This is a genomic window from Gordonia caeni, from assembly GCF_039537105.1.
In the GTDB taxonomy this organism is placed as follows: Bacteria; Actinomycetota; Actinomycetes; order Mycobacteriales; family Mycobacteriaceae; genus Gordonia; species Gordonia caeni.
Map to the genome: position 1 here is coordinate 56099 of NZ_BAAAZW010000002.1, position 55106 is coordinate 111204.

A 55106-nucleotide genomic window follows, 5' to 3' on the forward strand; every position below is an offset into this window, starting at 1 on the left:
GCGCGACAGCAGATCTGCGGTCTGGGAGAAGTTCCAGAAGTCGCCCATCGGGGAGGCGAGCACCGTCGTCATCGAGTGATCACCCAGGTGGGGTCGTGGTCGTCGTAGGTGTGCTCGGCGCAGTGGTGGTGTTCGCCGTCGCCGCCGAGCACCACCAGGCGCCCGGCCACCTCGGCCACGTCCACCCGGCTGCCGTACAGCTCCGACAGCGTCGCCGAGTTCATCACCTCGGCGACGGTGCCGATGCGGAACCGGCCGTCGACCAGGTACAGGACGCGGTCGACGAACGGCAGCACCGGGTTGATCTCGTGCGTGACGAACAGGATCGCGGTGTCGTGGGTGCGGCGGCGGGTGTCGAGCAGGTCGACGACGGTGCGCTGATTGCGCAAGTCCAGGCTCGCCAGCGGCTCGTCGCACAGCAGCACCGACGGATCGTTGGTGAGCGCCTGTGCCATCCGAAGCCGCTGCTGCTCCCCGCCGGACAGCAGCCCGAAGGGGCGGTCGACGAAGTCCTGCGCGCCCACCTCGGCCACGGCCGCGTCCACGCGCTGGGTGCGTCGGCGCCAGCCGCGCAGGCCGATGCCCCAGGCGCTGCCGTCGATGCCGAAGCCCACCAGGTCCCGGCCGCGCAGCGCCATGGTGTCGGCGTCGTCGGCGTGCTGCTGCGGGACGTACCCGAGCCGGCCGTGCACGCTCAGCGTCCCGCCGGACAGCGGGACCTGCCCCAGGATGGCGCGCAGCAGGGTGGTCTTGCCCGAGCCGTTGGGGCCCAGCACGGCGATGAATTCGCCGGGGGTCACCTTCAGGTCCAGGTCACTCCACAGCAGGCGGTCGCCGATGGCGAGGGTGGCGTCGGTGAGCTCGACGGCGGGGGTGGGCTGATCGCTCATGCGTTGAGGGCTTGCTCCAGTTGCTCGATCTGCGCCGACTGCCAGGCCAGGTAGTCGGTGACGCCGCTGGGCAGCGACTCGGTCAGTTCTACCACCGGGACGTTCGACCGGCGGGCGATCTGCAGCACCGTCTGGGTCGCCGGGTCGACGGCCTGGGTGTTGTAGAGCAGCGCGGCGGCCTTGCGGTTCTGCAGCAGATCGGTGAACGTCGCGACGTCGGCGGCCGACGGCGACTGCCCGTTCTCCACGGCCGCAGTGAACGCCGGCGGAGCGATGTCGACCAGCCCGGCTTCGTCGAGCAGGTACGACGACAGCGGCTCGGTGGCGGCGACGTCGGTGCCGTCGTGCGCCTTCTTGATGGCGGCCAGTCGGCCGCGGAGCTCGCTGATGCCCTCGTTGAAGGCGACGGCGTTGTCGCGGTAGTACTGCGCGTTCATCGGCGAGACCTCGGCGAGGGCGTCGGCGGTCTTATCGGCCACCTGGCCCACCAGGGCGAGGTCGTAGAAGACGTGCTCGTTGGCCCCGTCGTGCGAGTGGTTGTGACCGGCGTGCTCATCCGCGTGCTCGTCCTCGTCGCCGGCCTCGTGGTCGTGGTCGTGGCCGCCGAGGCTCTCCACGCCGCCGGGCAGCAGGGAGGCGGCGTTCACCTGGAGCGCGCGCGACGACTCGGCCGCGGTCTCCACGTAGGCGTCGTAGTGCCCGCCGTTGTAGACCAGGACGTCGGCGTCCTCGATCTTGGCGGTGTCGGCCATCGACGGCTCGAACTCGTGCGGGTCGGCGCCGGGACTGTTGAACAGGGAGGTCACCTCGGCGTGCTCGCCGCCGACCGCCGCGGCCACCGAGCCCCAGACGTCGGTGGAGGCGACGACGCTCGGGTGATCTGTCTCGCGGGGCCCGTCGTCGGAGGAGCAGGCGACGGCGGCCAGGGCCGTCGCCGCGACCAGCGTGGTCGCGGCCAGGCTGCGCAGTGTGCCGCGGCGGTTGGGGGAGGTGCGCATGGGGCTGGGGGACCTTCCGAAGACTATTGACAATCGTTACCGAAAGAAGTCTACGGTCGGTCGCGGCCGGTAACTAATACGCCGCCGCGCATGAATACCCGTCCGCCTCCGGTCCGCCGCGACACGGAACCGGGACACCGGGGGCGACGTCAGCCGTGCGGGAGGAAGGGCACGTAAGCGGGCCGGCGGACGTAGTGGCCCGCCGCCCAGACGATGCCGTCCGGGTCGACGGCGAAGTCGCCGAACCGGGCCAGCAACTCGGTCAGCGCGACTCGCGCCTGCATGCGGGCCGCCGCCGCTCCCAGGCAGTGATGATGTCCGTGGCTGAAGGTCAGCAGGTTCCGCGGCTTGCGGCCGACGTCGAGCCGTTCGGCGTCGGAGCCGTACTCGTCCGGGTCGCGGTTGGCCGCGCCGTAGCAGAGCAGCACTTTGCGTCCGGCCGGGATCGTCACCGGACCGGACGGGGTGTCCGGATAGGTCACCGCGCGAGTGGTGGTGCGCGCCAGCCCCTGCACCGGGGAGGTCAGACGCAGCAGTTCCTCCACCGCGTCGCCGATCCGCTCGGGTTCGGCGACCAGCAGCCGGCGCTGGTCCGGGTTCTGGTGCAGCAGGGCCAGGCTCCCGCCGAGGAGTCCTGTGGTGGTGTCGTTGCCGCCGGCGACCATCGTGAAGGTGAACGCCAGGATCGACAGCAGGCCGTGCGGGTCGTCGTCGGCCGTCCCCGCCTGGACCAGTTGCGAGACGGTGTCCTCGCCGGGGTGCCGCCGCCGGAAGTCGACCAGATCGGCGAAGTAGCCGGCCATCTCGGCGGTGGCCGCGGCCGCGCCGGTGGCGGCCGCGCCCGGGCCGCCCGACGATGTGGCCCCGACGATCGCCTCGGTCCACTCGTCGAACTTGGGGCGGTCGGACTCGGGGACGCCCAGATAGTGGGCCACCACCATCGACGGCAGCGGTTTGAGTAGCGTGCCGACGATGTCGGCCGGGGTGCCGGGCGGGGTGTGGGCGAGGGCGTCGAGCCGCTCGGTGACGAACGCCCGCACCTGCGGCTCCAGGACGGTCACCTGCCGCGGGGTGAAGCCGCGGGCCACCAGCCGCCGGAACGCGGTGTGCGCGGGCGGGTCCTGCATCACCAGCGGTGGATGGTCGGCCATGCCGATCGCCTCGATCTCGCCGTAGGTGACGGTCAGTCCCTGCGCCGACGAGAAGGTCTCGGCGTCGGAGGCGGCGGCCATCACGTCCCGATGCCGGGTGAGCACCCAGTAGTCGCCGTCGGCGACGTGGTGGACCGGGTCGCCGGTGCGCAGGGCTGCGTACATGCCGAACGGATCGGCCCAGGTGGGCCCGCTGCGGAGGACGAAATCGGTGAGGGCCACCGCCCCATCGTGCCCACTGCCGGGGCACGCCGGAAGCGGTTCGGGCGGGTCGGTCGGCGACCGGGCCGGGGCGGGCGGCCGATCGGGTGGGGAGCGGACCCGCGCACGATCGGGCATGTGATTAGGCTGGCTGCATGACCGGTGGACTGCAGCCGCGACGCATCGCGTTGATCTCGGTGCATACCTCACCGCTGGCGCAACCGGGCACCGGCGACGCCGGCGGGATGAACGTCTACGTGTGGCAGACCGCGCGGCGCCTGGCGCGCCGCGGGGTCGAGGTGGAGATCTTCACCCGGGCCACCTCGTCGGCCGACCGGCCCGTGGTCCAGGCCGCCCCCGGTGTCCTGGTCCGGCACGTGGAGGCCGGACCGTTCGACGGCCTGGACAAGCGCGATCTGCCCGGCCAGCTGTGCGCCTTCTCGGCGAACGTGCTGCGCGCCGAGGCGGCGCAGGCGCCCGGCTACTACGACCTGATCCACTCGCACTACTGGCTCTCCGGGCAGGTGGGCTGGCTCGCGCGGGACCGCTGGAAGGTGCCGCTGGTGCACACGGCGCACACTCTCGCCGCGGTGAAGAACGCCTCGCTGGCCGGCGGGGACACCGCCGAGCCGCTGGGCCGCGTGATCGGCGAACGGCAGGTGATCACCGAGGCGGACCGGCTGATCGCCAACACCCGCACCGAAGCCGCCGAGCTGATCGACCTGTACGACGCCGACCCGGACAAGATCGACGTCGTGGTCCCGGGAGCGGACCTGGACTGTTACCTGCCGGGGGACCGCGCCGCCGCCCGCGCCGCCCTTGGGCTCGATCCCGACGACGTGCTGGTCACCTTCGTCGGCCGCATCCAGCCGCTGAAGGCCCCCGACGTGCTGCTGGCCGCCATGGCCCCGCTGATCCGCGCCGACCTCACCGGCCGGCTGCGGCTGCTGATCGTCGGCGGCCCCTCGGGTACCGGTCTGGAACGCCCGGCGGCGCTGGCGGAGCTGGCGGCGACCATGGGTGTCGCCGATCGCGTCACCTTCTTCCCGCCGCAGGCGCCCGAGCGGCTCGCGCAGGTGTACCGCGCGTCGAATCTGGTCGCCGTTCCGAGTTTCTCCGAGAGCTTCGGGCTGGTCGCCGTCGAGGCGCAGGCGTGCGGGGTACCGGTGATCGCCGCCGAGGTCGGCGGGCTCGGCGTCGCGGTGGACGACGGCATCACCGGACGGCTGGTCCCCGGGCACGACATCGACGTGTGGACCCGGGAGCTCGCCGGACTGCTCGGCGATCCGGAGCGGCTGGAGCGCTACGGCGCCGCCGCGGTCGGGCACGCCCGCGGCTTCTCGTGGGAGCACACCACCGACGCGCTGCTGGCCTCGTACACCGCGGCCATGGATCACTTCCCGTCCGGCCCGGCCCGGCGCGGGGCCCTGGGGCGCCGCCGCGCCCGGGGCTGGCTCAAGAATCGACCGAGGATGGCAGGATGACCGACTCCGCGACCACCAATCTGGCGGCCCTGGAGACCGCGCTCACCGACTCGGGAATCGAGTACGAGCGCAAGGCCTCAGACACCGCGCGCGCCGAACACGTGATCGTCGAACTGCCCGGGGAGCGCAAACTCAAGACCACCGTGCTGCTGACCGCGGGCGTGCACGGCGTCCGGGTGGAGGCCTTCGTCTGCCGCCGCGCCGACGAGAACCACACGGCCGTCTACCGCTACCTGCTGACCCGAAACCGGCGCCTGTACGGCGTGGCCTACACACTCGACAACATCGGCGACATCTATCTGGTCGGCCGGATCTCCAGCGAGGCCCTCACCCGCGACGAGATCGACCGGATCCTGGGGCAGGTGCTCGAGGCCGCCGACGGCGACTTCAACAAGATCCTCGAGATCGGTTTCCTCACCTCCATCCACCGCGAGTGGGCCTGGCGCACCGCCCGCGGCGAATCGCGGGCCAACCTGAAGGCCTTCGAGCATCTGATCGATCCGGACAAGCTGCCCGAGATCGGCCCGCTGCCCGACGACGCGCCGGCGCCGGTGGACGAGGCCTCTCCGGGAGGCGGGGAGATCGACTGACCCGATCGCCGGCCGGTCCCGGGAGACCGCTGCCACCGAGCGCGCGGCGACGCAGAAACCATGACAATAGAGATTGTTACGATTATGCCGTTATCCACAACTGGAGGATGTCCATGAGCTTTCGCAATCCGTACGACGACGTCGAGATCCCGAATGTCAGCGTGTACGACTACCTGTTCGGTTCCATCGCCGAGGGCGATCTGGACCGGATCGCGCTGATCGATTCCAAGACCGGTGCCACCACCACCTACCGCCAGCTCATCGGCCAGATCAACGCGGCCGCCGGTGCACTGGCCGCGCGCGGTGTGGGGGTCGGCGACGTGGTGGCGGTGCTCTCGCCGAACATCCCGGCGTTCGCCACGGTGTTCCACGGGATCCTGCGGGCAGGCGGTACCGCGACCACGCTCAACGCGCTGTTCACCGCCAACGAGATCGGCAAGCAGCTGGTCGACTCGAAGGCCAAGCTGCTGGTCACCATCTCGCTGATGGGCCCGCAGGCCCTCGAGGCCGCGCGGGCGGTGGGGATCGCCGACGAGAACGTGATCATCCTCGACGGTGAAGGCCAGGCCGCCGGCGGTCATCCGAACGCCGCGGACCTGCTGGGCGCGGGGCTGCCGGCCCCGTCGGTCGAGTTCGATCCGGCCACCCACGTCGCGGTGCTGCCGTACAGCTCGGGCACCACCGGCAACCCCAAGGGCGTCATGCTCAGCCACCGCAATCTGGTGGCGAACGTCGCCCAGATCGAGCCGCTCAACGGCATGACCGCCGACGACGTGGTGCTCGCGGTGCTGCCGTTCTTCCACATCTACGGCATGACGGTGCTGCTCAACGCCGCCCTCAAGGCCCGCGCGGCGCTGCTGGTGATGCCGCGCTTCGACATGGTCGAGTTCCTCGAGGGGGTCCAGCAGCACAAGGTCACCTACGCCTTCATCGCACCGCCGGTCGCCGTCGCCCTCGCCAAGCACCCGGTGGTCGACAACTACGACCTCTCGTCGATCCACACCATGCTCTCCGGTGCCGCGCCGCTCGATGCGGAACTGGGCAACGCCGTCGCCGCCCGCCTGGACCTGACCATGCTGCAGGGCTTCGGCATGAGCGAGCTGTCCCCGGTCAGCCACCTGATGCCGTTCGACCGCGGCGAGAAGCTGGTCGGCGTGCGGGCGCCGCTGTCGTCGGTGGGCTGGGCGGTGCCCAACACCGAGAACCGCATCGTCGACCCCGGCACCGGTGAGGACGTGGAGATCCCCGCCGACGGCGTCTCGGCGGCCGGAGAACTGTGGGTGCGCGGCCCCAACGTGATGGTCGGCTACCTCAACAACGAGCAGGCCACCGCCGACACCATCGACGCCGACGGCTGGCTGCACACCGGTGACATGGCCACCGTCGACGCCGACGGCTGCGTCACCATCGTCGACCGGCTCAAGGAACTCATCAAGTACAAGGGCTACCAGGTGCCCCCGGCCGAGCTGGAGGCGCTGCTGCTGACCCACCCGCAGATCGCCGACGCCGCCGTCGTGGGCGCCCACGACGAGGACGGCGAAGAAGTGCCCAAGGCCTTCGTGGTGGTCGCCGAGGGCGCCGAGCTCACCGCCGAGGAGGTGATGGCGTTCACCGCCGAACGCGTCGCCCCGTACAAGAAGGTGCGCCAGGTGGAGTTCATCTCCGCGGTGCCCAAGTCGGCTTCGGGCAAGATTCTCCGTAAGGATCTGCGCAAGTAGCCGCGGTGCGTCCGGCGTGGCTGCGGGCGGCCTGGTCGCTGCTGGGCCTGCTCGCAGTCGCCGGTGCGGTCTGGGTCGCGAACCAGCCCGTCTCGAGCGTCTCGATGTCGTGCGGCAAGTCCGGTGACCTCTGGCTTGACGGCGCACCGCACGGGGCCGATTGCTCCGACTCGATCGTCTCGGTGATCGGCTATGGGCCGCCGGTGGCCCTGGGGCTCCTCCTGGCCGTGCCGCCGTTGCTCGCCGCGGCCGCGATGCGTCGCTGGGTATCGTGCCTGGCGGTCGCGCTGCTGGTGATCCTGACGTTCGTGGGACTCACCCGGTGGTCAGATTTCTGGGGCTACCTGCTGGGTGCTTTCCCGCTGGCAACGGGCGCGGCGGTACTCGCCGCACTGTCGATCGGGTCGCCTCGCAGGTCACCGGGCCGCGCCGGAAGTGCTGTGGAATGATGAGAGCATGAGCAACGGCAAGCTGATTCTGATGCGTCACGGCGAGAGCGAATGGAACGCCTCCAACCAGTTCACCGGCTGGCAGGACGTCGATCTGACCGAGAAGGGCCGCGCCGAAGCGGTGCGCGGCGGCGAACTCCTGGTGGAGAACGATCTGCTGCCCGACGTGCTCTACACCTCGCTGCTGCGCCGCGCGATCACCACGGCGAACCTCGCCCTGGACGAGGCCGACCGCCACTGGATCCCGGTGGTGCGCGACTGGCGCCTCAATGAGCGGCACTACGGCGCGCTGCAGGGCCTGAACAAGGCCGAGACCAAAGAGAAGTACGGCGACGAGCAGTTCATGAAGTGGCGCCGCAGCTACGACACCCCGCCGCCGGCCATCGACCCCGACGACGAGTACAGCCAGACCGGCGACCCGCGCTACGACGGCATCGCGGTGCCGCTGACCGAGTGCCTGCAGGACGTCGTGATGCGCCTGATCCCGTACTACAACGAGACCATCGCCGCCGACCTGCGCGCCGGCAAGACCGTTCTGGTGGCCGCGCACGGCAACTCGCTGCGCGCCCTGGTCAAGCACCTCGACGGCATCTCCGACGAGGACATCGCCGAGCTCAACATCCCGACCGGCAATCCGCTGGTCTACGAGCTCGACGAGGACCTGCGCCCGATCACCCCGGGCGGCCGCTACCTGGACCCGGAGGCCGCCGCCGCGGGTGCCGCGGCGGTGGCCGCTCAGGGCTCCAAGTAGCCCGGGCACCGAACGGTTCCCTCGGCTACATTGGATGTATGACTGACGGGGCTATCACGGTGACGCATCTGTCCGATCGGGAGCGTTACCACGCGGAGATCGACGAAGGCGGTGCGCCGGTCGAGGTCGGCTACATCGACTACACGCGGGATCCCAATCATCCCGACGGTGATCATCTGGCATTGACCCACACGGTCGTCTACGACCGCTTCGGCGGCCGCGGCTACGCCGCCGAGCTGGTCCGTCAGGTCCTCGACGACGTGCGCGCCAGCGGCAACAAGGTGGTTCCGGTCTGCTCGTACGTGGTGCGCTACCTGGAGAAGCACCCCGAGTACTCCGATCTGGTGGTCTCCTCCACCCGCTCCTGACCCGCTGATCGAGCTTCGGCGATCGGGCAGGCGCACCGACTCGGGTCGCCCGCGCACCACTTTCGAATACGCGCACTCGGCCGAAGTCGCATATCCGAAGTCAATGCGCGGGAGTCCTCTGAGCGGCCGGCCGGCCGGTTCGGCGGCCCGCGGCGTTCACCTTCCGGACACGCGGGAGAATGATTCGTGAACAGCGCTCGAACCGGGTCGTCTGAAGTCGCCCCCGCGGGTTGACTGGCCGTAGACTGCCGGTTGTGTCCGAGTCCACGGGTAGGGTCAGCGCGTCCGCTGACCGAATCGCCCCCGGCGTCGCAGGCCCGGCCTTTGTCGACGAGGGTGCCATCACCTTCAACTCCGACGGTTCGGTCTCGCGCGGCGGACTCCTGAACCTCCTGGTCGCCCACTCCGAATCGGGGCTGGCCGTGGTGGACGCCGACCACAGCATCGTCCTGTTCAACCAGCGCGCGGTGGAACTCGGCCTGCTCCGCGACGTGCTGGCCGATCCGGTGGCAGAGGTGGTCAACGAGGTCTTCGCCACCGGGGTGGACCGCCACTTCGACTTCGTGCCGCCGATCTCGGCGATGGGCTTCGTCTCCACCGGCCGCACCATGCCGCGCACCATCGAGAACGTGCGCTGCGTGGTCCGTCTCGCCGAGCACGGCACCTCTCGCTACGCCCTGGTGTACGGCGACGACGACTCCACCAACCTGCGGGTGGAGGCCACCCGCCGAGACTTCGCCGCCAACGTCTCCCACGAACTGAAGACGCCGCTCGGCGCGATCAGCCTGATGGCCGAGGCCATGCTCGAGTCGCGCGACGATCCCGAGGCCGTCGAGCACTTCGGGCACCGCGTCCTGCACGAGGCGACGCGCATGAGCAACCTGATCAACGAGCTGATCGGGCTGTCCCGCCTGCAAGAGGGCCGGATCGAGGAGTTCTCCACCGTCGACGTCGACTCCCTGGTGGAGGACGCGATCGGATCGGCCTCCGTCAGCGCCGAGGTGGCACAGATCGAACTGGTCCGCGACGAGCCGTCCGGGTTCACGCTCCCCGGCGACCGGACGCTGCTGCTGACCGCGCTCAGCAATCTGCTGGTCAACGCCATCAACCATTCCCCGACCGGCGAGGTGGTCTCGGTCAGCCGCAAGCTGGTGGACGTGAACGACGACGCGATGGTCGCCATCGCCGTCACCGACCGCGGCCTGGGCATCGCCCCCGCGGACCAGCAGCGCGTCTTCGAGCGCTTCTTCCGCGTCGACAAGGCCCGCTCGCGCGCCACCGGCGGCACCGGCCTGGGCCTGGCGATCGTCAAACACGTCGCCGCCAGCCACGGCGGCCACATCGGACTGTGGAGCAAGCCCGGTACCGGCTCCACGTTCACCCTGTACATCCCCATTGAGAAGTCCCCAGAAGCGGAGGAACGCACGCCTTGACGCACGTACTCATCGTCGAAGACGAGGAAGCTCTCGCCGATCCACTGGCCTTCCTCCTGCGCAAGGAGGGCTTCGAGGCCAGCATCATCAACGACGGCTCCGAGGCGCTCGCCGCCTTCGAGCGACTCGGCCCCGACATCGTTCTTCTCGACCTCATGCTCCCGGGGGTGTCCGGCACCGAGATCTGCAAGGGCATCCGTGCCAAATCGTCCACCCCGGTCATCATGGTGACCGCCCGCGACAGCGAGATCGACAAGGTCGTGGGGCTGGAACTGGGCGCCGACGACTACATCACCAAGCCGTACTCCGCGCGCGAACTGATCGCCCGTATCCGCGCCGTGCTCCGCCGCGGTGGAGTGGTGGCCGACGACGACGATGCCGCCATCGGCGTGCTCGAGCTGGGGCCGGTCCGGATGGACGTGCAGCGTCACACCGTCACCGTTTCGGGCAACGAGGTGACCCTGCCGCTGAAGGAGTTCGACCTCCTCGAATATCTGCTGCGCAACGCCGGCCGGGTGCTCACCCGAAGCCAGCTGATCGACCGGGTGTGGGGCGCGGACTACGTCGGCGACACCAAGACGCTGGACGTGCACGTCAAGCGGCTGCGTTCCAAGATCGAGCCCGACCCGTCGCACCCGCGGCACCTGATCACGCTGCGCGGCCTGGGCTACAAATTCGAGCCGTGAGCCCGGCGGGGCACCGGGGTCAGAGCTGCTCGTACTTCAGGTCGGTGGTGCGGCGGGTGGTTGCGGCCGCGGTCGCCGGATGGACCGCGACGATGCCCAGCTGGGTGCGGCGCCGGCAGGCCCGGGCGAGCTCGGAGTAGGCGTCGGCGCCCAGCAGTTCGGTGAGCTCGGGCGCGTACGACTCGAAGACCGGCGTCGCCCCCACGTGCGCGTCCGGGGAGCCCGAGCAGTACCAGGACAGGTCGTGACCGCCCTCGCCCCAGCCGCGGCGGTCGTATTCGGTGATCGTGGTCTTGAGGATCTCGGTGCCGTCGGGGCGGGTGATCCACTCCTGTTCGCGGCGCACCGGCAGCTGCCAGCACACGTCCGGCTTCACCGTCAGCGGCTCGATCCCGCGCTTGAGCGCCACCGCGTGCAGGGCGCAGCCCGGTCCGGCGGCGAACCCCGGCCGGTTCAGGAAGATGCAGGCGCCCTTGTGGGTGCGGGTCTTGAGGGCCGGCTCGTCGTCGAGGTCGCCCTCCTCCAGGTAGCCGCGCGGACCGAGCGGATCGTCCCCGGACCCCTTCTTGTGGAACTGCCAGTCGTCGGGGGTCAGCATGGCCACCCCGCCGGCCAGCCGTTCCCGGTCCTCGTCGTCGGTCAGATAGGCGCCGTGGGTGCAGCAGCCGTCGTCGCCGCGGCCGTCGACGATGCCCTGGCACGCGGGCGTCCCGAACACGCACGACCACCGCGACAACAACCAGGTCAGGTCGATGCTGATCAGATGCTCGGGGTCGGCGGGATCGATGAACTCGTACCACTCGCGCGGAAAGTCGAGAGGTACCTCGGGCGCGGGCTGTGCGCCGGTGTGATCGGAGGACACAGCGCCCCACGGTAGTCCCTGGGTCGCATCGGCGCCGCCCGCGCAGTAATTTGATGTCGGTGAGACTCGGAGTGCTCGATGTGGGCAGCAATACGGTGCACATGCTCGTGGTGGATGCGCAGGCGGGTGGTGCACCGACGGCGATGAGTTCCACCAAGGCGGTCCTCCGCCTGGCCGAGCAGATCGACGACGACGGCCGGATGACGGACGAGGGCTCCAGTGTCCTGGTCTCCACCGTCGAAGACTTCACCAAGATCGCCACCTCGTCCGGCTGCGGCGAGATCATGGCGTTCGCGACGTCCGCGGTGCGCGATGCGACCAACACCGACGAGGTGCTGGCCCGCATCAAGGCCACCTCCGGCCTGGACGTGGTGGTCCTCAGCGGCGTCGACGAGGCCCGCCTCACCTCGCTGGCGGTCCGCCGCTGGTACGGCTGGCAGGCCGGCCGCATCCTGGCCCTGGACATCGGTGGCGGTTCCCTGGAGATGAGCAACGGCGTCGACGAGGAACCCGACATCGCGATCTCGCTGCCGCTGGGCGCGGGGCGGGTCACCCGCGAATGGATTCAGGAGGATCCGCCCGACCGCCGCCGGGTGGCGGTGCTGCGCGACTGGCTCGACGCCGAACTCCGTGGACCCGCGAAGGAACTCAAGTCGCCGGGCAAGCCGCACCTGGCGGTCGGCTCCTCCAAGACCTTCCGCTCGCTGGCCCGGCTCACCGGCGCGGCTCCGTCGAGCGCCGGCCCACGCGTCAAACGCACCGTGACCCAGGACGGCATCCGGCAGTTGATCGCTTTCATCTCGCGGATGACGACGGCCGACCGCGCCGAGCTGGAGGGCGTCAGCGCCGATCGGGCCCCGCAGATCGTCGCCGGTGCGTTGGTGGCGGAGGCGGCGATGCGGGCCCTCGGTGTGGATAGACTCGAGATATGTCCGTGGGCGCTGCGTGAAGGAGTCATTCTGCGGCGGCTCGACAGCGAGCCTGCCGGACCGATGACCATCGCCCCTTAGGATTGTCCGATATCCGCGAAGAGCTTCTTCGCGTGCGCGACGAGCAGGATGGAGTGGCTGCCGATGGCAAAAGAGTCTGATCCGGATTCCCGTCCGATCACCGTCGAGGAGCTGATCGCCCGAACGTCGGACGAGAACGCTTTTCCGCGCGCCGACTCGCTGTCGGTGCGCCGCGCCGCGACGGGCCGCAAGGCGGCTTCCGCCGACGACAGCGGACCCACCGCGTCGGGCATGCCCGGATACACGCCGCCGCCCGCCAAGACCCGCAACCGCGTGGTCGGTGCCAGCGGCATGCCCGCCTACACCCCGTCCGGCGATGCGAAGCGCCCGGCGGATTCGGCCAACGTGGTCACCGGCATCATCCCGGTGGTCTCCGGCGGAGAGGACGACTCCGATCGGCTGGACACCGGTGAGCTCCGGGCCGTCGACCCCGACGATCTGCTCGGCGAGGACCTGCCGTCCGGCGGACAGCCCGCCGACGACCGTGCGTCCCGCACCGACACCGGGACGATTCCCGCCGCCGCGGCCGCCGTGGGGGCCGCCGGGGCCGGTACCGACGAAGGCGATGAGACGGCCGTCGCCGACGCCGCCGACGGCTTCGACGATTTCGACGACAACGATGACGCCGAGGGTGGCGACCACCTGGCGAGCAGCGACGAACTGGAGGCCGCCCAGCGCGCCGACGCCGAGACCGCCGAGTCCGCGACGGACACCGACGAGGATTCCGCCGCCGACCGCAGCCCGATCTGGAGCTGGCTCGGCCTGATCGGCGAGGTGATCCTCGGCGTGGCCGTCGGCGCCGGCCTGTTCTGGGGCTTCACCGTGCTGTGGAAGCAGTACGTCTACTTCGCCCTGATCCTGGCGGTGCTGGTGATCTTCGCGATCGTCACCTTCGCCTATGTGCTGCGCAAACGGGACCTGCCGACCACCTTGCTGGCGCTCGCCGTCGGACTGATCGTCACCATCGGTCCGCTGGTCCTGCTGGTGTAGCTGCGGCGAAGAAGACGACCCCTTGCGCTCAGAGATCCCGATCGGCCTGTCCACGGCCTCGGTCTATCCGCAGAACACCGAGGCCGCGTTCGCGTACGCCGCGGAGACCGGCTACGACGGCATCGAGTTGATGGTGTGGTCGGATCCGGTGAGCCAGGACGTCTCCCACGTCGCTCACCTCTCGCAGAAGTATCAGGTCCCCGTGCTGTCGGTGCATGCGCCCTGCCTGCTGATCAGCCAGCGGGTGTGGGGGCGCGATCCGTCGGCCAAGCTGGTGCGTTCGGTGCAGGCGGCCGAAGACCTCGGGGCCGACACCGTGGTGGTGCACCCGCCGTTCCGCTGGCAGCGCGACTACGTGCGCGGCTTCGGCCGCCTGGTGCGCCGGCTGGAAGCCGAGAGCGACGTGAAGGTGGCGGTGGAGAACATGTTCCCGATGCGCGCCGACCGGATCTTCGGTGCGGGCGCCCGGTCCGCGCAGCGCATGGCCGAACGCGGCGGTGCCCCCGGACTGAGCGCTTCGGCGTTCGGGCGATCGATCGATCCCACCGACGACGGCTACGACCACTACACGCTGGATCTGTCGCACGCGGCGACCGCCGGGGTGGACGCGCTGGAGATGCTCGACCGGATGGGGCCCGGCCTGGCGCACCTGCACCTGACCGACGGCACCGGGGCGGCCACCGACGAGCACCTGATCCCCGGCGACGGCACCCAGCCGTGCATCGAGGTCTGCCGCTCGCTGGCCGAGGGCGACTTCGACGGCGCCGTGGTGCTCGAGGTGCACACCGGCTCGGCCAAGAGCAAGGCCGAGCGCCGTGCCATGCTGACCCGATCACTGGAATTCGCGCGGCGGCACCTGGACCGCAGCGCCGCAGAGGAGAACAATGTCGACCGCGCTCGCTGAGCTGCTGGACTTGGAGACGACCGACCGCCGCGGCGACGGCGCCGTGGTCTACCGGGGAGTGATCTCCCCGGTGTTCACCATCGGCCCCAAGGTGCACGGCGGCAGCCTGCAGATGATGGTCGCGGCCGCCGCCCGCGACGCGCTCGCGCTCACCTGGGACCGCGACCCGGAACTGCTGGACGGCGTCGTCGCGATCGCCGTCTCGAGCGACTACCTGGCCGCCCCCGACCCGGCCGAGGTCCAGCTGGCGGTCCGCATCGTCAAACGGGGCCGCACGGTCAGCCTGGCGCAGGTGGACGTGACCCAGGGTGAACGGACCATGGTCGTCAGCACCGTCACCCTCGGCCGCCCCGACTCCGGGGTGGCCCATCACCGCGCCGGCACCGTCCTCGACGACCTGCCGGTGAGCCCGGGCGAGGATGCGGTGCAGATCGACGACTCGCCGATGGGGAAGGTGATGCACCTGGCGCCCGCCCTGGACCTGGCCCTCGATCCGGCCTGGTTCCCGGCGATGCGCGGAGGCGTCGGTGACCCGGCCATCCGCGGCTGGACCCGCCCCAAGGACGGCCGGGAGCAGCCGCCGACGATGGCGCACGACTTCCCGGTGCTCGTGTGCGACATCTCGCCGCCGGTGGTGATGAACCTGGGGATGTTCGGCTGGGCGCCCACCGTGCAGCTCACCACCTATGTGCGGCGGCTGCCGGCGCCGGCCGGGCCCGGCGAGTCGGACTGGCTGCGCTTCGCCGCCACCAGCACGGAGGTGGGGCAGGGCATGTTCGCCGAGGACCACCTGGTGCTCGACCGGACCGGCGCGACGGTGGCGCAGTCGCGGCAGCTGGCGCTGATCCCGACCGGACGCTGACGCCGCCGGGCGGACACGCCGGCGCCGGCCCACAGTGCACGGCACGACAGGCTTTCACGACATAGACAGGACATGCTCCCCGGGCCCGCGAGGGCGTCCGGCGGGCGACGAGACGAAGGTGGAGACATGAGCGAGCGGATCGCGATCATCGGCGGCGGCAAGATCGGGGAGGCGCTGCTGGCCGGCCTCATCAACGCGGGCAAGCCGGTGAAGGACCTGGTGGTGGTGGAACGGTCGACCACGCGGGCCGCCGAGATCGCCGACGACTACGGAGTCCGGGTGACCCAGGACGGCCGGGACGCGGCCGAGAGCGCTCAGGTGGTGTTCCTCGCGGTGAAGCCGGACGCCGTGGAGTCGGTGCTGCGCGATCTGGCCCGCGCCGACGACGACGGCGAGACCGAGCGCATCACCGTCTCCCTGGTCGCCGGCATCCCGACCTCGCGGTACGAGGCCGCCCTGCCCGCCGGATCCCCGGTGATCCGGGTGATGCCCAATACCCCGATGCTGGTCAACGAGGCGATGAGCGCGATCAGCGGCGGCCGCTACGCCGACGAGGAACAGGTCGAGGTGGCCGTCCGGCTGATGGAGAGCGTCGGCCGGGTGATGGTGGTTCCGGAGAAGCAGATGGATGCGGTCACCGCGATCTCCGGTTCCGGACCCGCCTACTTCTTCCTGCTCGTCGAGGCGCTCACCGACGCCGGCGTCGGCCTGGGCCTCACCCGCGCGCAGGCGCTGGAACTGGCCACACAGACGATCAAGGGGGCCGGAGCGCTGCTCAGCGAGTCCGGGGCCACCCCGGTGGAGCTGCGGGCCGCGGTCACCTCGCCGGGCGGCACCACCGCCGCGGCGCTGCGCGAGTTCGAGCGCTACGGCCTCCGGCACGCGGTGAACGAGGCCGCCCGGGCCGCCGCCGAGTTCAGCAAACAGGCCGCACGTCGAGTCGACGTTGAGGGTTCGCGCGCCGGGATCTCCACGGCGGCCGAACGCGCCGAAGACGATCACTGAGCGACTGACCTGCGATAATCTCATGCCACGAGGGCCCGTCGGCAGATCCGACGCCAGAATTTAGCCACTCACGTCGCATATTTCACACCCGCCACGTTAAGCTCCAAGTAGCACGTACGTGTCTATGTCCGCCGGAGGGGAAGCCGGTGGCCGCGATGCGTGCACCGGAGGTTTATGTATTCATGGCTGCAGCAGACAAGCCTGGAGATAGGAATGACTTCGCCGAGGCCCGCGCCGGAGGCGCGAACTCGGCGTCGCAGTTCCTCACCGTCGCCGAGGTCGCCGCGCTGATGCGCGTCTCCAAGATGACCGTGTACCGCTTGGTGCACAACGGTGAGTTGCCGGCCGTTCGCGTCGGTCGTTCCTTCCGAGTGCACGCCAAGGCCGTGCACGACTACCTGGAGACCTCGTACTTCGACGCAGGCTAGAGGTCGATCGGCACGCCGCGGATCGCAAACCGTGCGGTCCGCGGCCCGATTTCGTCTCGAGTTCATCGAATCGCTAGTATGAATCCACGGGTCCCGGTCGCGCTGAGCGGGACTGGAGCGCCGCATTCGTCGTCGTCGATGCCGGACGCGGCCTACGGACCATCAGCAAGATCGTGAGGAGAGCCCCATGGGTTCAGTGATCAAGAAGCGCCGCAAGCGCATGTCGAAGAAGAAGCACCGGAAGATGCTTCGACGCACGCGAGTGCAGCGCCGCAAACTCGGTAAGTGATCGGCCCTCCGGGACCGATCGCCTGAAGAACCCGCCCAGCCTTGGGCGGGTTCTTCGTTGTGTATAGCCTGGTGTCATGTCTGAGCAGTCCGCACCGAACACCCCGCGTTCGGTGCTGGTGACCGGCGCGTCCACCTTTCTCGGCGGCTACCTGGTGGCCCGCCTCGCGGAGAACCCGGCGATCGAACGGGTGATCGCGGTGGACTCGCGCATCCCCAGCAAGACGCTCATGCGCCGGATGGGGCGCGCGGAGTTCCTGCGCCTGGACATCCGGCGCCCGGCGCTGGCCAAGGCGCTCGCCAGCTACGAGGTCGACACCGTGGTGCACGCCGCCCCGTCACTGATGGACGCGGCCGGGCATTCGGCCGCCATCAAGGAACTCAACGTGGTCGGCTCCATGCAGGTGTGCGCCGCCTGCCAGCGCACGCCCAGCGTCAAGCGGCTGATCCTGCGGTCGACGGCCATGATCTACGGCGCCAGCTCGGCCGATCCCGCCTACTTCGCCGAGGGCACGCGCGCCCGCCGCGAACCCAAACGCGGGTACGGCCGGGACATGCTCGACGTGGAGGGCTATGCGCGCGGGCTCGCGCGGCGCCGGCAGGACATCGACGTGACCATCCTGAGGCCGCAGGCGATCCTCGGTCCGCGGATCGCGACGCGGATGAGCGCCTATCTGTCGATGGGGCTGGTACCGGTGGTCTTCGGGCATCAGGCGCGACTGCAGTTCCTGCACGAGGAGGACGCTCTCGGCGCCCTCGAGTGGGCCACCCTGCGGCCGCGGCCGGGCACCTTCAACCTCGCCGGCGACGGCGTGGTGACTCTGGCGCAGGCCGTGCACCGCGCCGGGCACGTCCAGCTGCCCGTGCCGTCGCGTCTGCTGGCGCCGGTGGTCGGCGTCCTGCAGGAGGGCCGCGTCCCGTCGATCCGCACCGAGCAGGAGGGCTTCCTGGCCTTCGGCCGGGTGCTGGACACCACCCGGATGCGCACCGAACTGGGCTTCGAGCCGCGATACACCACGCTCGAAACGCTCGACGACTTCATCGAGCGGGGGCGCACGTCGCCGGTGATCGGGGCCGCCACCTGGCGGTCACTCGAACGGCGGGCAGTGTCCGCCGCCACAGCCGTGCAGTGACGGCCCACGTACCATGAACCACATCCCTGTGGCGGCGAATCGCCGGCCACAGGTACCGACCGACCCGGGGAGGGGGACACCGAGGCGTGGCTCCGATCGATAAGCCGGCCGATTCGCGTACCGCGAAGGTCATCTCGCTGTACACGGCCGATCCCCGTGTGCAGCGGACGCGCCAGGGACACCCCAACACCGATGGTTTCGGCACCGACGGCGGAGAGGTGGTCCCGATCAACAACGAGATCGTGCTGCCCGACGAGCCGGTCACCTCGCTCGACCCGGTGCGGCACTCGCCGCTGTTCAGCCTGGGCGGCATCCGGCACGCGATCGCCGACTCGCTGATCGCGACGTCCGGCTTCATCCGGGAACGGATGACCGGCGACTACGCGGTCGACGACTTCGGTTTCGACCCGCACTTCGCCGAATCGGTCTGGTTCCCCGCGGTGCGGCAGGTGTATCAGAAGTGGTTCCGCGTCGAGGTGACGGGCATGGAGAACGTGCCGGCCGAGGGGGCCGCGCTGCTGGTGGCCAACCACGCCGGCGCGATCCCGGTGGATGCGGTGATCTGCTCGGTGGCCGTGCGCGACAACCATCCCAACCAGCGCTATCTGCGCCCGCTGGCCGCCGACATGGCCTTCGACACCCCGGTGGTGAGTGAGCTCGCGCGCAGGATCGGCGCCACTCTGGCCTGCAACGACGACGCCGAGGCCCTCCTGCGTCAGGGGGAGTTGACCGGCGTGTGGCCGGAGGGGTTCAAAGGCATCGGCAAGATGTACAAGGACCGCTACAAGCTGCAGCGATTCGGCCGCGGCGGCTTCGTGACCACCGCGATCCGCACGCAGGCGCCGATCATCCCGGTCTCGATCGTCGGCTCCGAGGAGATCTACCCGATGATCGCCGACCTGAAGCCGCTCGCCCGCGCCCTGGGGCTGCCGTATTTCCCGGTGACCCCGCTGTTCCCGTGGCTCGGGCCGCTGGGCATGGTCCCGCTGCCGTCCAAGTGGCACATCCACTTCGGCCGACCCATCGACACCACCGGCTACGACGTCTCCGCCGCCGACGACCCGATGGTGGTCTTCGACCTCACCGACCACGTCCGCGAAGAGATCCAGCAGACGCTGTTCCGCATGCTCAGCCGCCGCGGCGGCGTGTATCTCGGCTGACCCTTCCGGCTGAACCGAACCGGGGGAGGCGTCAGCCGGTGTCGCCGGCCAGGCGCCGCACCGAGTCGGGCACCCGATCGCCGGTGTAGCCGTGCACCGCCCCGTACCGGGTGTGCACGTCCACCACGCCGGTCCAGTCGCCGGTCGACACCCCGGGGCCGCCGGTGCGCGCCTTGGCGATCCACTGCCCGTCGACGATCGGCAGCGCGAAGACGACGGTGGCGGCCAGGTCCCGCGCCGACGGCGGTGCCAGCTCGGCGGAGCGTCCCGGCACGACGGCGTCGGTGAGGGCGGCCAGGGCGGCCGCGGGATCGTCGCACGGCTTCACGTGCCCGCGCAGCACCGCCGAGCGGTAGTTGGCGGAGTGGTCCATCAGGGTGTCGGAGATCACCAGGCCGTCCAGCACGGTGACGGTGAGGGTGACCGGGGCCCCGGCAGCGATGTGGCGCAGGGCGCCGGCGCCGGTCGACCCGTGCAGGAGGACGTCGTCGCCCACCCGGGCGAAGGTCATCGGCACCGACCACGGCAGCGCGTCGACCACCGTCGACAGGGTGCCCACCCAGGTCGCGTCGAGCACCTCGTCGAGCAGGGCCCGGTCGCCCCGGCGGTCCCGTTTGCGCGTGAGATCACGCAGGATCTCGTCACTGTCGCTCATGGGGCCCATGGTGCTCGCCCCCGGGCGGGTGGACAACCCGGTTTCTCGTCCGGGCTCAGGCCCCGGTGGGCTCGCCCTTGGTGCGGTCGTGCAGCAGCTTGCTCACCACCACCGCCGAGCCGGCGGCCGCACCGACCACCATGGCCGTGCCGGCGCCGTACTTGGCGGCCTTGCGGGCGGTGCGGAAGTCGTACGATTCCCAGCCGCGCACCTTCGCCACGTCCCGCAGATCCGAATCGGGGTTGATCGCGACGGCGGTGCCCACCAGCGACAGCATCGGCACGTCGTTGTAGGAGTCGGAGTAGGCGGTGCAGCGCCGCAGATTCAGGCCCTCGCGGACGGCCAGCGAGCGGATGGCGTGCGCCTTGCCCGGGCCGTGCAGGATGTCGCCGACCAGGCGTCCGGTGAAGACGCCGTCCTCGCTCTCGGCGACGGTGCCGAGTGCACCGGTGAGCCCGAGGCGTTTGGCGATGGTCTGCGCGAGCTCCACCGGGGTGGCCGTCACCAGCCACACCTGCTGGCCGGCGGCCAGATGCCGCTGGGCCAGCGCCTGCGTGCCCGGCCAGATCTTGTCGGCGATGTACTCGTCGTAGATCTCTTCGCCGAGCGACACCAGTTCGTCGGTGGAGCGGCCGGCGATGAAGCTCAGCGCCTTGTCGCGGCCCTCGGCGACGTCGTCCATGTCCTCGCGCCCGGTCAGCCGGAACTTGGTCTGCTGCCAGACGAACTTCATGATGTCGTTGTACGAGAAGTACTTCCGGGCCGCCAGGCCGCGGGCGAAGAGCACGATCGAGGCCCCGTGGACCAGCGTGTTGTCGACGTCGAAGAAGGCGGCGGCGGTCAGGTCGGTGACCTGTCCCTCCCCGGTGCCGTCGACGTCGCCGTCGCCCTCGGGGATCCGTGCACGCAGCGAGTCGATCGCCGCGTTGGCCGAGGCCTCACCGGCCAGCACCTGGCGCAATTCGGTCGCGCTCTGCCGGAACCGGCCGGCCCGGTCGGACAGCCAGGCCGCCACGCGGCGGCTCTCCTCTTCCTCGGCCCGGGCCGCCTCGGCCTCCGCGGTCAGTCCGTCCGCGTCGGCCTCGGCGTCGTCGATCCGGTCGGCCAGCACCTGCTCGCCGTGCTGCTCGACGGCCAGCTCTTCGCTCTCCTGAATGTGCGCGCGCACGTCCTCGTCCTCGTCCCCGGTCACCCCCGGCTCGGGGTCGGTGTTCGGGTCCGCGGGCGTGGCGAACTCCTCGTCGCGCTCGGGAGAGTTGCGGCTCACGAGCCACCTCCTAGGTGTCGAGTGGAGCGGGTGGACTCCGGCGGCTCCAGCCTAGCCTGGCCGTCGGTCACCGGCCGGGCTCCGCGCGGGGCGTGACCAGACTCTCCAGCGCTAGACTCTACGGACGTGAGCGCAGCGCAGAATTCTCCGCCGGTGGTGACCCTGATGACCAGGGAGGGCTGCCACGCCTGTGCGGCCGCCCTGGCCGAACTGGAGACGATCCTGGCCGATTACGGGCTGTCGCCGCAGGTCCGAGACGTGGACCGGCTGGCCGAGGCCGGTGACCCCCTCCCGCGTGCCGAGTACGGCGACCGGGTGCCGGTGATCCTGCTCGACGGCGCCGAGCACGGGTACTGGGAGGTCGACGGCCCCCGGCTGCGGGCCGATCTGGACGCCCGCCGCTGACCGGCCGCGACGTGCGCGTTCACCGGGTCGATGGCGAGCCGCGGGGCCGGTGAACTAACCTGCGTACTACAAGCGGTCGCAGCCTGCGGGTGATTCTCGCCGATGCGGACGCTCTGCCACGCCAAGCGAGGAAACGGTGACAGCGTGAGTCTTTTGTTGTTCGGGGTCTCCCACCGGAGCGCACCCGTCCCGGTGCTCGAACGACTTTCGGTGTCCGAGTTCGACCGGCCCAAACTGGTCGACTCTCTGATGCAGTCGCACGTGGTCAGCGAGGCCATGCTGGTGTCCACCTGCAACCGCATCGAGTTCTACGCGGTGGTCGACGCCTTCCACCCGGCGCTGGAAGCGGTCGGCTCGGTGCTCGGCGAGCACTCGGGCCTGAACCTGGGCGAGATGACCGACCACGCCTACGTCCACTACTCCGAGGCCGCGGTGGAGCACCTGTTCACCGTCGCCGCCGGGCTGGATTCGATGGTGGTCGGCGAACAGCAGATCCTCGGTCAGATCCGCTCGGCCTACACCGCCGCCGACGAGAACCGCACCGCCGGCAGCACCCTGCACGAGCTGGCCCAGAAAGCGCTGCGCGTGGGCAAGCGGGTCCACTCGGAGACCGGTATCGACCGCGCCGGGGCCTCGGTGGTCTCGGTGGCCGTGCACCGCGCCCGCGCCGTCCGCGGCCAGGGACAGCCGCCCATGCGCCGCGCCGTCGTGATCGGCGCCGGCGCCATGGGCTCGCTGGCGACCAGCCAGCTGGCCCGCGAAGGCATCACCGACATGATCGTGGTCAACCGCACCGCCGACCGCGCCGCCGAACTCGCGGCGGGCGTCACCGAGCGTTACGGGATCTCCGCGCGCGGCGTGAGTCTGGACCACGTCGGCGAGGCGATGGCCGACGCCGACATCGTGGTGACCGCCACCGGTTCGGTGGTGCCGGTCCTGCAGGTGGGCGATGTCCACCAGGCCCTGCTGCGCCGCGCCTCGATGATCCCGCTGATGATCTGCGACCTCGGTCTGCCCCGCAACGTCGACCCGGCCGCCGGCCGGCTGCCCGGCGTCCACGTGATCGACATCGAGAGCCTGCGCGGCGACAGTGCCACCCGGGCGGCCGCCGAGGACGCCGCCGCGGCCCGCACCATCGTCGCCGGCGAACTGGCCGACTATCTCGCCGCCCAGCGCCAGGCCGAGGTGACGCCGACCGTCGCCGCGCTGCGCCAGCGCGCCGCCGACGTGGTCGAAGCCGAGGTGCTGCGCCTGCAGAGCCGGCTCCCCGAACTCGACGCGCAGCAACGCGACGAGGTGGCCAAGACCGTCCGGAGGGTGGCCGACAAGCTGCTGCACGCGCCCACCGTGCGGGTCAAGCAACTCGCGTCGGCCGGCAACGGCGATCACTACGCCGCCGCCCTGCGTGAGCTGTTCGAGCTCAAACCCGGCACCGCCGAGCAGGTGGCGGCCCCGGACGCGGGTCTGGAAGACATTCGCTGAGCCCGGCCTCCGCCGGCTCGGTTCCGCCCATCAGTTCGCGCCCGTTCCGGCCGCTCGGCGTCGCCGATCACGCGCCGGCAGGAAAGGATTCACCGTGTCCCAGAACTCCCGTCCCATCCGCATCGGCACCCGAGGTTCGCTGCTGGCGACCACCCAGGCGCAGGGCATCGCCGACCGCCTGATCGCCGCGGGGCATCCCGCCGAACTGGTGATCATCAGCACCGCGGGCGACACCTCCACCGCCCCGGTGGCCCAGATCGGCGTCGGCGTCTTCACCACCGCCATCCGCCTGGCCCTGCGCGAGGACGAATGCGACGTGGCGATCCACTCCTACAAGGACCTTCCGACCGCCCCCGAGCCGGACCTGGCGATGGCGGCGGTCCCCGAGCGCGTCGACCCGCGAGATGCGCTGGTCAGCCGGGGTGATCTGGTGCTCGGGCAGCTGCCGCCGGGGTCCACGGTGGGCACCTCGTCGCCGCGACGGGCCGCGCAGCTTAGAGCACTGGGTCTCGGTTTGGAAATTCGCCCCCTACGAGGCAACCTTGATTCTCGGTTGGGCAAAGTCGCGAACGGGGAACTGGACGCGGTGGTAGTCGCCCGAGCCGGACTGGTCCGCATCGGTCGTACCGAGGCGGTCACCGAGGCACTCGACCCCGTGGTCATGCTGCCCGCGCCGGCGCAGGGGGCTCTAGCCGTCGAGTGCCGTGCCGACGATGCCGAACTGGTGAGAATCCTCGCCGAGTTGGACGACCCGTCCACCCGCGCGGCGGTCGACGCCGAACGCGCGGTGCTCGCGGCCCTGGAGGCCGGGTGCACCGCTCCCGTCGGCGCCATCGCCGAGGTGGTCGAATCGATCGACGAGGACGGGCGCATCTTCGCCGAACTGTCGCTCCGTGCGGCAGCGGCGGCCGAAGACGGATCGGAGGTGATCCGTGCTTCGGTGGTGGGCCCGGTCGACCGGGCCGCTGAGCTGGGCAAGGATCTCGCCGCCGAACTGCTGGAGCGCGGCGCCGCCGCACTCGTCAACCCGGGGTCGTAAACCCGCGACCCGGACCGACGGCTCCCGCGGAGAACGAACTGCAGTCCCGAACGCGGGACAGGAGAGTGCCAACGCATGAGCCGTACCAAGAATGCTAAGCCCGGCCGGATTCTGTTCGTCGGGTCGGGTCCCGGTAATCCGGATCTGCTGACTGTGCGAGGCATGGAAGTGCTGGTCAACGCGACAGTGGCCTTCGTCGACCCCGACGTGCCGCAGGCGATCGTGGACCTGATCGGCTCGGCGCACGCCGTCGACGAGCCCGCACCCTCGCGCAACGGCCGCAAGAACGCCGTGCCGGAGCCCGAGGTCACCGACGCCGACGACGCCGAGCAGGTGGTGCGGCCCGCGCTGGGCGATCCCGCGCAGGTCGCCAAGACTCTCGTCACCGCGGCCCGCACCGGCACCGATGTGGTCCGCGTGGTGGCCGGGGATCCGATGACCACCGACGCCGTGCTGGCCGAGCTCACCGCCGTGGCCCGCACCACCGTCGCCTTCGAGGTGCTGCCCGGACTCCCGCACTCGTCCGTCGTCCCCGGCTTCGCCGGGCTGCCGCTGGGCTCCGGTCACACCGTCGCCGACGTGCGCGGCGAAGTGGACTGGGCCGCGCTGGCCGCCTCTCCCGGCCCGCTGGTGCTGCACGCCAGCGACGGCCACCTGGGCGAGATCGCCAGTGCGCTCACCGAACACGGCCTGGCCCCGCAGACGCCGGTCGCGATCACCGTCAACGGCACCACCTGCCAGCAGCGGACCGTGGAGGCGACGCTGGCCACGCTCACCGAGCAGGCCGTCGGCGCCGCCGGCTCGCTGATCCTGACCGTCGGCAAGCTGGTCGGTCAGCGCAGCAAGTTCTCCTGGTGGGAGTCGCGTGCCCTGTACGGCTGGACCGTCCTGGTGCCGCGCACCAAGGACCAGGCCGCCGACATGAGCGAGCGCCTGGTCTCGCACGGTGCCATCCCGCGGGAGGTGCCGACCATCGCCGTCGAGCCGCCGCGTAGCCCGGCGCAGATGGAGCGCGCCGTCAAGGGCCTGGTGGACGGCCGCTACCAGTGGATCGTGTTCACCTCCACCAACGCGGTGCGCGCAGTATGGGAGAAGTTCGCCGAGTTCGGTCTGGACGCCCGCGCCTTCTCCGGCGTGAAGATCGCCTGCGTGGGCGAGGCCACCGCGAACCGGGTGCGTTCCTTCGGCGTGGAACCGGAACTGCTGCCCAGCGGCGAACAGTCGTCGCTCGGCCTGCTCGAGGACTTCCCGCCGTACGACGAGGTCTTCGACCCGGTGGACCGGATCCTGCTGCCGCGCGCCGACATCGCCACCGAGACCCTCTCCGAGGGCTTGCGCGAGCGCGGCTGGGAGATCGACGACGTCACCGCCTACCGCACCGTGCGCGCGGCCCCGCCGCCCGCCGAGACCCGCGAGATGATCAAGACCGGCGGCTTCGACGCGGTCTGCTTCACCTCCAGCTCCACCGTCCGGAACCTGGTCGGCATCGCGGGCAAGCCGCACGCCCGCACCATCGTGGCGTGCATCGGGCCCAAGACCGCCGAGACCGCTCTCGAGTTCGGCCTGCGCGTGGACGTGCGGCCCGAGGACGCCTCGATCCCGGCGCTGGTGGATGCGCTCGCCGCGCACGCCGCCACGCTCCGCGCGGAGGGGGCGCTGCCGCCGCCGCGGAAGAAGTCCCGCCGGTCGCGTTCCTGACCTCACCGGCGCCCGTTCGGCCGCGGCGGTTCGACCTCCGCGGCCCCGGGTTCGTAGGATCGACCACATGGAGCCTCCCGTCCACCGGCCACGCCGACTGCGCACCACCGGCGCGATGCGCGCCCTGGTGGCCCAGACCCGGCTGTCGCCGGCGCAACTGGTGCTGCCGATGTTCGTCGCCGACGGGATCGATCAGCCCCGGCCGATCAGCTCGATGCCCGGGGTGGTCAACCACACCGTCGATTCGCTGCGCACCGCGGCCGCCGAGGCCGTGGCCGCCGGCGTAGGTGGACTCATGCTGTTCGGTGTGCCCGCCCCCGGCGACAAGGACGCCACCGGCTCGTGCGGCACCGCGCCCGACGGGATCTTGAACCGGGCGCTGCGGACACTGCGCGCCGACCTCGGCGATTCCACCGTCCTGATGGCCGACACCTGCCTGGACGAGTTCACCGATCACGGCCACTGCGGCGTCCTCGACGACACCGGGCGCGTCGACAACGACGCGACGCTGGAGCACTACCGTGCGCTCGCCGTGGCGCAGGCCCGGGCCGGCGCGCACGTCGTCGCTCCCAGCGGCATGATGGACGGGCAGGTCGCCGCGATCCGCGAGGCACTCGACGCCGACGGTTTCGGCGACGTCTCGATCCTGGCCTACACCGCCAAGTACGCCTCGGCCTTCTACGGTCCGTTCCGCGAGGCCGTCGGCTCCTCCCTGGAGGGCGACCGGCGCACCTACCAGCAGGATCCGGCCAACCGGACCGAGGCGGTGCGCGAGTTGCTCGCCGACCTCGACGAGGGCGCGGACATGGTGATGGTGAAACCGGCGATGAGCTATCTGGACATCGTGCGCGATGTCGCCGACCTGTCCGACCGTCCGGTGGCGGCCTACCAGATCAGCGGCGAGTACTCGATGATCTGCGCGGCGGCCGAGCGGGGCTGGATCGACCGGGAGGCCGCACTGGACGAGGCGGTGCTCTCCATCGTGCGGGCCGGCGCCTCCATCGTGCTGACCTACGCGGCGACCGAAACGGCCGTCCGCCTGCGGCGAGGCGAGTGAGCCGATGCGGCCACTACCCTGGAGATCATGACCGTCCCGTCGCTGCCGCCGAACGCGTCCCGGCCGCTGCCGCCGGTGCCGCCGGCGGAGCAGTCGCCGAAGCGCCCGGAGAGCCTCCAGACGGCGTGGCAGCTGGTGCTCTTCGCCATCTGCTGCGAACTGGTGGTCTTCGGCGCCACCTATCCGGCCATGCGCGAGCAGGCCCTGACCTACGCGAAAGACGCGGCCGACAAGCCGAGCGGCCCGCAGAACGTCGACACCTTCGCGACGGTGGTCGCGATCGCCGGGATGGCGCTGTCCGCGGTGATCGCGCTGGTGCTGACCCTGGGCGCCCTGTGGCTGGTCCTGCGCGGGGTCGGCTGGGCGCGGTTCGTGCTCAGCTGGATCGCCGCGGTCGTGGCGGTGATGATGTTCCTCGACGTCATCGGGGTGGTCTTCGGCTTCTCGACGGGTGACTCGGCAGCGCAGTTGCCCACGTGGACGATGATTCCGCGCATACTCGGTGGGGTGGCTGCACTCGGGGCATCGATCGCCCTGATGCATCCGGACACCAAGAAATATGTGGACGCGGTGGCGGCTTTCCGCACGCGGCGGCGTTCCGGACCCGGACAAGGGAGTTGACGATGACCGAGCAGGCGGTGGCCTTCACACCGGACCCGGCGACGCGACCGAAGACCGTGCGCTGGGCACTCCGGCTCTGGCTGGTTTCGGGGGTGCTGCTGGTGGCGCTCGGCGTGGTCTCCATCATCACGACGCTGCTCGGCGCCGGCTGGCACCTCGACGTGCTCGGCATCGGGGTGCTGGTGATCATCCTCGGCCTCTGCTACCTCATGCTGTCCCGCAAAGCCTGCCTCGTGCCCCAGTGGCGAGGCTCGCTGGCGGCCCTGTCGGGTGTCTCCGTCGTGATGCTGCTGGTGCTGACCATCGGCTTCCAGTCGCCGGGGCTGGCCGGGGTCCTGGCCGCCGCGGTGATCGGGCTGGGCGGGACCATCCTGGCCTATCGCCCCACCGCGGACGCCTGGTTCAACGGCCGCGACTGCGCCCGGCCGGACGAGCAGTGACCGGCGCCGCCGACGACGCCCCCGACGCCGGACTCCCCGGCGACGAGACCGGCGCAACCGAACCCGAGCCGGCGCCCGACCCCGAGCTGAAAGCAGACCCGGAGCTGGAAGCCGAGGTGGAGGCGGCCCTCGAGATCGACGAGGGCGAGGTCCTGTTCGACGAACCCGGCGGCAGCTGGTGGGTGGTCTCGATCGGTCCGATCATGATCGCGGCCGTGCTGATCATGGAGATCGTCGGCGGCGGCCGGATTCACTGGCCGGTGCTCACCATCTTCGGGGTGATCCTGGTCGGATTCACCCTCCTGCAGGTGGCCGCGGCCCGCAAACACGTCTCGGTGCGGCTGACCGAGACCGCACTGCACCAGGGGGCGCAGACCATCGCCCTGTCCGACATCGCCGAGGTCTACCCGGAGAACCGGACCGGCGAACACGAGAAGTGGGAGAGCGCCCGCGCCCTGGGCGAGTTGCCCGCGGTGCCCCGCCGGCGCAAGGGCGTCGGCGTCAAACTGGCCGACGGCAAACTGCGCCAGGCCTGGGCCCGCGACGTCGACCGCTTCCGCACCGAGCTCACCGAGGCGCACCTCGCCGTCGAGATGGGGCTGGAACCGAAGAAGCGGTCGTGACCTCCCGGCGCACCGCGGTGCTGGTCACCGTCGTCGCCGTCCTGGTGTTGATCGCCGCCGGGCTGATCGCCCGCCATCTGGAGGTGCCTGGCAGCACCACGGCCCCGGAGGCCTCCCCGTCCGCGTCGCCCGCACCGGCCGGGGGGACGGCCCAGGTGCACCTCGGTGACAGTTTCGCCGCCGGGACCGGACTGCAGCCGCTGGTCGAGGGATCCCCGTACCCGTGCCTGCGCGCCCAGGGCAACTTCGGGCAGCTGCTCGCCGAGCGGTTCGGCCGAGACCTGACCGACGTCTCGTGCGCCGGCGCCACCACCGACGACCTGCGGGGATCCCAGTACGACGGGACCGCGCCGCAACTGGACGCGCTGTCGCCCCGCGCCGAACTGGTCACCCTGATGCTCGGCGGCAACGACGGGGACGTCTACGCCACCGCGGTGGGCGAGTGCACCCGACTGGGCCGGACCGACCCGTCCGGCGATCCGTGTCGCCGCGCGGTGGGGGACACGCTGCTGAAACGGCTGGACGCCCAGACCCGGCCGGCGCTCGAGGAGGGGCTGCGCGAGGTGGTCCGGCGGGCCCCGAACGCCCGGGTGCTGATCGCCGGCTATCCGGCGATCCTGCCGGCCGCCGGCGGCTGCTTCGGCCAGGTCCCGATCGCCGCGGGCGACATCGCCTTCATGAACCGGCTCCAGCAGCGGCTCAACGACGTCGTCGAGACGGCGGCCACGGCGGCCGGCGCCGCCTACGTGGACCTGACGGAGGTCTCGGCCGGCCACGACGCCTGCGCTGCGCCGTCGCAGCGCTGGGTGGAGCCGGTGACCGGCGGCCCCGCGTCACTGCACCCGAACGCCCGTGGCCAGCGCGGCATCGCGGCCGCCGTCGCCGCCCGGCTCGCCTCCTGACCGCCGCCCGGCGGCACCGCACCGCCCCGGAGAGGGGTGACCCAGGCCGCGCGATTGGGTCCGCGCGCGCAGATTTGGAACACTGGAAGTCATGGTCCGTCCCTCAGCCGTTCCGGAAGCGGCCACGCCCCTCAGCGCGGAACTCTTCGCCCGGGCGAGCAAGTCCATCCCCGGCGGGGTCAACTCGCCGGTCCGCGCCTTCTCCGCGGTGGGCGGCACCCCGCGGTTCATCGCCGAGGCGCACGGCGCCACCCTCATCGACGTCGACGGGCACCGCTACGTCGATCTGGTGTGCTCGTGGGGCCCGATGATCCTGGGCCACGCCCATCCCGCCGTCGTCGAGGCGGTCCGGTCCGCGGCCACCCGCGGCCTCAGCTTCGGCGCCCCCACCGAGGCCGAGATCGCCCTGGCCGAGGCCATCATCGGCCGGGTCGAGCCGGTGGAACGGGTGCGCCTGGTGAACTCGGGCACCGAGGCCACCATGTCCGCGGTCCGGCTGGCGCGCGGCGCCACCGGCCGCAGCAAGATCATCAAGTTCGCCGGCTGCTACCACGGTCACGTCGACGCGCTCCTGGCCGACGCCGGCTCGGGGGTGGCCACTCTGGGGCTGCCCACCTCCCCGGGCGTCACCGGCGCCGCCGCCCACGACACCCTGGTGCTGCCCTACAACGACCTCGACGCCGTCGCCAAGGCCTTCGAACTGCACCCCGGCGAGATCGCCGCGGTGATCACCGAGGCCGCCGCCGGCAACATGGGCGCCGTCGCCCCGCGGCCGGGCTTCAACGCCGGACTGCGCGAGCTCACCAGCCGCCACGGCGCGCTGCTGATCATGGACGAGGTGATGACCGGATTCCGCGTCAGCGGGGCCGGCTACTACGGGCTCGACCCGGTGGCCGGCGACCTGTACACCTTCGGCAAGGTGATGAGCGGCGGCCTGCCCGCCGCCGCCTTCGGCGGCCGCGCCGACGTCATGGACCATCTGGCGCCGGTCGGACCGGTCTACCAGGCGGGCACGCTGTCGGGGAATCCCGTCGCGGTGGCCGCCGGCCTGGCCACGCTCGCCCATGCGACCGACGACGTCTACGCCACTCTCGACGCCAACTCGCTGCGGCTGCAGGGCCTGCTGACCGACGCCCTGAGCGCCGCAGGCGTCGCCCACCGAGTGCAGTCGGCGGGCAACATGTTCAGCGTCTTCTTCACCGACGCCACCGACCCGATCGTCGACTACGCGGGCGTCAAAGCCACGCAGACCTGGCGGTTCGCGCCGTTCTTCCACGCCCTGCTGGCGGGGGGCGTGTACGCCCCGCCCAGCGCCTTCGAGGCCTGGTTCGTGTCCACCGCGCTCGACGACGAGGCCTTCGCGCGGATCACCGAGGCCCTGCCGGCCGCCGCGGCCGCGGCCGCCGCGGCGCAGGCCCCAGAGCAGGGAGCGAAATGAAGACCATCGTCCACATGATGCGGCACGGCGAGGTGCACAACCCCGACGGAATCCTGTACGGGCGCCTGCCCGGCTTCCGGCTCTCCGACACCGGCCGCGCGCAGGCTCAGACCGTCGCCGCGGCGCTGGCCGATCACGACGTCACCGCCGTCTTCGCCTCGCCGCTGCAGCGCGCCCAGGAGACCGCGACCCCCGTCGCCGGCGGGCACGGACTCGAGATCATCACCAACGACGACCTCATCGAGGCCGACAACCAGTTCGAGGGCCTGCGCGTCGCCGTGGGCGACGGCGCCCTCGGCAAGCCGCGCCACTGGGCCAAGCTGCGCGATCCGTTCACCCCCTCGTGGGGCGAGCCCTACATCCAGATCGCGCACCGCATGCTGTCGGCGGCCAACAAGGCCCGCGAGGCCGCGGCCGGCCACGAAGCGATCTGCGTCAGCCACCAGCTGCCCGTCTACACGCTGCGCCGCTTCCTGGAGGGTCGACGCCTGTGGCACGATCCGCGGGTGCGCCAGTGCTCGCTGGCCTCGCTGACCAGCCTGATCTACGACGGCGACGAACTGGTCGACATCGTCTACTCCGAACCCGCCGGGGCCTCGGATCCACGGATCACCGGAGCGTGACCGCGGTGAGTCCTGTGCGTCGGCGCGGCCCGCTGGCCGCGCTGCTGGCGGCGCTGTGCGGCGTGCTGGTGCTCACCGGCTGCAGCACCGGCGACGACGCGGTCGTGCAGGGCCAGGGCAATCAGATCGTCGCGCCGGGCGGCCAGACCGTCATCCGTTACGATCCGCCCGACGAGCGCACCCCGATCGGGCAGGTGTCCGGCGAAAGCCTGTTCGGCGACGGCGAGATCGACCTGAGCACCTACAAGGGCGACGTCGTCGTGGTGAACGTGTGGGCCTCCTGGTGCCCGCCGTGCCGCAAGGAGGCCCCCGAGCTGGAGAAGGTCTACCAGGAGACCAAGGACCGCGGGGTGCAGTTCGTCGGCATCGACTTCCGCGACAACCGCGGCAGCGCCGAGGACTTCGCGCGTGACCGCGGCCTGACCTATCCCTCGATCTACGACTACGGCGGCCGCACACTGAAGGCGCTGGGAGTCCCGGTGGGCGCGGTGCCGACCACGGTGATCCTGGACCGGCAGCTGCGCCCGGCGGTCGTCTACCTCAAGGCCATCGGCGAGCAGGAACTGCGCGACGAGGTGCTGCGGGTGGCCGCGGAGGGCGACAAGCAGTAATGACCACCATGCCGCTGGCGAGTGTCGCCGAGAGCTTCGCGAACACCGTCTCGTCCGGGCCGCTGCTGCTCGGGCTTGGGGTGTGCGTGCTGGTCGGCCTCATCTCGTTCGCGTCGCCGTGCGTGGTGCCGCTGGTGCCCGGCTACCTGTCGTACCTGGCGGGACTGGTCGGCGCGGAGGCGCCCGCGGTGACCCCCGGCGAACCCGCCAAGAACGGCCGGCTGCGTGTGCTGGGCGCCGCCTTCCTGTTCGTGCTCGGCTTCACCGTCGTCTACGTGCTGGCCACCGCCGCGGTCTTCGGCGCGACCACCGCCTTCTACGACCAGTCCCGGATGGAGCTGCTCCAGCGGATCGGCGGGGTCGTCACCATCGTGATGGGCCTGATCTTCCTGGGCGCCATCCAGATGCGGGACCGCCGGCTGATGCCGATGCGGATCTCGAACTGGGTGGGAGCACCCCTGCTGGGCGGCGTCTTCGCCGTCGGCTGGATCCCGTGCAGCAGTGCGACGCTGGGCGCCGTGCTGGTGGTGGCCGCCAACACCGAGGGGATGACCGCCTGGCGCGGCGTCGCCCTGGTGATCGCCTATTGCCTGGGCCTGGGGCTGCCCTTCCTGCTGCTGGCCCTGTCTTCGGCCTGGGCGGTACGCAGCCTCGGGTTCCTGCGCCGCAACGCGCGGACCATCCAGGTGATCGGCGGCATCGCGATGATCGCCGTCGGCGTGCTGCTGCTGTTCGGCTGGTGGAACGAGATCGTCGATTGGATCCGGATGACCATGGTGTCGGACGTGGAGTTGCCCGTATGACCCGACCTGCCCGCCCCTCCGCCTTCTCGCGGCTGCTGGTGACGCCGCTGCGCAAGTTCTGGCGCGAACTCACCTCGATGCGGACCGCGCTGGCGCTGCTGTTCCTGCTCGCGCTCGCGGCCATCCCGGGCGCCCTGCTGCCGCAGCGCGACCTCAACGAGAGCAAGACCGAGACCTACATCGCCGACCGCGGCACCATGGGCGTGTGGATGGACCGGGTGGGTCTGTTCGACGTCTTCGGCTCCGGCTGGTTCACGGCCATCTACCTGCTGCTGTTCATCTCGCTGGTCGGCTGCCTCACCCCGCGCATCTGGGAGCACTTCACCGCACTGCGCACCCCGCCGGTGCCCGCGCCGCGCAACCTCAAACGCCTGCCGCGCCACCTCACCGAAACCGTCGACGGCACCCCGGAGGAGGTCGCCGGGCAGGTGAGCGCCAACCTGCGCGGCTGGCGCCGGACCACCCGGGAGGTGCCGCCCGGCAAGGCCTACCCGGACGGGGCCGTGGAAGTCTCGGCCGAGAAGGGCTATCTGCGCGAATTCGGCAACCTGGTCTTCCATTTCGCTCTGCTCGCCCTGCTGGTGACCATCGCGGCCGGCAAACTCTTCGGCTACGAGGGCACCCGCACACTGGTCGCCGGGGACGACCAGGTGTTGTGCAACACCTCCACCGCCGTCTACGACTCGTTCCGCTCCGGCGCCATGGTCGACGGCACCGACCTGAGTCCCTTCTGTATCCGGGTCGACGATTTCGAGGCCGAGTTCCTGCCCAGCGGGCAGCCGGACATGTACACCTCGGACGTGTCGTACACGACGGACGTGAGCGCACCGGAGGACGAGTGGAAGACCGGCACCATCCGCGTCAACGAGCCGCTGCGGCTGGCCGGTGACCGCGTCTACGTGCTGGGCAACGGTTTCGCGCCCACCTTCACGGTGACCTTCCCCAATGGGGAGAAGCGCACGCAGACGGCGCCGTACCTGCCGCAGGACACCAGCACCATGCTGTCGGACGGGGCGATGCGGTTCGACACCCCGGCCGGGATGTACCCGGACGAGGACGAGCGCCGCAAGCACCAGATCGCCATCGACGGCCTGTTCGCCCCCGATCCGGCGTACCACTCCACGCTGCTGATGTCGCAGTCGGCGATCGTCAACGATCCGGCGGTGGCCATCCGCGTCTACGTCGGCGACGCCGGCCTGGACACCGGCCGCGCGCAGAGTGTCTACATGCTCGACCGCGACCTGATCGACCAGGGCCGCCTGGTCCGTCAGGCCTCGGTGAACCTGAACCAGGGCGAGTCCACGACCCTGCCCGACGGCACCGTCGTGTCTTTCGACGGCTACAAGCGCTGGGTCTCCATGCAGGTCTCGCACGATCCGGCGCAGAACGGCGTGCTGATCTCGTCCATCGTGATGCTCGCCGGCCTGGTCGTCTCGCTGCTGGTGCGCCGTCGCCGCATCTGGTTCCGGTTGGTTCCGGCCGCGAGTGACGACGGTCAGCGACGTACTGTAGTAGAAGTGGCCGGGCTGGCCCGGACCGATCAGGCCGGCTGGGGAGAAGGATTCGACGAGCAGGCACGGGCGCTGCTCGACGGCTCGCGCGTGAAGCCCGGGAAGCTGTAGGAGACAAAACGTGGACACGGACATGAGCGGCTACGTCAACGAGACGCTGGGGCGACTCTCCGACCAGCTGTACGTCACATCCATCGGTATCTATTCGGTGGCGGCGCTGCTGTTCTTCGTCGCGCTCGCGATGGGTGCCAAGGTGAAGACCTACGCCGGTGACCTGGCCGAAAGCGATCGGCAGGCCCGCGAACTGGTCGGCGCGTCGGCGTCGTCGTCGCGGTCGGTACCCGCGGCCGGCGATCGGACGCCCGGCCGGGTGAGCGGTCCGCCGGAGCGGCGCCCCCGAAACCGCGCCGCCGTGCTCAGCGCCGCCGCCTACCCGGTGGTGATCCTCGGCCTGATCGCGCACATCGCCTCGATCGTGCTGCGCGGGCTCGCCACCGACCGCGCCCCGTGGGGCAACATGTACGAGTTCATCGCGCTGACCTGCGCGGCCTGCGTGCTGGGCGCCGTCGTCGTCCTCCGCAAGCCGGCGCAGCGGCCGCTGATGAGCTTCGTGCTGCTCGTGGTGATCCTCATGATGTTCATCGGCGGCAAATGGCTGTACACGCATGCGGCCCCGGTCGTTCCCGCCCTGAAGTCGTACTGGCTGATCATCCACGTGTCGGTGGTGTCCATCGCCTCGGGTGTGCTGCTGGTGTCCGGTGTGGTGAGCATCCTGTTCCTGATCCGGGAGCGCTGGCCGTCCACCATGGACGTACTGCCCTCGTCGGACACCCTCGACCGGGTCGCCTACAAGTGCGTGGTCTTCGCGTTCCCGCTGTTCGGGCTGGGCGTGATCTGCGGTGCGATTTGGGCCGAAGCGGCGTGGGGCCGGTTCTGGGGCTGGGATCCCAAGGAGACGGTCAGCTTCATCTCGTGGATCGTCTACGCCGCCTACCTGCACGCCCGTGCCACCGCCGGCTGGCGCACCGCAGCGGCCTGGGTCAACGTCGTCGGCTTCGTCACCGTGCTGTTCAACCTGTTCGCCATCAACCTGGTGGTCTCCGGCCTGCACTCGTACGCCGGACTCTGACCGGCCGGCCGGCCGGGGAGCGCCCGCCGGCGAGACAAGTCCCTGAGGAAGAAGGAGAGTCTGTGAAGAACGTCGGAGTGATCGGCGGCGGCACCATGGGTGCCGGCATCGCCGAGGTCGTGGCCAAGTCGGCAGTCGGTGGCGGACCGGTGACCAACGTGCGGGTGCTCGAGCGCGCCGAGGCCGTGGACGCGGCCCGCGAGCGGATCGCCAAGAGCCTGCAGCGCGGCGTCAAGGCCGGCAAGCTCAGCGAGGACGACGCGGCGGCCACGCTCGACCGCATCACCGTCACCACCGAGCTGGACAGCTTCGCCGACTGCGATCTGGTGATCGAGGCGATGCCGGAGATCGAGTCGCTCAAGCTGGAGTACTTCACCAAGCTCGACGACATCGTGCGCCCGGACGCGATTCTGGCCACCAACACCTCGTCGATCCCGGTGATCCGCCTGGCCAACGCCACGCGCCACCCCGAGCGGGTGCTCGGCATGCACTTCTTCAACCCGGTGCCGGTGATGCCACTGGTGGAGATCGTCACCACCCTGAAGGTCGACTCGGGCGTGGTGGACGCCGTGGCCGCCTACGCCCGCGACGGGCTGGGCAAGCGCACCATCGAATCCAAGGACCAGGCGGGCTTCATCGTCAACGCCCTGCTGATCCCGTACCTGACCAGCGCCATCCGCATGTACGAGTCCGGTTTCGCCTCCGCCGAGGACATCGACGAGGGCATGGTCAGCGGCTGCGGCCACCCGATGGGGCCGCTGCGCCTGTGCGACACCGTCGGCCTGGACGTCTGCCTGGCCGTCGCCGAATCGCTGTTCGCCGAGTTCGGCGAGCCGCACTACGCGCCGCCGGTGCTGCTGCGCCGCATGGTCGACGCCGGCTACCTCGGCCGCAAGACCGGCCGCGGCTTCTACGACTACGCCAAGTAGCCTTTTCGCCCGTCGAGCGAAGCCCTCGCCGGTCGAGCGAAGCCCTCGCCAGTCGAGCGGAGTCGAGACCGAAAAGCGCCCCCGCCGGAATCCGGCGGGGGCGTTCTCGTCGTTCACGACAGCGGGCGCTCGCTACAGCTTGCGCAGGAAGTCCGGATCGTCGTCCGGACCGCGCGGCACGTCGCGCCGCGGTGCGGTGGGGGTCGGGCCCTTCGGTGTCTGCGACATCTTCCAGAGCACGAAGCCCACCGCGATCACCACGATCAGCAAGTACACGTACAGCATGGCTCCCACGGTACCCGTCGACCGGGGTGTACCGCCCGGACGCGGCGATCGGCCCGTGGAGGCCGGTCGGGGTCAGCGGTTGAGCAGCTCCACCACGTCGGCCTCGCGGAAGCGGCGGTGGCCTCCGGGGGTCCGGATGGAGGGCAGCACGCCGGTGCTGGCCCAGCGTGCGACGGTCTTCGGATTCACGTTGAACATCTCGGCGACCTGGCCGGGCGTCAGATTGTGCTGGCGCGCCATGCTCGGGGTGATGGGCTGCGTATCGGTGATGGTCATACGGTCCTCCTGATGCTCGTCGAAAAACGTGTGCGCGGGGTGCCTCCATGCATACACGCCGAAGTACCAGGTGCTCGAATGGTCAGTAAACGGTAAAGAGTCGGTAATGTCCGCCTGGTCCGGTTCGAGTTCGGTGCTGCCACGGGCATTAAGTAAGGTGTCGGTATGAGTGATGACCAGGCCGAATCCGCCGAAAAGACGGCCAGCGCCGCCTCCCTGGCCGGCTGGGTGGCGCTGTACACCCTCGTGCGGATGGGGCTGGTGGTGGTCGTCGCGGCGATCATCGTCGGTGTCGGGATGCTGTTCGACGTCGAGGTTCCGCTGCTGGTGGCGGCTGTCTTCGGTGTGCTGATCGCGCTGCCGATCGGCATGGTGGCCTTCAAATCGGTTCGTCTGAAAGTGAATCAGCAGATCGCCGAGGTGGACGCCGACCGCGCCGCCCGCCGCTCCGACCTGCACGCGCGGCTGCGCGGCGACGAGGACTGAGGCGTGGCGCTCGTCGAGGCCACCGACCTGGTGCGCGAGTACCGCATGGGCGACGAGCGAGTCCGCGCCCTCGACGGTGCGTCCCTGAGCCTGGACGGCGGCCAGTTCGTCTCGGTGATCGGCCCGTCCGGGGCCGGCAAGTCGACCCTCCTGCACATCCTCGGTGCGCTCGACGTCCCGACCTCCGGGTCCATCGTCGTCGACGGCGTCGACCTGGCCACCCTCAACGACGACGCGGCCTCGGAGTTCCGCCGCCACCGCGTCGGCTTCATCTTCCAGTTCTTCAACCTGGTGCCGACCCTGTCGGCGTGGGAGAACGTGGCCCTGCCCATGCTGCTCGACTCCAAGTCGCTGTCGTCGGCCAAGCCGCGCGCCGTGGAGCTGATGGAGCGGGTCGGGCTGGGTGACCGGATCGAACACCGCCCGTCGGAGCTGTCGGGCGGGCAGATGCAGCGCGTGGCGATCGCCCGCTCGCTGATCATGGAGCCCAAGATCCTGCTGGCCGACGAGCCGACCGGCAACCTCGACTCCAAGAGCGGCGCGGACGTGCTCGCGCTGCTGGCCGACGTCGCCCACGATCAGCCCGACCGGATGGTGTTGATGGTGACCCACGCCGACGATGCCGCCGACTTCAGCGACCGCGTCATCACCGTGCGCGACGGCAAGGTGCTCGATCCGGGCAGCCGCCCGCAGCCCGCAGCGCCCCAGCACACCGCCGCCCCCGTCCCGGGGGCGATGTGGATGACCGGCCCGATCCCGCGGATCGGCGACAGCGGCCGCCACCGGGCGGAGTGAGATGAGCGCACTGGGGGCGGGGCTGACGCGCGTTCGGATCCTGAATCTGCGCGAGCTGGCGAGCCACCGGCTGCGCGTGCTCACTTCGCTGATCGTGGTGATCGTCGCCTCCGGTCTGCTGATCGCCGTGCTCGGCGCCTACGGCTCGATGACCGAGAGCGTGCGCAAGTTCAACGCGGCCATCTCGGGGACGGCGACGGTGGAGGTGGCCGCGATCGCCGACACAGGCGTCGACGATGCGCTGATCGGACAGCTGCGCAGCGACGTTCCGGACGCCAAATCGGTGGTCCCGATGGTGCGCGGGGTGGTGCTGATCGACGGTGAGCCCACCACCCTCCTCGGCTCGGACATGCGGGTCACCGCGCTCTCGCCGCAGCTGCGGTCGGCCGTCGAATCGTCGGGCGGTTCGGTCGATCTGGAGCAACTGGGCGACGGCGTGATCGCCGGCGCCGGCACCGGATTGGCCGCGGATCAGACCGTCGAGATCTCCGGGACGCCGGTCCGCGTGCTGCAGGTGGTCGACGATCCGGGCACCGACGTCCTCAACGGTGGACGGTTCATCTTCGCCTACCTGCCGCTGGCGCAGCGCCTGGCCGGGCTCGACGGTGCCGTCGACTCGATCATGATCGTGCCGGACGACTGCATCTCCCAGGACGCGTTGCGCCGTCAGGTGTCCGAGGTGGTCGACGGCCGCGCCGCCGTGGTGGACCCGGACTTCCGGGTCAAACAGACCGAGGTGGCCAGCGCCGTCACCCGCGATTCGACGCTGCTGGTCTCGCTGGTGTCGCTGATCATCGCGGGCTTTCTGGTGTTCAACACCATGAACATGGCGGTGGCCTCGCGGCGGCAGTCGCTGGCGATGATCCGGGCGCTCGGCGCCCGGCGGCGCCACCTGGTCAGCGACCTGCTGCTGGAGTCGGCGATCTTCGGTCTGGTGGGCGGCCTGATCGGGGTGCCGGTGGGCATCCTGGCCGGGCGGTGGGCGGTGGGTCGGCTGCCCAGCACCGTCGGATCCACGGCGCTGGAGGTGTCGTACCACCTGCCGGTCTTCGCCGCGCCGCTCGCCGTGCTCGCCTGTCTCATCGCCTGTGTGGCGGCGACGGCGCTGGCCGCGCGATCGGTGTTCTCGGTGGCACCGGTGGAGGCCATGGTGCCCGGCGAGGCCTCCGACGCCGAGCCGCCGGCGTCGAAACTGTTGTGGCTCACCGGCATCGCCGGGGTGGTGATGGTGGTCGGCGCCTTCGTGATGACGCGCACGGTGGAGGGGCGGCCGGCGCTGCTGGCGGGGGCGGTGTACTCGCTCGGCGGGATCCTGGTCTGCTTCGGCATCACCGTGGCGCTGGTGCGGGCGGTGGTCGCGGTCTCGCGCCGGTTCGGTGGCCCGGGCCGGCTGGCCGCGGTCAACAGCGACCGCGCCCCGCGCCGGGTATGGGCGACGGTGATGACCGTCGGCGTGGCCATCGCCGTGGGCATCGGCATCTCCGGTGCGCTCAGCAACATGGTCGGGTCCATCTCCAATTCGCTTGACGGACTGAGCGATCCGGACATCTACGTCTCCTCGCGCGACAAGAGCGACATCCCGGTCGGGCCGGTCCTGAACCCGGAGATCGCCGCGAAGGCGGCGACGCTGCCCGGCGTCGAGCGCATCGCCGGCGGCCAGTGGGCGTCGGTGAACATCGGGGAGTCGCGCGCCATGCTGCAGGGGCTGGAACCGGGCTCGGCCGCCCCGTTCATGCGCAAGGCGACGCCCGAAGCGGTGCGCCAGACGCTCGACGGAGACGGCATCCTGCTGTCCCGGGTACTGGCGCGCACGCTCGGCGTGGACGTCGGGGACACCCTGCAGCTGGCCACACCGACCGGCTATCGCGATCTGGTGGTGCGCGACACCGTGAACTACGTGACCATCGACTCGGGCACCGCCGCGGTCTCCGAGAAGCTGATGGCGGACTGGTTCAACCGAGACGGCGACACCTACCTGCAGATCTTCACCGAACCCGGGGCCGACCTCGCGCAGCTGCAGCGGCAGCTCACCGAGATGGTCGCGGAGTATCCGGGGGCCGGGGACCGGCCGGTGCACGTCTACACCGGGCAGGAGGCGCTGGAGGCGACGCAGAAATCCGTCGAACAGGCGGGGGCGTTCACCGTCGCGATCCAGTGGATCGTCGCCGGCGCCGCGGCCATCGCACTGCTCAACACGCTGCTGCTGTCGGTGCTGGAACGGCGCCGCGAGCTCGGCGTCCTCCGCGCGATGGGTGCCTCCCGGCGCTTCGTGGTCCGCATGGTGCTGGCCGAGGCGGGCTCGGTGGCCGTCGTGGGCGCGGCCGTCGGCGTCGTCATGGGGTCGGGGCTGCACTACCTCGCCGACAAGAGTCTCGCCGAGACCACGTCGATCGACATCGTCTACCAGCCCCTGTGGTCGTCGGCCGGCTATGTGGCCGCTGCCGCGGCCCTCTGCCTCTTCGGCGCCCTCGTGCCCGCGGTCCGCGCCTCCCGGATGAACATCACCGAGTCCATCCTCTCCGAGTAGTCCCGCCGATACACCCAGCGCCCGGTCGCAGACCCAGCCCTCGCGACCGCTGGGTTCGCGGTCGAACGCTGGGTCTGTCGTACGCCCGAAACTTTCTGTCAAGAAAGCTTGACACTCTCGGAGTCGTCAATATAACCTGACACCATGCACGACGACGAGAAGTTGACAACGACCACCGACGGCGACCAGGTCGCCGGTGCCGCCGCGAGTTCCGACCCGGCGGTGGGTCTGGCTGCGGTACGGGCTCTACGAACCCTTGCCGATCGACTCGAAGACGTTCAGGTGGCCAACGCCCGCTCCCACGACTGGAGCTGGCAGGCGATCGCGGACGTCCTGCAGGTCAGCCGGCAGGCCGTGCATCAGAAGCACTCGTATCGCGAGAGCGCCCCGTCGACTGACGGGAGCCCGCGCGGTACCGACCCGGCCGGCAAGGCTGGAAAGGACGACGACGATGTTTGATCGATTCACCATGGAAGACCGCGTAGTGATGGTCTTCGCGATGCAAGAGGCGCAGGAACTCGGACACCGGGGCCTGGGCAACGACCACCTGATCCTGGGCATGCTCGGCAACGCCCGCAGCCCGCTGTTCACCCTGCTGGGCGAGCAGGGGTTGACCCTCGAGACGGCCCGCGAGGCAGTGCTGGCCCATCACGCCGAGCACGCCGACGACGAAGCCGAGCAGGCCGACGCCGGCACGGCGGCGGACCGGTACGAGGAGGACCGCGAGGCCCTCGCCAGTATCGGTATCGACCTGGACAAGGTCCGCGCCGCGGTCAACGACCGCTTCGGCGACGACCTGTCCGCGAACTGGGGCGAACGGCCTCGTCGCGGTCGTGGCCGGGGCGGTCAGGGCCGGGGCGAGCGGGGACGGGGCCGGGGGCACGACAGCGCCTGCGCCGACGGCCGACGGCACCGCGGTCGTGGACCCGGCTTCGGACCGGAAGGCTTCGGACCCGGAGGTTTCGGACCGGGCTTCGGCCCCGGAGGCTTCGGACCCGGTGGCTTCGGCCCCGGCGGCCCCGGTGGTCCCGCGGAAGGCGGCCCCTGGGCGGGCCCCTTCGAAGGCGGCCGCGGACGACGCGGCCCGCGTGGCCGGGGCGGCCGCCCGCGCATGGGCTCGGCCACCCGCGAGGCCGTGCGGTCGGCGATCCACCTGGCGCGCGAGCGCGGGGACCGCTCGATCCGCCCGGAGTACCTGCTCCTGGGGATCCTCGACGCCGGTGATCCGGCTTCGACGGCGCTGATCGAGTCGGCGACCACCGCCGACGAGCTCCGCGAGGCGGTGCTGGCGAGCCTCCCCGAGGCTCCGGCGCGCGCCTGACGGCAACGAACCCCTGACCGGGGCTCTTAACAGCGAGCAGCCCGGCACCGAAACGGTGCCGGGCTGCTCGTCGTGCGGGGTCCGCGTCAGTTCTTTCCCGCCAGCTCCGTGTACGACTCGCGCAGTCGCTTCAGCGGCTCGTCCTGCAGACTCGACGTGCCGTAGACGTCGTCGAAAGTCGCGAGTTCGCCGCCTGCGCAGGCGCTCTGTGCGGCCCGCTCGGCCGCGGTCAGCGCCTGCACGCCGTCCACGTACCGCTGAACCCCCTCCGGCGTGGTCGCCGTCGCGACCGACGGCAGACCGAGCTCGGCGCCGTCGTCGAGGACCACGACGGGCCGGAACACGGTGACGATCACCGTTCCGGCATCCTGCGTCTGCGGGCCGACGGTGAACGCCAGCCGGCCGCCGGTGCCGGCCGGCACCTCGGCGGTGTACGGCACGGTGGTGACCCCGGTGGTGGGGACGCCCGCCTGCATCGGGAGGGCGACGCTGTAGGTCCCGGTGACGGTGTCCGGCTCTGGTGGCGCGGTGAAGCACGCGCCCACTCGGCGCGACGACAGCACGTCGACCTTGAGTTCCGTCACCCGGATCGGCTCATCGCTCTGATTCGCGATGGTCGCCTCCACCGGAATCGCGGTGCGCCCGCCGTCGAGCGTGACGGGCGCACCCAGCGACGGCTCGCTGATCCGGACCGCCTCCGAACTGCCCCGCGCCCACAGGACCACCCCGGCGACGATCACCGCGAGCATCACGATCACCCCGGCGGCGGTCCAGCCCGGGTGCTTGATCGCGCCCGGATCGATGCGCGCGTTCGGATCGTCCATCGTCGTCCCCTCGTCGGCCGGTGCGTCTCCGGTGGTGTCAGCTCAGGCCGATCGCCACACCGGTGGCGATCGCCCACACCAGCATGGCAAGTCCGGTGGTCGCCAGGGCCGGGATCAGCGCACGCCCCTGCGCCCCCGACGTGACCGGCCGCAGGGCGACGACGCCGAGCGGCAGCGCGAGCAGGCCGAACAGGGCCCACCAGTCGGTGAAGGCGCCCACCCAGAGGGTGATCAGGAACGGGATCGCCATCAGGATCACGAACAGCGTGCGGGTGGACTGATCGCCCAGCCGGACGGCCAGGGTCCGCTTGCCCGACTCGGTGTCGGTGGGGATGTCGCGCAGATTGTTGGCCACCAGCACCGCACTGGAGAAGCAGCCGATCGCGACCGCGCACATCAGGCCCACCGCGTCCACCTCGCCGGCCACCACGAACTGGGTGCCCAGGACCGCGACCAAGCCGAAGAAGACGAAGACGGCCACCTCGCCGAACCCGGAGTAGCCGTAGGGACGGCTGCCGCCGGTGTAGTACCAGGCACCCAGGAGGCAGAGGACGCCGACCGCCAGCAGCCACCACGCGGTCGTCACCGCGACGATCACGCCGGCCACGGCGGCGATACCGAGACAGATCAGGGCGGCGGTCTTCACCGCGCCCGGGCTCGCCGCACCGGAACCGACCAGGCGCAGCGGGCCCACCCGGTCGTCGTCGGTGCCCCGGATGCCGTCGGAGTAGTCGTTGGCGAAGTTGACGCCGACGATCAGCGCGAGCGCCACCACCAGCGCCAGCGCCGCCTTCCACCAGACCACGTCGCCGACGTAGGCGGCCGCGCCGGTGCCGACGACGACGGGTGCGATCGCATTGGGAAGGGTGCGGGGCCTGGCGCCCTCGATCCACTGGTTCACGGTTGCCACGACCGCAATCCTCCCACCGCGGCGCAAGGGCTGTCCGGCGGGTCGCGCCGCGCGGGTCCTCCAATGAGATGAATTCGCCGATTCATCCAATCGGGCGATATCGGGCCAGGTCACAGGCGTGGTCTTCTGGGTCAGTCAGCTGTGCTGTCGCCGTCTCCCAGCCCGAGGCCCGGCGCGCACCGTGCAAGAAAGACCCTTCTGTGACCTCTCGGCCGAACCGTGCCCGTCGTCGTCTCGCCGCCACCGCCGTCACCTGCGGCCTCTGCCTCGGCTTGGCCGCGCCCTTCGCGATGGCTACCGCGGACGTCTCCGCCGGCGATCCCGTCGCCGTGCCCGGGAACCTGAACACGTTGACCGACGCCGACGGCAACCCGGTCGTCACGTGGGAGCCCGGTGTCGGCAACGCCGCGCTCGGGGGCGACGACGCGCTCCTCAAGCTGCTGTCCGAGGCGGCCGGCGCCCTGGTCATCGTCACCCCCGGCACCGACGACACCGGCCTGCACCCGCGCGTGAACGGTCTGGTCGGCCAACGCGATGCCGCGTATGTGAAGTACCCCGAGTCGTTCGCACCGGTGATCACCGGTAACGCCGACACCCCGCTGGGGCTGCCGTTCTTCGCCCCCTCATACGTCGAGTCGCGGACGGCGGCCGAGCAGAACAACCTCGCCGTGATGGACGCCCTCAAAGATCATCCGGGCATGGTGGTCTACACCGGCTACTCGCAGGGCGCCGAGGCCGTCGGCAACGCCGCCGAGCAGCAGGTGCGCGCCGATGCCGGCAAGGACGACGCCGACAAGATCCTCCGGCCCAACACCGTGATCCTGCTGATCTCCGATCCGCGGAGCCCGTGGGGACTCAAAGGATTCGGCGCCGATCTGCCGCTGAGCGGGCTGTGGGTGACGCCGTTGCTCGGCGCGCTCGGCATCGACAACGACGGTGCTCGCAACCCGGCCGACACCGGCGACCTGCAGGTGATCTCGGTGATCGTCCAGGGCGACCCGGTCGCCGACTGGCAGTGGAAGTGGTTGCGGCCGGCATCGTCGCTGCTGGTGAACGCGGCCGGGTTCGTGGCGATCCACTCGCCCGGCGACGGCCCGTACGGACACCTCGACGGTTCGGCGAACGACGCGGGACAGACGCTGATCATCGGCGGCCCGCAGCTGCTGTCCAGCGCCGACGGCAACACCACCTACGCCGTGTACGACACCTACCATCCGCTCGCGCTACTCAACGCCCTGGTCTACGACGCGCTGGGGATCTCCTACGACGAAGAAGATCTGCAGCGCTGGGACACGCAGGCCGAACTCTTCTATCCGATGACCGACGTCGCCGACAAGAAGACCTTCGGCGGCGTGGCCGTGACGGCCGACGACGGGGGAGCGGGCGGCACACCCGTCGGTGAGGCCGCTCCGGTGCCGGCGGCGGATCCGACCGCGCAGCAGGCGGGCGGCGCTCACCGGCTGACCGGCTCGGACGGTGAGTGGGCGGCGGCCCCCGAGCAGTGGAGCGGCAACCCGCCCAAGCACGCCCTGGGGGAAGGCCGTCAGGACGACGGTGCGCAAGAAGAGTCGCCGGTGATCCCGGACGGCTCACCCGGGGAGCAGACGCCGCCGACGGCCGAGGAGCCCTCGGTCGCCGAGCCCGTCGAGCCCGTCGAGCCCGCCGGCGCCACCGCGGACCAGGCTTCCGACGTCGGCGATCTGGATCCGGTCGCCTGATCGACTGGCGGAGCGCACAGCAGTCCGTATGCTGGGCGGCATGGATGTACTACGCAGCGTAATAGTCGTTCTGCACCTGATCGGTTTCGCGATGACGCTGGGGGCTCTGCTCGAGGCGGCGATCCGCAAGCGCTACGAGTTCTCCGCCACCATGAACTACGGCCTGGTGGTCTCCCTGATCACCGGGGTATTCCTGGCCGGTCCGTGGGGCGATTACGACCCGAATTACCCGAAGATCGGCACGAAACTGGTGCTTCTGGTGGTGCTCGGCGCGGTCCTCGGCATGGGCAGCGCCAAGCAGCGCAAGACCGGAAGCCCGCTGCCTCCGGGTCTGTTCTGGAGTGCGGTGGGCCTGTCGGTCGCCGCGTGCGGCGTCGCCGTCATCTGGTAGCTCCACCGGATTCAGCCCCGAGACGACCGACGCCCTCTGGAATCCAGGGGGCGTCGATGGTCTCCGGGGGCCGGCTACTTCAGCGGGGAGCCGTCGTAGAGGATGTCGAAGAACTGCGCGGCGACCAGCTGTTCCTTGCTGCGCTCGGCGCCCAGGGCCTTGCGGTAGGCCAGCACGTGGCGCAGGCTCAGCGCCGAGTAGATCAGCGGCATGTGGTCCTTGCGCTGGTCGTAGACGCCCTTGGCGCCCTTGGCGGCGGCGAAGTCGGCGCGGGCGCGCTTCGGGTGCATCAGCGCATCGCGCAGCACCGCGGCCTTGATCATCTTCTTGCGGCCGGCGGGGACCAGCACCAGACCGTCCGGCTTGAACAGCGCCGTGTCGAGCTCCTCGGCGGTGGCGATGGTGCACCCGGCCGTCGGCCGCGGATTGCACTCCACCATGTAGTGCGTGCCGTCCGCGGTCACCAGGTAGTCCATGCTGATCTGCCCGGTCCAGTTCAGTTCCTTGGCGATCTTCTGAACTGCGGCAAGTGATTCCGGCGAATCGACGGACTCGAAGACGACGCCGCCGCGGTCGTCGATCCTCATCGGATGCTCGTAGCAGGAGTGCAGCATCACTTCGCCGTCGTGCACGACGCTCCAGCTGCAGCGGTCGGTGCCGACCAGGAACTGCTGCACCAGCCACGGGTCCTGCTCGGTGGGCTTGATGTCTTCGACGGCGGTCTCGCCGGCCAGCGGGCCGTAGTTGGTGATGATGTCCAGGCCGCCGCGGCCGAAGGTGGCGCGGGCGAACCAGTGCTCCCAGCGCTGCGTCGCCGCCACGAACTCCTCGGGCGTGGTGCACACGATGGTCTCGGCGACCGGCAGGTCGAGGCGACGGCACAGGTCGGCGAAGGTCGACTTGTCGTTCACCTCCAGCAGGGCGTCCAGCTGCGGGAAGAACAGGGTGACGTCGCGGTCGCCCTGGATCTTCTCGCGGTTGGCGGCCAGGTAGAAGACCTCCTCGAACATCGGGAGGACCCAGTCGATCTGCTCGTCGTCGATCGTCTTGATCACATCGTCGACGAAGGCGTCCGGCTGCTGGGTGGGCGGCGCCGTCACGACTCGCTTATTCACTCCCTTGGAGTGCAGACCGGGCGATTGCTTGAAGGTGTCAGTGGCTACCACGTAGCGATGGAGTTCTTCACCGAGTTTGTGAATTTCGTCGACGGCGAACGGCATACGTGCGCTGGTCACGAGAAGGCGGGGATCGTCTGCGGACATGCCATCAATCTAACAGTGAGTCCCGGTGATCCGAACGGAGTCGAGATCGGTTCCGGGTCGCGAATTCGTCCCGGAGCGCTCGCCGGTCGACCTTCCCGGGACCTCGCACCGGGAGCTCGTCCAGAACCAGCAGATGCCGCGGGACGGCATAGCGGTCGAGCCGTGCGGTGACCGCACGCTGCAGGGCGCCCAGCTCCGGGGCGGCCCCGTCGGGCACCACGGCCACGGCCACCGCGTCGCCGAGGCGTTCGTCGGGCACGCCGAAGACCGCGCAGACGGCGACGCCGTCGAGTGCCTCGATCACCGCCTCCACCACCTGCGGCACCACGGTGAGGCCGCCGGTGGAGATCGCCTCGTCGGCGCGCCCGGCGATCCGCAGGAGGCCGTCGTCGACCGCTCCCAGGTCGTCGGTGCGGAACCATCCGGGGGAGGCGAAGGCGGGGTGCTCGGCGATGTTGCGGTAGCCGAAGGCGACCGTGTCGCCGCCCAGTTCGACGCGGCCGACACCGTCGGCCGCGGGCTCGGCGATCCGCATCCGGGTGCCGGGCAGGGGCCGTCCGTCGTACACGCAGCCGCCCGCGGTCTCACTCATCCCGTACGTCCGGACCATGCGCAGCCCCGCGGCGACGGCGGCGTCGGCGAGGGCCGGCGGGGTGGCGGCGCCGCCGACCAGAATCGCGTCCAGGCCGGCCAGTGCCCGCGTCGCCTCGGGGTGTTCGAGGGCTTTGCGCAGCTGCAGCGGCACCAGGGAGGTGTACTTGCGCGGACCGGTCATCGCGTCCACAGCGGCCGGCAACACGGCGGGGTCGAAGCCCTCGCCGACGTCCACGACCACGGGCTCGTATCCGGCCGCGAGGGAACGGAGCAGCACCTGCAGCCCGGCGATGTGGTGCGGGGGCAGCGTCAGCAGCCAGCTTCCCGGGCCGCCCAGCGCCTGCGCGGTGCCGGTCGCCGAGGCGTGCAGCGTCTCGGGAGAATGCATGGCGCCCTTGGGTGTTCCGGTGGTGCCCGAGGTGGAGACCACCAGGCAGGCACGCGGATCGATCGGCTCGCCTGCGCCGAGCGCCGTGCAGAGCCCCCGCGCGGCGGCGGTGTCGTGCGCGGGTACCGGCAGATAGGCGGCGTCGCCGTCCAGCAGCGACCGCAACTCCCGCCGCGAATCCAGGACGGCCGGAGTCGGCGGCAGCGGGAGCGGGAGCAGGGTTCGGCTCAGGGCTCTTCCCTCCTCGTCGGTCGGGCTTCCTCGTCGGTCAGGGATGGACCACGTGCGAATCGAGCGGCCAGCCGGCGGCGGCCAGGCGCGCGGCCACCTGATTGATCTCGTCCCGGGACGGCTTCTGCTCGGTCACCGCGGCGATCGCCGCAGCGACGTCCTCGCGGGTCGTCGGCGACTCCGGATCGCGTTCCAGGGCCAGGGTGAGGACCACATCGGTCATCTCCGACTCGTCCAGCACGGGGGTGAGGAGGGCGAAGAGCGGCGGATAATCCTGCGGGGGAATCCCTTCGGGATAGCCGGTGCGGATCCAGTTGATGACGTTCTCGAAGACATTGGCAGCCATGGGACGGGTGGCCTTCCGTGCGAGGGCGGGGAGCTACTAGTACGTGCTGGCGGGGAACACCTGGATGTTCAGGTGGTGGTACAGGGTCTGACGGGTGATCCAGAGGATGCCGAGGATGATCACCACGGCCACGACGGCGTAGAGGAAGTATCCGGCGTAGCGGTAGACCTGATTCGGTGCGGTGGCGGTCTCGGCGTCCTCGTCCGGGGTGCTCAGTGCGACCAGCCGCATGCCGACGGCGAACAGTGCGGGGAGCCCGGCGCCCAGGAGCAGGCCGATGGCGAGCACACGGCTGATTGATTCGGCGATCTCGGCGAAGTCGATTCCCATGTCGTGGACCTTCTCTCTTCCGTCGTGGGGTCTCAGGCCTGCTGCTTCGGCTCGGCATCGGCGCGGGCCTCGGCCGGGATCACCGAGTTGGACGGATCCCAGTCGGCGTTGACGTTCTTGGAGTCGACCTTGTGGCGCTGGGCGCGCAGCCACATCCAGATGCAGGCCGCCAGCAGGATGGCGAAGATGGTGAGCGCTCCGCCCATGCCGCCGATCCCGTTCGCGAGCCAGTAGCAGAGGGCGCCGACCAGGCCGGCGGCCGGGAGCGTGGTGACCCAGGCGACGGCCATGCGGCCTGCGACGGCCCAGCGGACCTCGGCGCCCTTGCGGCCCAGGCCGCTGCCCAGGATGGAGCCGGTGGCGACCTGCGTGGTCGACAGCGCCATGCCGGCCGCCGAGGACGTCAGGATGATGGCGGCCGACGAGGCTTCGGCGGCCATGCCCTGCGGCGAGCTGATCTCCACCAGGCCCTTGCCCAGGGTGCGGATGATGCGCCAGCCGCCGAGGTAGGTGCCCAGCGCGATGGCCACGGCACAGCTGCCGATCACCCAGAGCGGCAGGCCCTGCTCGGCGACGTCGGAGTCCAGGTGCCCCGTGACGATCAGCGCCAGCGCGATGACGCCCATGGTCTTCTGCGCGTCGCCCGTGCCGTGGGCCAGGGAGACCAGCGAGGCCGACGCGATCTGGCCGGTGCGGAAGCCGTCTTCCTTCTTCTTCTCGGCCAGCTTGCGGGTGATGGCGTAGATCGCCATGGTGCCCACGGAGGCGACGATGCAGGCGATCACCGGCGCGAGCAGCGCGGGCACGATCACCTTGCCCACGATGCCGTTCCAGTTGATGGAGACGCTGGCCGCCAGACCGGAGCCGATGAGGCCGCCGAACAGTGCGTGCGAGGACGACGACGGCAGGCCGAACAGCCAGGTGACGACGTTCCAGATGATGGCGCCGACGAGGCCGGCGAAGATGATGGTCAGCGCGACGGTGGCACCGCCCACCTCGGAACTGAGTTCCGCGGGCTCGGAGGGGATGTTCAGGATCCCCTTGGTCACGGTCGTGGCGACCTCCACCGACAGGAACGCACCCACCAGGTTCAGCACGGCTGCGATGGTGACGGCGACCTTCGGCTTGAGCGCACCCGTCGCGATGGATGTGGCCATCGCGTTGCCGGTGTCGTGGAAGCCGTTGGTGAAGTCGAAACCCAGTGCGGTCACGATCAACAGCACCAGGATCAGAGTCTCTGCGCCCATAGCGACAACTATGAGGCTTCACCGGGCTTCGGCGTCAATTTTCGATGAACCCGGGTAATCGGCCCTGACCTGCGACTTCACCTTGCGTTCAGGAATGTTCACGGCAGTGTTTACCTGGCGGTGGCCGAGCCGTCGTCAAAGTGACCTAAATCATCGCGCAGGCACCTTAATGGAGGGTGAACAGGGGGTTTCGGCACGGTCGCAGAACCGGCGCAGCGGAACCGGTCGCGGTCGGTGGCAGAATGCCCGGCATGACGATGAAACTCGGGATGCCCATCAACTACGCGGGAGATTTCCGCGAGACCATCGAGAATCTCCGGGACTTCGAGCACGCCGGTGTCGTGCGGGTCACCGTTCCGGAGGCGTACAGCTTCGACGCGGTGTCGCAGCTCGGCTACATCGCCGCGCGCACCGACACGATGGAACTGCAGACCGGCATCCTGCCGATGTACTCCCGCACCCCCACCAACCTGGCGATGACCGCGGCCGGGCTGGACTACATCAGCGGCGGCCGCGTGATCCTGGGGATCGGCGCGTCCGGGCCGCAGGTGATCGAGGGCTTCCACGGCGTCAAGTACAACTATCCGCTGGGTCGGGCCCGGGAGACCGCCGAGATCTGCCGCATGGTCTGGCGGCGCGAGCGGGTGGTCTACGACGGCAAGCACTACCACCTGCCGCTCACCGAAGAGCACGGCGGCAGCGGGCTGGGCAAGCCGCTGAAGATCATCAACCATCCGGTGCGTGAGCAGATCCCGATGCTGCTGGCGGCCATCGGACCGAAGAACGTCGAACTGGCCGCCGAGCTGTTCGAGGAGTTCCAGCCCATCTTCTTCCATCCCGAGTTCGTCGACGCCGCCTTCGGGCCGGCCCTCGCCGCCGGCCGGGCCAAGCGCGATCCGGCACTGGGCGACCTGATCGTCGTGGTGCAGGCGGCCGCGCGGATCACCGAGGACGAGGCGGAGATCGAGCGCTGCCTGACGATGATCCGCCACCACGCGGCGCTGTACATCGGCGGCATGGGTGCGCGCGGCAAGAACTTCTACAACTCGCTGGTGCAGCGCTACGGCTACGTCGAGGAGGCCAAGCTGATCCAGGACCTCTACCTGGACGGGCGCAAGCAGGAGGCGGCGGACGCGGTGCCCGACGCCCTGGTGCGGGCCATGAGTCTGATCGGACCGAAAAGCTATGTCGCCGAACAGGTATCGGCATTCCGTGCGGCCGGAGTCGGGGTGCTCCTGGCTTCGCCGGCCGCCCTCACCCATGCCGAGCGCGTGGCGGACATGGAGACGGTGGCCGGGCTCATCGGCTGAGCGCGAACAGGCGGCGCCGACGGTACTCGCGGGTAGGATTCGCCTATGGCCAGGAACTTGTGCGTCTGCGGTCACGACCGCACAGCCCACGCACACTACCGACCGGGTACCGACTGCGCGGTGTGTGACGACCGATCGTGCACGCGGTTCCGTCCCGCCACTCTCCTGGGGCGACTGCGGACCGCGCTGCACCTGAGCTGACCGACTTCGGCGCTCGTACCGACCCTGAGGGTCGCTCGAAGCGCCAAAGTCCTCCGGCCGCGGTCTGCCGGTCGCCTTCAGCCGGTCGAGCGAAGTCGAGACCGCGTGCCGTGCAGTCGGAACTCAGTAGTAGTAGGGAAAGTCGTCCCAGTCCGGCGCCCGCTTCTCCAGGAAGGCGTCGCGGCCCTCGACGGCCTCGTCGGTCATGTAGGCCAGGCGGGTGGCTTCCCCGGCGAACACCTGCTGGCCCATCAGGCCGTCGTCGGTCAGGTTGAAGGCGAACTTGAGCATGCGTTGCGCGGTGGGGGACTTGCCGTTGATCTTGCGCGCCCATTCGATCGCGAGCTCCTCCAGCTCGGCGTGGTCGGCGACGCGGTTCACCGCCCCCATCCGGTGCATGGTCTCGGCGTCGTAGTCCTCGCCGAGGAAGAAGATCTCGCGGGCGAACTTCTGCCCCACCTGCTTGGCCAGGTAGGCGCTGCCGTAGCCGGCGTCGAACGAGCCGACGTCGGCGTCGGTCTGCTTGAAGCGGGCGTGCTCCCGCGAGGCCAGGGTCAGATCGCACACCGCGTGCAGCGAGTGCCCGCCGCCGGCGGCCCAGCCGTTCACCACGGCGATCACCACCTTCGGCATGGTGCGGATCAGGCGCTGCACCTCCAGGATGTGCAGCCGCCCGCCCTCGGCCTTCACCCGCGCGGCGTCCACGCCCTCGGTGCCGGCGGCGGCGACGTCGCTGTCGTGGCTGGTGGCGTACTGGTAGCCGGAGCGGCCGCGGATGCGCTGGTCACCGCCGCTGCAGAACGCCCAGCCGCCGTCCTTGGGGGAGGGGCCGTTGCCGGTCAGCAGCACGGTGCCGACGTCGGGAGAGCGGCGGGCGTGATCGAGGGTGCGGTACAGCTCGTCGACGGTGTGCGGCCGGAAGGCGTTGCGGACCTCGGGCCGGTCGAACGCGATACGGACGATTCCGTCGGCGCGGCCCTCACCGGTGTGCCGGTGATAGGTGATGTCGGTGAGCTCGGCGAAGCCGGGGACGGTCTTCCACTGGGTGGGGTCGAACGGCGAAGTCATGGATCCGAGCCTAAGGCACCCGCTCGGCCCCCAAGCGATCGCTTGATCGCGCACCGGATACGTTGGACCGATGACCGGTGCCCCGCGCGATACCAAGTGGAACCCTCCCGCGCCGGAGGACTCCCCGCAGGGGGGCGGCTTCCGCGCCGAGTTCGACGTGACGACCGACCGCGGCGGACCCCGCTACGGCGAGTTCGTCGAGCAGGTGCGCACCTTCATGGACAAGGTGCGCTACGCGTGCCCCACCCCGGAGCTGGCCGACGAGGTGATCGAGGAGCTCAAGCAGTTCAATGCCAAGCTCGACACCATGCTGGTGGACGAGTGGCACACCCCGTCGGGCACCCGCATCGACCTGCCGTCGCGCGGCAACATCACCCTCCCGCCGTACGAGATCACCGACGGCGGTGAGGACGGGGTGAGCGCCACCGTCGAGTTCCGCCGCTTCCACCTCGGCGGCAACGGTGTGGCGCACGGCGGCCACGTCGCCGTCGCCTTCGACGACCTCGGCGGCATGGCCGCGGCCCTGAACGTCCACGGCGTCGCCCGCACCGCCTACCTGACCGTGAACTACCGGTCGCTCACCCCGCTCGAGACCCCGCTGACCCTGAAGACCTGGGTGGAGCGCCGCGACGGCCGCAAGCTCTTCGTCAAGGGCACGCTGCACGAAGGCGATCGGCTCTGCGCCGACCTCGACGCGCTGTTCATCGCCCTGCGCCCCGGCCAGGCATAGCCGCCCCCGCCGCGGCAGGGGACGGCGCCGGTCAGAGTGTCGAATCTGCACCGGCATGCGATCACGGTTCGACACTCTGTGGGCGCCGGCGCGGATCCGGTCAGTCGTCGACCGGGAGCGACCGGATCGGGACGGCGGGCGAGCCCACCGCGACCACGTGGTCGGGCAGATCGCGCACCACGACGCTGCCGGCCCCGACCACCGTGTTCGCGCCGATGGTGACCCCGGCGCCGACGGTGACGTTCGAGCCCAGCCAGCAGTTGTCACCGATGACGATCGGCGCGGTGCGTTCGGCGCCCTGTCGGCGCAACCGATGGTCGTCGATCGGGTGCAGGGCGGTGGCCAGGACCGCCGACGGGCCGATCAGGACGTGGTCGCCGAGGGTGATCGGTCCGTCGTCCATCAGGAAGCAGCCGGCGTTCAGATAGACGCCCGAGCCGACGGCGATGTTGAAACCGTAGGAGCAGCGGAAGCGCGGGATCACCTCGAGGTCGTCGCCGCAGTCGCCGAACAGGTCGCCGAGCAGACGTCGGCGCCCGGTGTGATCAGCGGCGGGCAGGGAGTTGAACTCGTCCAGGACGCCGCCGCACACGTCGCGCAGCCGCCGCAGCTCGGGCCCGTCGAAATACCACTCACCGCTGACGAGGGCCTGCACCTCGTCGTGCGCCTGCGTCATGTGAGCTCGTGGACCTCGATGACGAAGCCGGCGCGACGCAGACGCTCGATCAGGACGTCACCCATCGCCACGGCCGGTGTGAGCGCGCCGGCCCGCTCGGGCAGCTGGTCGCGGTCGAGCGCCAGAGCCAGAGCCGATTCGCCGAGCATCACCGCGGTGGCCTTGTAGCCGGGATCGCCGTCGGCGCGCATCTGGGAGCGGAACCGCCGGCCCTTGCTGGTGGTGGTGTAGGTCCGGGTGATGAAATGTCCGGCCTCCCGCGTCTTCTCGTTCGGCCCCTGGCCCGGCTTGGGCAGCAGCCGGTCGAGCAGTTTGCGGGTCGGACGGAAGCTCATCGCCGCCAGCCCGATGCCGGTGCCCACCGACACCGCTCCGGCCGCCAGGGTGGACAGCACCGGTTTGCCGCCGACGAACATCGTCTCCTGGTACCGGAATCCGGGACCGTAGGCGTCGTCGAGCAGCGCATCCGAGCGGCGCACCACCCGGGTGTTGTACGAGGCCATGAAGAACGGCGCCAGCGTGCCGCTCAGCGACGGGTCGACCTTCTTCGCGTCGACCGGCGTGATGTCGCTCGGCTCCGAACTGGGGGCGGCGGA

61 protein-coding genes (2 of these 61 running past the window's edge) are annotated in these 55106 nt (G+C 70.5%); 42 read left to right on the forward strand and 19 right to left on the reverse strand.

From position 1 onward, the window contains the following. From ABD732_RS02995 to ABD732_RS03010, 4 genes are all read right to left on the reverse strand, one after another. A protein-coding gene (locus ABD732_RS02995; protein ID WP_344780473.1) for a metal ABC transporter permease crosses the window boundary here: on the reverse strand, positions 1–72 show its start. It extends 780 nt beyond the left edge of the window; 72 of the gene's 852 nt are visible here — the first part of the coding sequence; the start codon lies at positions 70–72; its stop codon lies beyond the left edge, outside the window. Then, entirely contained in the window at positions 69–890 is an 822-nt protein-coding gene (locus ABD732_RS03000) for a metal ABC transporter ATP-binding protein (RefSeq protein WP_344780475.1), read from the reverse strand. The genes ABD732_RS02995 and ABD732_RS03000 overlap by 4 nt, the downstream gene beginning before the upstream one ends. Then, positions 887–1888, reverse strand: coding sequence for a metal ABC transporter solute-binding protein, Zn/Mn family (locus ABD732_RS03005; RefSeq protein ID WP_344780477.1), 1002 nt, complete (start codon positions 1886–1888; stop codon positions 887–889). Before ABD732_RS03005 ends, ABD732_RS03000 begins: the two co-directional genes overlap by 4 nt. Positions 1889–2037: 149 nt before the next feature. Further along, complete coding sequence (locus ABD732_RS03010) at positions 2038–3204, reverse strand: cytochrome P450 (RefSeq protein WP_344781246.1); 1167 nt, start codon at positions 3202–3204, stop codon at positions 2038–2040. 191 nt (positions 3205–3395) lie between these two features. Here ABD732_RS03010 and mshA point away from each other — a divergent pair, with 191 nt between their 5' ends. From mshA to ABD732_RS03050, 8 genes are all read left to right on the forward strand, one after another. Next, positions 3396–4724, forward strand: coding sequence for a D-inositol-3-phosphate glycosyltransferase (mshA, locus tag ABD732_RS03015; RefSeq protein ID WP_344780479.1), 1329 nt, complete (start codon positions 3396–3398; stop codon positions 4722–4724). Further along, positions 4721–5314, forward strand: a complete 594-nt coding sequence (locus tag ABD732_RS03020; RefSeq protein ID WP_344780481.1) for a type III secretion system chaperone family protein — start codon at positions 4721–4723, stop codon at positions 5312–5314. The genes mshA and ABD732_RS03020 overlap by 4 nt, the downstream gene beginning before the upstream one ends. Positions 5315–5427: 113 nt before the next feature. After that, positions 5428–7032: an AMP-binding protein gene (locus ABD732_RS03025; RefSeq protein ID WP_344780483.1), complete on the forward strand. Its 1605-nt coding sequence runs from the start codon at positions 5428–5430 to the stop codon at positions 7030–7032. A 5-nt stretch (positions 7033–7037) separates the two neighbouring features. Further along, on the forward strand, positions 7038–7481 hold the full coding sequence (locus ABD732_RS03030; protein ID WP_344780485.1) for an ABC transporter permease: 444 nt from the start codon (positions 7038–7040) through the stop codon (positions 7479–7481). Positions 7482–7488: 7 nt separating this feature from the next. Next, positions 7489–8232 carry a phosphoglyceromutase gene (locus tag ABD732_RS03035; protein WP_344780487.1) on the forward strand — a complete coding sequence of 248 codons (744 nt, stop codon included), beginning with the start codon at positions 7489–7491 and terminating at the stop codon, positions 8230–8232. Positions 8233–8270: 38 nt separating this feature from the next. Continuing rightward, a complete protein-coding gene (locus tag ABD732_RS03040) occupies positions 8271–8600 on the forward strand; it encodes a GNAT family N-acetyltransferase (RefSeq protein ID WP_344780489.1) in 330 nt (109 codons plus the stop codon). A gap of 254 nt (positions 8601–8854) precedes the next feature. Next, complete coding sequence (locus ABD732_RS03045; protein ID WP_425552969.1) at positions 8855–10033, forward strand: sensor histidine kinase; 1179 nt, start codon at positions 8855–8857, stop codon at positions 10031–10033. Continuing rightward, positions 10030–10719 (forward strand): winged helix-turn-helix domain-containing protein, encoded by a 690-nt coding sequence (locus tag ABD732_RS03050; RefSeq protein WP_344780491.1) that lies wholly within the window; start codon positions 10030–10032, stop codon positions 10717–10719. Before ABD732_RS03045 ends, ABD732_RS03050 begins: the two co-directional genes overlap by 4 nt. 19 nt (positions 10720–10738) lie before the next feature. On the opposite strand, the gene ABD732_RS03055 is transcribed toward ABD732_RS03050, so the two are convergent. Continuing rightward, the gene (locus ABD732_RS03055; protein WP_344780493.1) at positions 10739–11581 is read right to left on the reverse strand and encodes a DUF3109 family protein; all 843 of its coding nucleotides are present in this window, start codon (positions 11579–11581) and stop codon (positions 10739–10741) included. A 59-nt stretch (positions 11582–11640) separates the two neighbouring features. On the opposite strand from ABD732_RS03055, the gene ABD732_RS03060 reads away from it, so the two are divergent. The 9 genes from ABD732_RS03060 (at position 11641) to ABD732_RS03100 (ending at position 19361) form a co-directional block, all read left to right on the forward strand. Further along, positions 11641–12591, forward strand: coding sequence for a Ppx/GppA family phosphatase (locus ABD732_RS03060; protein WP_344780495.1), 951 nt, complete (start codon positions 11641–11643; stop codon positions 12589–12591). Positions 12592–12654: 63 nt separating this feature from the next. Beyond that, the gene (locus ABD732_RS03065) at positions 12655–13581 is read left to right on the forward strand and encodes a GtrA domain-containing protein (RefSeq protein ID WP_344780497.1); all 927 of its coding nucleotides are present in this window, start codon (positions 12655–12657) and stop codon (positions 13579–13581) included. 22 nt (positions 13582–13603) lie between these two features. Then, positions 13604–14485: a sugar phosphate isomerase/epimerase family protein gene (locus ABD732_RS03070; RefSeq protein WP_344780499.1), complete on the forward strand. Its 882-nt coding sequence runs from the start codon at positions 13604–13606 to the stop codon at positions 14483–14485. Further along, positions 14466–15347 (forward strand): thioesterase family protein, encoded by an 882-nt coding sequence (locus tag ABD732_RS03075; RefSeq protein ID WP_344780501.1) that lies wholly within the window; start codon positions 14466–14468, stop codon positions 15345–15347. The genes ABD732_RS03070 and ABD732_RS03075 overlap by 20 nt, the downstream gene beginning before the upstream one ends. 126 nt (positions 15348–15473) lie before the next feature. After that, positions 15474–16352 (forward strand): pyrroline-5-carboxylate reductase, encoded by an 879-nt coding sequence (proC, locus tag ABD732_RS03080; RefSeq protein ID WP_344780503.1) that lies wholly within the window; start codon positions 15474–15476, stop codon positions 16350–16352. 182 nt (positions 16353–16534) lie between these two features. Then, the gene (locus ABD732_RS03085; protein WP_344780505.1) at positions 16535–16780 is read left to right on the forward strand and encodes a helix-turn-helix domain-containing protein; all 246 of its coding nucleotides are present in this window, start codon (positions 16535–16537) and stop codon (positions 16778–16780) included. A 187-nt stretch (positions 16781–16967) separates the two neighbouring features. Beyond that, positions 16968–17069, forward strand: a complete 102-nt coding sequence (locus ABD732_RS03090; RefSeq protein WP_003855542.1) for a 30S ribosomal protein bS22 — start codon at positions 16968–16970, stop codon at positions 17067–17069. 76 nt (positions 17070–17145) lie between these two features. Beyond that, entirely contained in the window at positions 17146–18201 is a 1056-nt protein-coding gene (locus tag ABD732_RS03095) for an NAD-dependent epimerase/dehydratase family protein (RefSeq protein WP_344780507.1), read from the forward strand. A 131-nt stretch (positions 18202–18332) separates the two neighbouring features. Continuing rightward, entirely contained in the window at positions 18333–19361 is a 1029-nt protein-coding gene (locus ABD732_RS03100; RefSeq protein ID WP_344781250.1) for a lysophospholipid acyltransferase family protein, read from the forward strand. A gap of 31 nt (positions 19362–19392) precedes the next feature. On the opposite strand, the gene ABD732_RS03105 is transcribed toward ABD732_RS03100, so the two are convergent. Together ABD732_RS03105 and ABD732_RS03110 are read right to left on the reverse strand one after the other, a co-directional pair. Next, positions 19393–20016, reverse strand: coding sequence for a pyridoxamine 5'-phosphate oxidase family protein (locus ABD732_RS03105; RefSeq protein WP_344780509.1), 624 nt, complete (start codon positions 20014–20016; stop codon positions 19393–19395). Positions 20017–20071: 55 nt separating this feature from the next. Continuing rightward, positions 20072–21283, reverse strand: coding sequence for an HAD family hydrolase (locus ABD732_RS03110; protein ID WP_425552970.1), 1212 nt, complete (start codon positions 21281–21283; stop codon positions 20072–20074). 165 nt (positions 21284–21448) lie between these two features. Here ABD732_RS03110 and ABD732_RS03115 point away from each other — a divergent pair, with 165 nt between their 5' ends. The 16 genes from ABD732_RS03115 (at position 21449) to ABD732_RS03190 (ending at position 36594) form a co-directional block, all read left to right on the forward strand. Continuing rightward, complete coding sequence (locus tag ABD732_RS03115) at positions 21449–21688, forward strand: glutaredoxin family protein (protein WP_344781254.1); 240 nt, start codon at positions 21449–21451, stop codon at positions 21686–21688. A 144-nt stretch (positions 21689–21832) separates the two neighbouring features. Then, positions 21833–23170: a glutamyl-tRNA reductase gene (locus ABD732_RS03120; protein ID WP_344780511.1), complete on the forward strand. Its 1338-nt coding sequence runs from the start codon at positions 21833–21835 to the stop codon at positions 23168–23170. Between the two features lie 94 nt (positions 23171–23264). After that, positions 23265–24209: a hydroxymethylbilane synthase gene (gene hemC / locus ABD732_RS03125; RefSeq protein WP_344780513.1), complete on the forward strand. Its 945-nt coding sequence runs from the start codon at positions 23265–23267 to the stop codon at positions 24207–24209. 75 nt (positions 24210–24284) lie between these two features. Then, on the forward strand, positions 24285–25907 hold the full coding sequence (locus tag ABD732_RS03130) for a bifunctional uroporphyrinogen-III C-methyltransferase/uroporphyrinogen-III synthase (RefSeq protein ID WP_344780515.1): 1623 nt from the start codon (positions 24285–24287) through the stop codon (positions 25905–25907). A gap of 67 nt (positions 25908–25974) precedes the next feature. Then, positions 25975–26964 (forward strand): porphobilinogen synthase, encoded by a 990-nt coding sequence (gene hemB / locus ABD732_RS03135; RefSeq protein WP_344780517.1) that lies wholly within the window; start codon positions 25975–25977, stop codon positions 26962–26964. A gap of 27 nt (positions 26965–26991) precedes the next feature. Then, entirely contained in the window at positions 26992–27585 is a 594-nt protein-coding gene (locus ABD732_RS03140) for a hypothetical protein (protein ID WP_344780519.1), read from the forward strand. 2 nt (positions 27586–27587) lie between these two features. Then, positions 27588–28025 (forward strand): hypothetical protein, encoded by a 438-nt coding sequence (locus ABD732_RS03145; RefSeq protein WP_344780521.1) that lies wholly within the window; start codon positions 27588–27590, stop codon positions 28023–28025. Next, the gene (locus ABD732_RS03150; RefSeq protein WP_425552971.1) at positions 28022–28648 is read left to right on the forward strand and encodes a DUF3093 domain-containing protein; all 627 of its coding nucleotides are present in this window, start codon (positions 28022–28024) and stop codon (positions 28646–28648) included. Before ABD732_RS03145 ends, ABD732_RS03150 begins: the two co-directional genes overlap by 4 nt. Beyond that, a complete protein-coding gene (locus ABD732_RS03155) occupies positions 28645–29550 on the forward strand; it encodes an SGNH/GDSL hydrolase family protein (RefSeq protein ID WP_344780523.1) in 906 nt (301 codons plus the stop codon). Before ABD732_RS03150 ends, ABD732_RS03155 begins: the two co-directional genes overlap by 4 nt. A gap of 91 nt (positions 29551–29641) precedes the next feature. Then, the gene (gene hemL, locus ABD732_RS03160) at positions 29642–30988 is read left to right on the forward strand and encodes a glutamate-1-semialdehyde 2,1-aminomutase (RefSeq protein ID WP_344780525.1); all 1347 of its coding nucleotides are present in this window, start codon (positions 29642–29644) and stop codon (positions 30986–30988) included. After that, the gene (locus ABD732_RS03165; RefSeq protein ID WP_344780527.1) at positions 30985–31611 is read left to right on the forward strand and encodes a histidine phosphatase family protein; all 627 of its coding nucleotides are present in this window, start codon (positions 30985–30987) and stop codon (positions 31609–31611) included. The genes hemL and ABD732_RS03165 overlap by 4 nt, the downstream gene beginning before the upstream one ends. 14 nt (positions 31612–31625) lie before the next feature. Continuing rightward, positions 31626–32222 (forward strand): TlpA family protein disulfide reductase, encoded by a 597-nt coding sequence (locus ABD732_RS03170; RefSeq protein WP_344781258.1) that lies wholly within the window; start codon positions 31626–31628, stop codon positions 32220–32222. Next, entirely contained in the window at positions 32222–33025 is an 804-nt protein-coding gene (locus ABD732_RS03175; RefSeq protein WP_344780529.1) for a cytochrome c biogenesis CcdA family protein, read from the forward strand. Before ABD732_RS03170 ends, ABD732_RS03175 begins: the two co-directional genes overlap by 1 nt. After that, positions 33022–34647 carry a cytochrome c biogenesis protein ResB gene (resB, locus tag ABD732_RS03180; RefSeq protein WP_344780531.1) on the forward strand — a complete coding sequence of 542 codons (1626 nt, stop codon included), beginning with the start codon at positions 33022–33024 and terminating at the stop codon, positions 34645–34647. Before ABD732_RS03175 ends, resB begins: the two co-directional genes overlap by 4 nt. Positions 34648–34669: 22 nt before the next feature. Continuing rightward, positions 34670–35665, forward strand: a complete 996-nt coding sequence (gene ccsB, locus ABD732_RS03185; RefSeq protein ID WP_344781260.1) for a c-type cytochrome biogenesis protein CcsB — start codon at positions 34670–34672, stop codon at positions 35663–35665. Between the two features lie 62 nt (positions 35666–35727). Beyond that, a complete protein-coding gene (locus tag ABD732_RS03190; protein ID WP_344780533.1) occupies positions 35728–36594 on the forward strand; it encodes a 3-hydroxybutyryl-CoA dehydrogenase in 867 nt (288 codons plus the stop codon). 132 nt (positions 36595–36726) lie between these two features. On the opposite strand, the gene ABD732_RS03195 is transcribed toward ABD732_RS03190, so the two are convergent. Continuing rightward, positions 36727–36879 (reverse strand): hypothetical protein, encoded by a 153-nt coding sequence (locus tag ABD732_RS03195; RefSeq protein WP_344780535.1) that lies wholly within the window; start codon positions 36877–36879, stop codon positions 36727–36729. Between the two features lie 72 nt (positions 36880–36951). Continuing rightward, positions 36952–37155 (reverse strand): BldC family transcriptional regulator, encoded by a 204-nt coding sequence (locus ABD732_RS03200; protein WP_344780537.1) that lies wholly within the window; start codon positions 37153–37155, stop codon positions 36952–36954. Positions 37156–37320: 165 nt separating this feature from the next. Between ABD732_RS03200 and ABD732_RS03205 the strand changes: the two genes are divergently transcribed. From ABD732_RS03205 to ABD732_RS03225, 5 genes are all read left to right on the forward strand, one after another. Beyond that, positions 37321–37641 carry a DUF4229 domain-containing protein gene (locus ABD732_RS03205; RefSeq protein ID WP_344780539.1) on the forward strand — a complete coding sequence of 107 codons (321 nt, stop codon included), beginning with the start codon at positions 37321–37323 and terminating at the stop codon, positions 37639–37641. Positions 37642–37686: 45 nt separating this feature from the next. Beyond that, positions 37687–38436, forward strand: a complete 750-nt coding sequence (locus ABD732_RS03210) for an ABC transporter ATP-binding protein (protein ID WP_425552979.1) — start codon at positions 37687–37689, stop codon at positions 38434–38436. 1 nt (position 38437) lies between these two features. Beyond that, entirely contained in the window at positions 38438–40963 is a 2526-nt protein-coding gene (locus ABD732_RS03215) for an ABC transporter permease (RefSeq protein WP_344780543.1), read from the forward strand. Positions 40964–41107: 144 nt separating this feature from the next. After that, on the forward strand, positions 41108–41422 hold the full coding sequence (locus ABD732_RS03220) for a helix-turn-helix domain-containing protein (RefSeq protein WP_344780545.1): 315 nt from the start codon (positions 41108–41110) through the stop codon (positions 41420–41422). Continuing rightward, positions 41415–42284, forward strand: a complete 870-nt coding sequence (locus ABD732_RS03225; protein ID WP_344780547.1) for a Clp protease N-terminal domain-containing protein — start codon at positions 41415–41417, stop codon at positions 42282–42284. The genes ABD732_RS03220 and ABD732_RS03225 overlap by 8 nt, the downstream gene beginning before the upstream one ends. Before the next feature lie 86 nt (positions 42285–42370). On the opposite strand, the gene ABD732_RS03230 is transcribed toward ABD732_RS03225, so the two are convergent. Further along, positions 42371–43108: a hypothetical protein gene (locus ABD732_RS03230; RefSeq protein ID WP_344780549.1), complete on the reverse strand. Its 738-nt coding sequence runs from the start codon at positions 43106–43108 to the stop codon at positions 42371–42373. 37 nt (positions 43109–43145) lie between these two features. Continuing rightward, entirely contained in the window at positions 43146–44018 is an 873-nt protein-coding gene (locus ABD732_RS03235) for a 1,4-dihydroxy-2-naphthoate polyprenyltransferase (protein WP_344780551.1), read from the reverse strand. Positions 44019–44218: 200 nt separating this feature from the next. Between ABD732_RS03235 and ABD732_RS03240 the strand changes: the two genes are divergently transcribed. Further along, positions 44219–45736: an alpha/beta hydrolase family protein gene (locus ABD732_RS03240; RefSeq protein WP_344780553.1), complete on the forward strand. Its 1518-nt coding sequence runs from the start codon at positions 44219–44221 to the stop codon at positions 45734–45736. 40 nt (positions 45737–45776) lie between these two features. Next, the gene (locus ABD732_RS03245) at positions 45777–46127 is read left to right on the forward strand and encodes a Fe-S protein (protein ID WP_344780555.1); all 351 of its coding nucleotides are present in this window, start codon (positions 45777–45779) and stop codon (positions 46125–46127) included. A 74-nt stretch (positions 46128–46201) separates the two neighbouring features. Here ABD732_RS03245 and ABD732_RS03250 read toward each other — a convergent pair whose 3' ends face one another. Genes ABD732_RS03250 through ABD732_RS03270 form a run of 5 tightly spaced genes read right to left on the reverse strand, consistent with a single transcriptional unit; the run spans position 46202 to position 50525 of the window. Then, the gene (locus ABD732_RS03250) at positions 46202–47389 is read right to left on the reverse strand and encodes an ATP-grasp domain-containing protein (RefSeq protein WP_344780557.1); all 1188 of its coding nucleotides are present in this window, start codon (positions 47387–47389) and stop codon (positions 46202–46204) included. A 4-nt stretch (positions 47390–47393) separates the two neighbouring features. Then, positions 47394–48602 carry an o-succinylbenzoate--CoA ligase gene (gene menE, locus ABD732_RS03255; protein ID WP_425552980.1) on the reverse strand — a complete coding sequence of 403 codons (1209 nt, stop codon included), beginning with the start codon at positions 48600–48602 and terminating at the stop codon, positions 47394–47396. Between the two features lie 37 nt (positions 48603–48639). Beyond that, positions 48640–48948, reverse strand: coding sequence for a DUF3349 domain-containing protein (locus ABD732_RS03260; RefSeq protein ID WP_344780561.1), 309 nt, complete (start codon positions 48946–48948; stop codon positions 48640–48642). Between the two features lie 36 nt (positions 48949–48984). Further along, the gene (locus tag ABD732_RS03265) at positions 48985–49278 is read right to left on the reverse strand and encodes a hypothetical protein (protein ID WP_344780563.1); all 294 of its coding nucleotides are present in this window, start codon (positions 49276–49278) and stop codon (positions 48985–48987) included. A gap of 32 nt (positions 49279–49310) precedes the next feature. Continuing rightward, a complete protein-coding gene (locus ABD732_RS03270; RefSeq protein WP_344780565.1) occupies positions 49311–50525 on the reverse strand; it encodes an inorganic phosphate transporter in 1215 nt (404 codons plus the stop codon). A gap of 257 nt (positions 50526–50782) precedes the next feature. Here ABD732_RS03270 and ABD732_RS03275 point away from each other — a divergent pair, with 257 nt between their 5' ends. Beyond that, positions 50783–51835, forward strand: coding sequence for an LLM class F420-dependent oxidoreductase (locus tag ABD732_RS03275; protein ID WP_425552981.1), 1053 nt, complete (start codon positions 50783–50785; stop codon positions 51833–51835). Positions 51836–52159: 324 nt separating this feature from the next. Here ABD732_RS03275 and ABD732_RS03280 read toward each other — a convergent pair whose 3' ends face one another. Next, positions 52160–53104, reverse strand: coding sequence for a 1,4-dihydroxy-2-naphthoyl-CoA synthase (locus tag ABD732_RS03280; protein ID WP_344780569.1), 945 nt, complete (start codon positions 53102–53104; stop codon positions 52160–52162). Between the two features lie 70 nt (positions 53105–53174). On the opposite strand from ABD732_RS03280, the gene ABD732_RS03285 reads away from it, so the two are divergent. Further along, a complete protein-coding gene (locus ABD732_RS03285) occupies positions 53175–53834 on the forward strand; it encodes a PaaI family thioesterase (RefSeq protein ID WP_344780571.1) in 660 nt (219 codons plus the stop codon). A 100-nt stretch (positions 53835–53934) separates the two neighbouring features. On the opposite strand, the gene ABD732_RS03290 is transcribed toward ABD732_RS03285, so the two are convergent. Both ABD732_RS03290 and ABD732_RS03295 read right to left on the reverse strand, forming a co-directional pair. Continuing rightward, a complete protein-coding gene (locus tag ABD732_RS03290) occupies positions 53935–54510 on the reverse strand; it encodes a sugar O-acetyltransferase (protein WP_344780573.1) in 576 nt (191 codons plus the stop codon). Beyond that, on the reverse strand, positions 54507–55106 hold the end of the coding sequence (locus tag ABD732_RS03295) for a saccharopine dehydrogenase family protein (protein WP_344780575.1). It continues 648 nt past the right edge of the window; only the last 600 of its 1248 coding nucleotides appear in the window; the start codon falls outside the window, past its right edge — the gene reads right to left on this strand; its stop codon occupies positions 54507–54509. The genes ABD732_RS03290 and ABD732_RS03295 overlap by 4 nt, the downstream gene beginning before the upstream one ends.

What these genes read in the sequence shown, in the direction of transcription:
- ABD732_RS03095 (WP_344780507.1), top strand. Translation starts at nt 17,146, where the DNA reads ATGTCTGAGCAGTCCGCACCGAACACCCCGCGTTCGGTGCTGGTGACC.
- ABD732_RS03220 (WP_344780545.1), top strand. Translation starts at nt 41,108, where the DNA reads ATGCACGACGACGAGAAGTTGACAACGACCACCGACGGCGACCAGGTC.
- ABD732_RS03265 (WP_344780563.1), bottom strand. Translation starts at nt 49,278, where the DNA reads ATGGGAATCGACTTCGCCGAGATCGCCGAATCAATCAGCCGTGTGCTC.
- ABD732_RS03275 (WP_425552981.1), top strand. Translation starts at nt 50,783, where the DNA reads ATGAAACTCGGGATGCCCATCAACTACGCGGGAGATTTCCGCGAGACC.
- ABD732_RS03210 (WP_425552979.1), top strand. Translation starts at nt 37,687, where the DNA reads ATGGGCGACGAGCGAGTCCGCGCCCTCGACGGTGCGTCCCTGAGCCTG.
- ABD732_RS03035 (WP_344780487.1), top strand. Translation starts at nt 7,489, where the DNA reads ATGAGCAACGGCAAGCTGATTCTGATGCGTCACGGCGAGAGCGAATGG.
- ccsB (WP_344781260.1), top strand. Translation starts at nt 34,670, where the DNA reads ATGAGCGGCTACGTCAACGAGACGCTGGGGCGACTCTCCGACCAGCTG.
- ABD732_RS03200 (WP_344780537.1), bottom strand. Translation starts at nt 37,155, where the DNA reads ATGACCATCACCGATACGCAGCCCATCACCCCGAGCATGGCGCGCCAG.
- proC (WP_344780503.1), top strand. Translation starts at nt 15,474, where the DNA reads ATGAGCGAGCGGATCGCGATCATCGGCGGCGGCAAGATCGGGGAGGCG.
- ABD732_RS03075 (WP_344780501.1), top strand. Translation starts at nt 14,466, where the DNA reads ATGTCGACCGCGCTCGCTGAGCTGCTGGACTTGGAGACGACCGACCGC.
- ABD732_RS03025 (WP_344780483.1), top strand. Translation starts at nt 5,428, where the DNA reads ATGAGCTTTCGCAATCCGTACGACGACGTCGAGATCCCGAATGTCAGC.
- ABD732_RS03225 (WP_344780547.1), top strand. Translation starts at nt 41,415, where the DNA reads ATGTTTGATCGATTCACCATGGAAGACCGCGTAGTGATGGTCTTCGCG.
- ABD732_RS03250 (WP_344780557.1), bottom strand. Translation starts at nt 47,389, where the DNA reads ATGTCCGCAGACGATCCCCGCCTTCTCGTGACCAGCGCACGTATGCCG.
- ABD732_RS03005 (WP_344780477.1), bottom strand. Translation starts at nt 1,888, where the DNA reads ATGCGCACCTCCCCCAACCGCCGCGGCACACTGCGCAGCCTGGCCGCG.
- ABD732_RS03165 (WP_344780527.1), top strand. Translation starts at nt 30,985, where the DNA reads ATGAAGACCATCGTCCACATGATGCGGCACGGCGAGGTGCACAACCCC.
- ABD732_RS03040 (WP_344780489.1), top strand. Translation starts at nt 8,271, where the DNA reads ATGACTGACGGGGCTATCACGGTGACGCATCTGTCCGATCGGGAGCGT.
- resB (WP_344780531.1), top strand. Translation starts at nt 33,022, where the DNA reads ATGACCCGACCTGCCCGCCCCTCCGCCTTCTCGCGGCTGCTGGTGACG.
- ABD732_RS03290 (WP_344780573.1), bottom strand. Translation starts at nt 54,510, where the DNA reads ATGACGCAGGCGCACGACGAGGTGCAGGCCCTCGTCAGCGGTGAGTGG.
- ABD732_RS03065 (WP_344780497.1), top strand. Translation starts at nt 12,655, where the DNA reads ATGGCAAAAGAGTCTGATCCGGATTCCCGTCCGATCACCGTCGAGGAG.
- ABD732_RS03105 (WP_344780509.1), bottom strand. Translation starts at nt 20,016, where the DNA reads ATGAGCGACAGTGACGAGATCCTGCGTGATCTCACGCGCAAACGGGAC.
- ABD732_RS03215 (WP_344780543.1), top strand. Translation starts at nt 38,438, where the DNA reads ATGAGCGCACTGGGGGCGGGGCTGACGCGCGTTCGGATCCTGAATCTG.
- ABD732_RS03175 (WP_344780529.1), top strand. Translation starts at nt 32,222, where the DNA reads ATGACCACCATGCCGCTGGCGAGTGTCGCCGAGAGCTTCGCGAACACC.
- ABD732_RS03090 (WP_003855542.1), top strand. Translation starts at nt 16,968, where the DNA reads ATGGGTTCAGTGATCAAGAAGCGCCGCAAGCGCATGTCGAAGAAGAAG.
- ABD732_RS03195 (WP_344780535.1), bottom strand. Translation starts at nt 36,879, where the DNA reads ATGCTGTACGTGTACTTGCTGATCGTGGTGATCGCGGTGGGCTTCGTG.
- ABD732_RS03145 (WP_344780521.1), top strand. Translation starts at nt 27,588, where the DNA reads ATGACCGAGCAGGCGGTGGCCTTCACACCGGACCCGGCGACGCGACCG.
- ABD732_RS03000 (WP_344780475.1), bottom strand. Translation starts at nt 890, where the DNA reads ATGAGCGATCAGCCCACCCCCGCCGTCGAGCTCACCGACGCCACCCTC.
- ABD732_RS03020 (WP_344780481.1), top strand. Translation starts at nt 4,721, where the DNA reads ATGACCGACTCCGCGACCACCAATCTGGCGGCCCTGGAGACCGCGCTC.
- ABD732_RS03245 (WP_344780555.1), top strand. Translation starts at nt 45,777, where the DNA reads ATGGATGTACTACGCAGCGTAATAGTCGTTCTGCACCTGATCGGTTTC.
- mshA (WP_344780479.1), top strand. Translation starts at nt 3,396, where the DNA reads ATGACCGGTGGACTGCAGCCGCGACGCATCGCGTTGATCTCGGTGCAT.
- ABD732_RS03115 (WP_344781254.1), top strand. Translation starts at nt 21,449, where the DNA reads ATGACCAGGGAGGGCTGCCACGCCTGTGCGGCCGCCCTGGCCGAACTG.
- ABD732_RS03230 (WP_344780549.1), bottom strand. Translation starts at nt 43,108, where the DNA reads ATGGACGATCCGAACGCGCGCATCGATCCGGGCGCGATCAAGCACCCG.
- ABD732_RS03140 (WP_344780519.1), top strand. Translation starts at nt 26,992, where the DNA reads ATGACCGTCCCGTCGCTGCCGCCGAACGCGTCCCGGCCGCTGCCGCCG.
- ABD732_RS03285 (WP_344780571.1), top strand. Translation starts at nt 53,175, where the DNA reads ATGACCGGTGCCCCGCGCGATACCAAGTGGAACCCTCCCGCGCCGGAG.
- hemL (WP_344780525.1), top strand. Translation starts at nt 29,642, where the DNA reads ATGGTCCGTCCCTCAGCCGTTCCGGAAGCGGCCACGCCCCTCAGCGCG.
- ABD732_RS03260 (WP_344780561.1), bottom strand. Translation starts at nt 48,948, where the DNA reads ATGGCTGCCAATGTCTTCGAGAACGTCATCAACTGGATCCGCACCGGC.
- ABD732_RS03010 (WP_344781246.1), bottom strand. Translation starts at nt 3,204, where the DNA reads ATGTACGCAGCCCTGCGCACCGGCGACCCGGTCCACCACGTCGCCGAC.
- ABD732_RS03270 (WP_344780565.1), bottom strand. Translation starts at nt 50,525, where the DNA reads ATGGGCGCAGAGACTCTGATCCTGGTGCTGTTGATCGTGACCGCACTG.
- ABD732_RS03130 (WP_344780515.1), top strand. Translation starts at nt 24,285, where the DNA reads ATGAGCCGTACCAAGAATGCTAAGCCCGGCCGGATTCTGTTCGTCGGG.
- ABD732_RS03280 (WP_344780569.1), bottom strand. Translation starts at nt 53,104, where the DNA reads ATGACTTCGCCGTTCGACCCCACCCAGTGGAAGACCGTCCCCGGCTTC.
- ABD732_RS03085 (WP_344780505.1), top strand. Translation starts at nt 16,535, where the DNA reads ATGGCTGCAGCAGACAAGCCTGGAGATAGGAATGACTTCGCCGAGGCC.
- hemB (WP_344780517.1), top strand. Translation starts at nt 25,975, where the DNA reads ATGGAGCCTCCCGTCCACCGGCCACGCCGACTGCGCACCACCGGCGCG.
- ABD732_RS03205 (WP_344780539.1), top strand. Translation starts at nt 37,321, where the DNA reads ATGAGTGATGACCAGGCCGAATCCGCCGAAAAGACGGCCAGCGCCGCC.